The organism is Streptomyces sp. NPDC037273 (assembly GCF_055603625.1).
In genome coordinates this window covers 13855-71525 of record NZ_JBVJVO010000012.1, presented here as the reverse complement: position 1 = coordinate 71525, position 57671 = coordinate 13855, and the positions used below count along the sequence as shown (strand labels likewise).

Sequence of the window (57671 nt, the reverse complement as noted above, 5' to 3'; positions counted from 1 at the left end):
GGCGCCTGTGATCAATGCAGTCGTCATACGGGCACCGTAATGCCCGGCCGTTCGGCTACGGAGTGCCGTCCTCCGCGTACTTGTCCGCGTACTGGCGTGCCAGCGCGAGCAGTCCGGACTCCATCCACTCGGCGGCCGCGAGGGTCTCGGGCAGCAGGGCCCGCTCGGTGGTGGCGGCACGGTGCAGGAAGGAGACCGTGATCGCGTGGTCGGGGCGGTGCACGACCGTGATCGGGTCGCCGGCCCGGACCTCGCCCGGCTCGATGACCCGCAGCAGCGCGCCCGGTCCCGCCGCCGACCCCGTGAACCGCTTGACCCAGCCCTTCTCCTCGAGGAAGCCCGCGAAGGTGCGGCAGGGGATGCGGCCCCCGGTGACCTCGAGGACCACCTCGTCGCCGATCCGCCACCGCTCGCCGATCAGGGCCCCGTTGACGTCGAGTCCGAGGGTCGTGAGGTTCTCGCCGAAGGAGCCGTTGGCCAGCTCGCGGCCGAGCTCCGCCTCCCACCGGTCCAGGTCCTCACGGGCGAAGGCGTACGCGGCCCGGTCGTTCCCGCCGTGGAACCGCAGGTCGCACACGTCGTCCCCGGCCACGCCGCTCCGGCCCACACCGGGCGGCCCGGGGGCCTCGATCCTCACGGGGCCGTCGACGGGGCGCTTGTCGATGCCCGTCATCCCGGACGCGGAGTCGGTGTACTCCACCGTCATGGCACGGCCCGCATTCACACTCAGCAAGGTCATGACCGGCACTTTAGGGGCTGCGGCCCCCCTTGGCCCCAAAGGCGCAGGCGAATATTCGCCTCTCGATCCAAGATTCGCTTATGATTGAGCGCATGATCGAGGCACGCCACCTCCGCGTCCTGCGCGCCGTCGCCGCCACCGGCTCCTTCTCGGCCGCCGCGCGCGAACTCGGCTGCACCCAGCCCGCCGTCAGCCAGCAGATGAAGGCCCTCGAAGCCTCCGCCGGCACCCCGCTGCTGATCCGCACGGGACGCGAGATGCGCCTCACCCAGGCCGGCGAGGTCCTGGTGCGGCACGCCTCCGGCATCCTGGCCGGGCTCACCGCCGCCGAGGAGGAGATCGCCGCGATCGCCGGACTCCGGGCCGGCCGCGTCCGCCTGGTCTCCTTCCCGAGCGGCAGCTCCACCCTCGTGCCCACCGCGCTGGCCGCCCTGCGCGCCGCGCACCCCGGGACCCGGGTCTCCCTCGTCGAGGCGGAACCGCCGCGCTCGGTCGAGATGCTCAGGGAGGGCGACTGCGACGTGGCCCTCGCCTTCCGGTACGGGGCGGGGCAGGCCGAATGGGACGACCTCGTCGTCCGGCCGCTGCTCGCCGACCGCCTCGTGGGCCTGGTGCCGGAGGGGCACCGGCTCGCCGGAGCGGACGCGGTCGGCATCGCGGAACTCGCCGACGAGTCCTGGATCGCGGGCTGCCCGCGCTGCCGCCGCCAGCTCGTCGACGTCTGCGAGGAGGCGGGCTTCACCCCCCGCATCGACTTCGCCACCGACGACTACCCGGCCGTGGTGGGCCTGGTGGGCGCCGGGCTCGGCGTCGCCGTCCTGCCGGAGCTGGCCATCGAGTCCGTACGCCCCAAGGGCGCGCGGACCATCACCGTGGAGCCGGCCGTCGAGCGGGAGATCGTGGCCCTCACGCTGCCCGACCTCGCCCAGGTCCCGGCCGTCGCCGCCACGCTGGACGAACTCACCAGGGCCGCCACGCGCGCGTAGCCCCGGGCGTCTCGCGCGCGCCTTGCCCCGGGCCGCCACGCGCGCGCGGGACCCGCCCGGCGCGCGCGTGCGCACGGCCTCCGTGTACGGCCTCTGGGTGCGACCTACTTGAAGAAACGTTCCTTCACATACGCTCCACGATCGGCCGGCCCGCGGCCGCCGCCGATGTCGTCATGGGTGTCATGGATGTCATGGGCGTCCTGGACGCCGTGCTCGTGGCCGGCGCGACCGACGCGCTCGCCGGTGCCGCCGAGATCAGGCGGTTCCGGGCGCGTCCCATGAGCTCTTCGCGTTCGTCCTCGGTGAGGCCGCCCCATACGCCGTAGGGCTCGCGTACGGCGAGTGCGTGTGCCGCGCACTCAGCGCGTACCGGGCACCGCATGCAGACCTCTTTCGCCGAGTTCTCACGCGCACTCCGTGCCGCGCCGCGCTCTCCCTCGGGGTGGAAGAACAGGGAGCTGTCCACTCCGCGGCAGGCCGCGAGCAGTTGCCAGTCCCACAGATCGGCGTTGGGTCCGGGAAGGCGGGAGAAATCTGCCATTGCGCTTGTCCCCTTGAAACCGTGTCGAACGGATTGGTGGGCGGGTGGATGGCTGATCGGCGGGGCTCCTCCGGGCCCCGGCAAGTCCTGGCGGTACACCTACTGTCGAAGTAGATGTAAATATGACTCATTGCGAATCTAGCCACAGACACTGCGAAAAGGGAAGAAAACCCGCTAAATGGGGCATAGCTTTCGATGAAGGACGAATGACCTGCGACGCTCTCCTCCGTGTGCGGCCCCTCACGTAGAGTGCCGAAGGCCGCCGTCCGACCCGTAACTCTTTCGAGTGACCGTCGTTGAGAGTGCGGAGGCGGTTGAAGGAAGAAGCGATCGGGCAGGTGTCCGAGAGCGTCAATCGCACAGGTGACGATTACGTACAGCCCTGGAGGCTCAAGGTGACGCGCAACAGCTGCGAGAGCCGCGGAGGTCAGGCATGACATCCGTCCTCGTCTGCGACGACTCCCCGCTTGCCCGAGAGGCGCTCCGCCGCGCGGTCGCGACCGTGCCCGGCGTCGAGCGCGTGACCACCGCGGCCAACGGCGAGGAAGTCCTCCGCCGCTGGGGCGCGGACCGCTCGGACCTGATTCTGATGGACGTACGCATGCCCGGCCTGGGCGGCGTGGAGACCGTCCGCCGGCTGCTCTCCGCGGACCCCGGCGCCCGCATCATCATGCTCACGGTCGCCGAGGACCTCGACGGCGTCGCGCTCGCGGTCGCCGCGGGTGCCCGTGGCTATCTACACAAGGACGCCTCGCGCGCCGAACTGCGGGCCACCGTCACCCAGGCGCTCGCCGACCCGACCTGGCGGCTCGCGCCGCGCCGGCTCCGTTCGGCCGAGATGGGCGCCGCGCCCACCCTCACCGCGCGCGAGATCCAGGTCCTCGAAGGCATGAGCCACGGCCGGTCCAACGCGGAGATCGGGCGCGAGCTCTTCCTCTCGGAGGACACGGTCAAGACGCACGCCAGGCGCCTCTTCAAGAAGCTGGGCGCCTCGGACCGGGCACACGCGGTGGCGCTCGGATTCCGCTGGGGTCTGGTCCGCTGAATCCGCAGGTCACCTGCCGCGTCCCCGTCCGAGTCCGCGTGTGTCGCGGGGCGGACGGGGTCGGCTTGTGTCACTTCCCCGCCGGATGACGCATCCTTGAGATGTGGAGTTCCTCGGGGACGAGTCGATCGAGCGGGAGGGGAGGGCGCGGGAGATGAGTTCCGGCGCACCTGCTCATAACGCTTCGGTGCACAACTACGGACGCGGTGCCGCGAACGGAGAAGCGTCGGGGCACCATGGAGCGATGCGCGACGACGAGACCGTGAGGTCCCCCATGCCCGCCGGGCAGGGGGAGATCGGCGCGCTCGTCGGTCGCGCGGTGGACGGCGACGCGCAGGCGACCCACGACCTGCTCGCGCGGGTCCACCCGCTCGCCCTGCGGTACTGCCGCACCCGTCTCAACCGGCTGCCGGGCGACGCCCGCCACTTCGTCGAGGACCTGGCCCAAGAGGTCTGCGTCGCCGTCCTGATGGCGCTGCCGCGCTACAAGGACACCGGCAGGCCCTTCGAGGCCTTCGTCTTCGCCATCGCCGGACACAAGGTCGCCGACCTCCAGCGGGCCGCCATGCGCCACCCGGGGTCCACGGCCGTGCCCTCCGACGAGATGCCCGAGCGGCCCGACGACTCCCTCGGTCCCGAGGAGCGCGCCCTGCTCAGCGACGACGCCGAGTGGGCCAAGAAGCTGCTCGCCAACCTCCCGGAGAACCAGCGCGAGCTGCTCGTCCTCCGGGTCGCCGTCGGGCTGACCGCCGAGGAGACCGGCCAGATGCTCGGCATGTCCCCCGGGGCCGTCCGGGTCGCACAGCACCGCGCGCTCAGCAGGCTCAGGGCGCTGGCCGAGCAGTAAGTGTCGGCGGGACGCTTCGGCCCTTTCGTACACGTACGAACGTCCAAAGCTTCGCACTGATCTTGATCGTGGAATGAGACGCCTCTTCGGCCCGTTAGCATGGACATCCGCACCGATCAAGGCCATTTGGGGAAGGTGTCATGACTGCCAACGTCGACGGAGTGCCCGAGAAATTCGCGACACTCGGGCTGACCTACGACGACGTGCTGCTGCTGCCGGGAGCGTCCGAGGTGCTCCCGAACGCGGTCGACACCTCGTCCCGCATCTCGCGCAACGTCCGCGTGAACATCCCGCTGCTCTCGGCGGCGATGGACAAGGTGACCGAGTCCCGCATGGCGATCGCCATGGCCCGTCTGGGCGGCGTCGGCGTGCTGCACCGCAACCTCTCCGTCGAGGACCAGGTCAACCAGGTCGACCTGGTCAAGCGCTCCGAGTCCGGCATGGTCACCGACCCCATCACGGTGCACCCGGAGGCGACCCTCGCCGAGGCCGACGCCCTGTGCGCCAAGTTCCGCATCAGCGGTGTCCCCGTCACCAACCCCGAGGGCAAGCTCCTCGGCATCGTGACCAACCGCGACATGGCCTTCGAGAGCGACCGCAGCCGTCAGGTCCGCGAGGTCATGACGCCGATGCCGCTCGTCACCGGCAAGGTCGGCATCTCCGGCGTCGACGCCATGGACCTGCTGCGCCGCCACAAGATCGAGAAGCTGCCGCTGGTCGACGACGAGGGCGTCCTCAAGGGCCTCATCACCGTCAAGGACTTCGTCAAGGCGGAGAAGTACCCCAACGCCGCGAAGGACTCCGAGGGCCGTCTGCTCGTCGGTGCCGCCGTGGGCGCCAGCCCCGAGGCGCTGGAGCGCGCCCAGGCGCTCGCCGCCGTCGGCGTCGACTTCCTGATCGTCGACACCTCGCACGGCCACAACAGCAACGCCCTGAGCTGGATGTCGAAGATCAAGTCCAGCGTGAACGTCGACGTGATCGGCGGCAACGTCGCCACCCGCGACGGCGCGCAGGCGATGATCGACGCCGGCGTCGACGGCATCAAGGTCGGCGTGGGCCCCGGCTCCATCTGCACCACCCGCGTGGTCGCCGGCATCGGCGTCCCGCAGGTCACCGCCATCTACGAGGCCGGCCTCGCGGCCCGCGCCGCCGGTGTCCCGGTGATCGGCGACGGCGGTCTGCAGTACTCCGGCGACATCGGCAAGGCGCTCGCCGCCGGCGCCGACACCGTGATGCTCGGCAGCCTCCTCGCGGGCTGTGAGGAGTCGCCCGGCGAGCTGCTCTTCATCAACGGCAAGCAGTTCAAGTCGTACCGCGGCATGGGCTCGCTCGGCGCCATGCAGTCGCGCGGCCAGGGCAGGTCCTACTCGAAGGACCGCTACTTCCAGGCCGACGTCACCTCCGACGACAAGCTCGTGCCCGAGGGCATCGAGGGCCAGGTGCCCTACCGCGGCCCGCTCTCCTCGGTGGTGCACCAGCTCGTCGGCGGTCTGCGCCAGACCATGGGCTACGTCGGTGCCGCCACCGTCGCGGAGATGGAGTCCAAGGGCCGCTTCGTCCGGATCACGTCCGCGGGCCTCAAGGAGAGCCACCCGCACGACATCCAGATGACGGTCGAGGCGCCGAACTACAGCCGGAAGTAACAGCCGGTAGCGGTACGCGACACGTGAGGGGCGGTTCCGGCATGTGGCCGGGACCGCCCCTCACGCTGGTGTCGGGGATACTGGTAGGCGCAGACGTAGAGGGAAAGGCCACACATCGTGACTGAGATCGAGATCGGGCGCGGCAAGCGCGGCCGCAGGGCGTACGCGTTCGACGACATCGCCGTCGTCCCCAGCCGGCGCACCCGGGACCCGAAGGAGGTCTCGATCGCCTGGCAGATCGACGCCTACCGATTCGAGCTGCCGTTCCTGGCGGCCCCGATGGACTCGGTCGTGTCGCCGCAGACCGCCATCCGGATCGGCGAGCTGGGCGGCCTCGGCGTCCTGAACCTGGAGGGTCTCTGGACCCGGTACGACGACCCGCAGCCGCTGCTCGACGAGATCGCCGAGCTGGACGAGGCGACCGCGACCCGCCGTCTGCAGGAGATCTACTCCGCGCCGATCAAGGAAGAGCTGATCGGGCAGCGCATCAAGGAGGTGCGCGACTCGGGTGTCGTCACCGCCGCCGCGCTCTCCCCGCAGCGCACCGCGCAGTTCTCGAAGGCCGTCGTCGACGCCGGCGTGGACATCTTCGTCATCCGCGGCACCACGGTCTCCGCCGAGCACGTCTCCGGCGCCTCCGAGCCGCTGAACCTGAAGCAGTTCATCTACGAGCTCGACGTCCCGGTCATCGTCGGCGGCTGCGCCACGTACACCGCGGCCCTGCACCTGATGCGCACCGGCGCCGCGGGTGTCCTCGTCGGCTTCGGCGGCGGCGCCGCGCACACCACGCGCAACGTCCTCGGCATCCAGGTCCCGATGGCGACCGCCGTCGCCGACGTGGCCGCGGCCCGCCGCGACTACATGGACGAGTCCGGCGGCCGGTACGTGCACGTCATCGCCGACGGCGGTGTCGGCTGGTCCGGCGACCTGCCCAAGGCCATCGCCTGCGGCGCCGACTCCGTCATGATCGGCTCCCCGCTGGCCCGCGCCACCGACGCGCCCGGCAAGGGACACCACTGGGGCATGGAGGCCGTCCACGAGGACGTCCCCCGCGGCAAGCTGGTCGACCTCGGCATCGTCGGCACCACCGAGGAGATCCTCGCGGGCCCGTCCCACACCCCGGACGGCTCCATGAACTTCTTCGGCGCCCTCCGCCGCGCCATGGCCACCACCGGCTACAGCGAGCTCAAGGAGTTCCAGCGCGTCGAGGTCACCGTCGCCGACGCCCAGCACAAGCGCTGACCCGTCCCGTACGCCGAAGGGGCCCCGCACCGGTGTGGTGCGGGGCCCCTTCGCGTATCGGCTCCGCCGGTCAGGCGGCGGCCTTCTTGGCGCCCGAGAAGGCGGCGAAGGCGGCGAGCGCGAAGAACAGGAAGGTCAGCGGGTCCTTGCCCTCGTTCCACGCGTCCATGACGAGCCCGAACTCGTCGAAGAAGAGCTCGGTGGCGGAGACGTGCAGCTCCTTGGCGCCCATGATCGCGATGCCCACGAGCTGGCCGAGGTAGACCGCCCCGAGGGACAGCACCGCGCTGACGACGGGCAGGACGGGGTTGCGGCCGCCGACCTTGCCGGCGGCGAAGCCGACGAGGAAGCCGACGCCGACGGCGGCCCAGCCGATCTCGCGCTCGATGCCGCCGATGACGGCTCCGTACACCCCGCCCGAGACGAGCGCCGCGACCAGGGCGGCCACCAGGCCGAGCGCCACGTTGTCGCGCGCGGGCGCGGGCGGCGGCGCCATCGGGTAGGGCTGGGGTGCGGCGCCGTCGGCGAACGGGTTGCCGGGAGGCGGAACGGGCTGAGACATGTGGTGATCCCCCCAGGGACAGAGCGCACGGATGTGCGAACAAGAGCCCGGACATTAGCAGTCCGCTCCTGGGCCCGACCAGGGGGTTTCAGAGCCGGTGGGCCGCTCCCGCCGGGGTCGCGCCGCGGGTGTCGAGGAGGAGCTGGGCCTTCACGGAGAGGCCTTGGAGGTCGTAGGTGCGGTGGTGCTGGAGGAGGATGGTGAGGTCGGCGTGGGCGGCGGCCTCGTAGAGGGAGTCGGCGCGGGGGACGGGGAGTTCGCGGACGCGCCAGTCGGGGACGTGCGGGTCGTGGTAGCTGACGGCCGCGCCGAGGTCCATGAGGTGGCGGGCGATCTCGTCGGCGGGGGAGCCCTGACGGTCGGGCAGGTCGGGCTTGTACGTGATGCCGAGGAGGAGCACCCGGGCGCCGCGGGCCGACTTGCCGTGCTCGTTGAGGAGGGTGGCGGCGCGCTGGACGACGTACCGGGGCATCCGTTCGTTGACCTGGCCGGCGAGTTCGACGAGGCGGAGCGGGCGGTGGACGCCGATGGTGTCGACGGGGACGCCGTGGCCGCCGACGCCGGGGCCGGGGCGGAAGGCCTGGAAGCCGAAGGGCTTGGTCTCGGCGCAGCGGATGACGTCCCACAGGTCGACGCCGAGCTCGTTGCAGAGGACCGCCATCTCGTTGACGAGGGCGATGTTGACGTGCCGGAAGTTGGTCTCCAGGAGCTTGACCGTCTCCGCTTCGCGGGGGCCACGCGCGCGTACCACCTTGTCGGTGAGTCGGCCGTAGAAGGCGGCCGCCGATTCGGTGCAGGCCGGGGTGAGGCCGCCGATCACCTTGGGGGTGCCGGCGAAGCCGTGCGTACGGCTGCCGGGGTCGAGGCGGCCGGGGGAGTACGCGAGGTGGAAGTCGCGTCCCGCGCGCAGGCCCGAGCCGGTCTCCAGGACGTCGCGCAGGAGGCCCTCGGTGGTGCCCGGCGGCACGGGGGATTCGAGCAGGACCGTGGTGTGGGGGCGCAGTCGGGCGGCGAGCGCGCGGGCCGCCTCGGTGAGGGCGGTGAGGTCGAGGGTGCGGTCGGGGGCCGGCGGCGTCGGAGCGCAGAGGACGGCGGTGCGGACCCGGCCGAGCTCGGCGGGGTTGGTGGTCGGCCGGAAGCCCCCCGAGAGCATGCGGCGGATCTCGGGGGCGGTGAGGGAGCCGTCGACCGGGGAGCGGCCCGCGGCGAGTTCGGCGACGGGGCGGGGGTCGGTGTCGTAGCCGATGGTGTCGATGCCTGCGGCGGTGGCGGCCTGGGCGAGGGGGAGTCCGTGGTGGCCGAGGCCGATGACGGCGAGATCAGCGGGCATGGAGGTGGGCCGTCCTTCCCAGTAGCCGGAGGGGACGCGACGCGCAAGCCCGGTGGCCGGAACGGGTCGAGCGCAATGTCAGACTAGGCGTAAATATGACCGATATGCGGCATTGTGCGCTCCAAGGTCGCCGAGTGTTATCCACAGGGTCGCGGCCAGGCGGTGGCTGAAGTCACCGGACCGGGACAGAATCGAGTCTGTGAGCCGGGCCACACGGCCCGGTTCCCGCGGTGCCCACCGCTCGTGCGGGACGAGCTCGTGCGGAACAGACGGGGGACGACGGGAGGCAGCAGCCGTGAGGACAGCGACACTGGGACCCGCCGAGCGCGTCGAGGCGCTCGCGGCCATGGCCGAGCGCGAGCTCGACGTACTGGTCGTCGGCGCCGGCGTGGTCGGCGCAGGGACCGCGCTCGACGCCGTCACGAGAGGCCTCTCCACCGGCATCGTCGAAGCCCGCGACTGGGCCTCCGGCACCTCGAGCCGGTCCAGCAAACTCATCCACGGCGGCCTGCGCTACCTGGAGATGCTCGACTTCGCCCTCGTGCGGGAAGCCCTCAAGGAGCGCGGACTCCTCCTGGAGCGCCTCGCACCCCACCTCGTGAAGCCCGTCCCCTTCCTCTACCCGCTCCAGCACAAGGGCTGGGAGCGGTTCTACGCCGGCTCGGGCGTCGCCCTCTACGACGCCATGTCCCTCTCCTCGGGCCACGGCCGCGGCCTCCCCGTGCACCGCCACCTCTCCCGCCGCAACGCCCTGCGGGTCGCGCCCTGCCTCCGCAAGGACGCCCTCGTCGGCGCCCTGCAGTACTACGACGCCCAGATGGACGACGCCCGCTTCGTCACCACCCTCGTCCGCACCGCAGCCTCCTACGGCGCCAGGGCCGCGAGCCGGGCCCGCGTCATCGGCTTCCTGCGCGAGGGCGAGCGGGTCGTCGGCGCCCGCGTCCAGGACGTCGAGGCCGGAGCGGCGTACGAGATCCGGGCCAAGCAGATCGTCAACGCCACCGGGGTGTGGACGGACGACACCCAGGCCCTCATCGGCGAGCGCGGCCAGTTCCACGTCCGCGCCTCCAAGGGCATCCACCTGGTCGTCCCCAAGGACCGCATCCACTCGACCACCGGACTCATCCTGCGCACCGAGAAGTCCGTGCTCTTCGTCATCCCCTGGGGCCGCCACTGGATCGTCGGCACCACCGACACCGACTGGGACCTCGACAAGGCGCACCCCGCCGCGTCCAGCGCCGACATCGACTACCTCCTGGAGCACGTGAACAGCGTGCTCGCCACACCGCTCACCCGTGACGACGTCCAGGGCGTCTACGCGGGCCTGCGGCCCCTCCTCGCCGGCGAGTCGGACGCCACCAGCAAGCTGTCGCGCGAGCACACCGTCGCCCACCCCGTCCCCGGCCTCGTCGTGGTCGCCGGCGGCAAGTACACGACCTACCGCGTCATGGCGAAGGACGCCGTGGACGAGGCCGTGCACGCCCTCGACCAGAGAGTCGCCCCCTGCGTCACCGAGGACACCCCCCTCCTCGGCGCCGAGGGCTACAAAGCCCTGTGGAACGCGCGCGCCAGGATCGCCGCCAGGACCGGACTGCACGTCGTCCGGATCGAGCATCTCCTCAACCGCTACGGCTCCCTGACGCAGGAGATCCTCGACCTCGTCGCCGAGGACCCCGGCCTCGGCGAACCCCTCGCCGCCGCCGACGACTACCTCCGCGCCGAGATCGTCTACGCCGCCTCGCACGAAGGCGCCCGCCACCTCGACGACGTCCTCACCCGGCGGACCAGGATCTCCATCGAGACCTTCGACCGGGGCACCCTCAGCGCCCGCGAGTGCGCCGAACTCATGGCCCCCGTCCTCGGCTGGGACGCCCGCCAGATCGAGAAGGAGGTGCAGCACTACGAGAAGCGCGTCGAGGCCGAGCGCGAGTCCCAGCGACAGCCCGACGACCTCACGGCCGACGCCGCGCGGCTCGGCGCCCCGGACATCGTGCCCCTCTGACACCGTCGGCCGACGGCCGTCTGACAGGACGTCCGGGTCGTCCGCCGTCCGGTGGGAACCTGGAGGGCGTACGAACGCGTCGTCATCCCGGAGTACGGACCCGGGGGCGCCACCCGTCCCGAGGTGAGGGACAATGGGCTCTCTTCCAGGGCGGGTTACCGCATCGCGCGGGAAGCGGCAGACGCGGCGAAGATCAGGGATCGCAGAGGGGACGCATGTCGGAGGCGGAGCAGTCGCGGGACACGGCGAAGGACCCCGGGCGGGACGCCGCAGCGGGGGCCGCGACCGACGGCGACCGAGGAGCGGTCCCGGCCGCGCGTGAACCGGGCAAGACCGAGCGGGAACCGCAGGTCGGAGGGGGTACGAAGACCCCCGAGGACGCGCGCCCCGAGCAGGACGCGCGGCCCGGCGACGACGCGCGCGACGAGGCCGTCCGTGACGAGGCCGAGCGCGGAGAAGGCGGGCGCGAAGAAGCCGCGCGCGCCGACGCGCCCGGCGACGACGAGCGCGACCGAGCCGTGCGGGACGGAGCGACCACGCGGCTGCGGGGGACCGAACCGTCGACCGGACGTGCCGGGTTCGGCGCCGGCGACGGGGACGGCGAGAGCGGCCGGGCGGCCGGGACCGCGCGGACGTCCGGCGGCGACAGGCCGCGGAAGGCCCCGGAGGGCGAGGGACGGCTGCTCGCCGGGCGCTACCGGCTCGGCGTGGTCCTCGGGCGCGGCGGCATGGGCACCGTGTGGCGCGCGGTCGACGAGACCCTCGGCCGTACCGTCGCCGTCAAGGAGCTCCGCTTCCCCACCAGCATCGACGACGACGAGAAGCGACGCCTCATCACCCGGACCCTGCGCGAGGCGAAGGCCATCGCACGGATCCGCAACAACGGCGCCGTCACCGTGTACGACGTCGTCGACGAGGACGACCGCCCGTGGATCGTCATGGAGCTCATCGAGGGCAAGTCCCTCGCCGACGCCGTGCGCGAGGACGGCGTCCTCACGCCCCGGCGCGCCGCCGAGGTCGGCCTCGCCATCCTCGACGTGCTGCGTTCGGCGCACCGCGAGGGCATCCTGCACCGCGACGTGAAGCCGTCCAACGTCCTGATCGCCGAGGACGGCCGGGTCGTCCTCACCGACTTCGGCATCGCCCAGGTGGAGGGCGACCCCTCGATCACCTCCACCGGCATGCTCGTCGGCGCCCCCTCGTACATCTCCCCGGAGCGCGCCCGCGGCCACAAGCCCGGGCCGGCCGCCGACCTGTGGTCCCTCGGCGGTCTGATCTACGCGGCGGTCGAAGGCAGCCCGCCGTACGACAAGGGCTCCGCCATCGCGACCCTCACGGCGGTCATGACCGAACCGGTCGACCCGCCGAAGAACGCCGGACCCGAGCTCGAACAGGTCATCTACGGCCTGCTCGCCAAGGACCCGGCCCAGCGGCTCGACGACGCCGGCGCCCGCGTGCTGCTGCGCGCGGTGCTCGACGCGCCCGAGGCGCCCCCCGTCGTCTCGCCCGAGGTCACCACCGTCGTACCGCTGCCGCCGCGCCCCGAGCGCGCCCCGGTGGCGCCGACGGTCCCGAAGACCCCGGCCGCCGACCGGAACCAGGGCTCCGAGGCCGCCGACCGGATGCGCGGCGCCCTGAAGTCCGTACGCAACGCGGCGGCGTCCGCATCGGTCCCGGCCTCGGGGAACACGCGTCCGGTCCAGGGCGGCGGGAAGCCGACGCCCGCCCGTGCGCCGCTGACCGACGTCGTCCCGCGCCGCACCCTGGTGATCATCGCGGCGGTCGCCGTCCTCGCCCTGCTCGGCACGATCCTCGCCGTCTCCCTCGGCGGTGGCGGCGACAAGAAGGAACAGGGCAAGGGGAACGGCGGGACCACCGCGTCCGCCGGCGCCTCGGCCGGCGCCGACGGCTCGTCGGGGTCCGAGGGCTCCGGCGGCGACGGCAAGGGCCAGTCCTCGGGCGGCCCCGGCCAGCAGGGCGGCGTACAGCCCGGCGACGCGAACTCCACCGGCGCCAACGGCTCGACCGGCGCCACGACCAGCGGGACGAACGGCGGCGGCGTCACCCCGTCCGGGCAGCCCGGTGGCGGCGGCAAGCAGCTGCCCGCGGGCTACACCCTCGTCACCAACGGCAAGTTCCACTTCTCGATGGCGATGCCCTCGACCTTCAGGCTCCGCGCCATAGCGGGCTACGACTCGGGCGGGATATTCAGCGAGAACGGCGGCTTCCCGCGCGTCCAGGTCGACTTCAACGACAGCCCCAAGGACGACGCGGCCGCCGCCTGGGCCGCCGCCATGGCCGGCGTCGCGGCCAGCAGCAACGGCTACAAGCACATCGGCATCCACCCGGTCTCGTACAACGGCTACCCGACCGTGGCCGACTGGGAGTTCGAGCGCACCCAGAAGGGCGTGCGCGTCCACGTCCTCAACCGCGGTTTCAAGGTGGACGCCAAGCGCGGCTACTCCATCATGGTCACCTGCAAGGCGGAGGAGTGGAACGGCGCGGAGTGCCGGACACTGCGGGACACGGCGTTCGCCACGTTCACCCCCAAGGACTGACCGGCGCCCCGTATCGTGAGGGTTCGTGGACCGTACGCAGCCGAACAGAGCCGTTAACTGCACGCTGCCGGACCGGATTTGACGGACTCGTGCGCGCGGGGGGAGGCGTCGTGGACGACTACGCGGGAAGGGTGCTCGCGGACCGCTACCGCCTGCCGCTGCCGCCGGCGGACGCGGAACCGTACGCGGACGCGTACGCGCTCGTGGAGACGCGCGCGTTCGACACGTACAGCGGCCAGGAGGTCGTGGTCCGCCAGGTGCCGCTGCCGGAGTTCGTCGACGCCGAGGTGCTCGACGGCGAGGGCGGCCACGCCGACCCCTACGGCGGCACCGGCCGGGCCACCCGCCGGCCCGCCGAGCCCGTCGTGCGCCGCGCGATCGAGGCCGCCCAGGCCGCCGCGCAGATCCCCGACCACCCGCTGCTCGACCAGGTCTTCGACGTCTTCGCCGAGGCCGGTTCGCTGTGGATAGTGAGCGAGGTCGTGGCGGCCAGACCGCTGGCCGAGCTCCTCGCCGAGCGCCCCCTCAACCCGTACCGCGCGGCCGAGATCGGCGCCGACGTCCTCACCGCCCTGCGCGCGCTCCACGCCCACGGCTGGGTCCACCGGAACATCACCGCCCGGACCGTCCTCGTCTGCGACGACGGCCGCGTCGTCCTCACCGGCCTCGCCGTCGGCGCCGCCGAGGAAGCCCTCTGCGGCTACGCCCCCGTCCCCGCCGAACCCGCCCCCGCCGAGCCCACCCCCTCCGAGCCCGGCGCCGTCCAGCCCGACCGTTTCGACACCGAGCCCCACGTCGTCGAATGGCCCGAGCCCGAGGCGGGCTACGGCTCCGAGCAGTACGTCCCCGAGGTGTACGAGGCGGAGGTGTACGAGGAGACCGCCCCCGTCTTCGACGCCGACGCTGGGGACGACGCCGGGGACGACTACGACTCCGGCGACGGCTACGACTCCGGCGACGGCGACGACGAGACCGGCGATGAAGGCACCCCCCACGGCGCGAGCCCCTACGGCATCGACGCGTACGGATCCGACCCCTACGGCCGCGCGGGCCACGACTCCGCCGCCGGAACGCGCCCCGCGGGGCCCCCGCCGGCCGCCGACGTGCGGGCCGCGCGGGCCGGTGCCATCGCGGCGTACCGGGCGGGCGCGCGCGCCGCTGCGAAGCTGGGCGAGAGCGGGGCGCTTCCCGCACAGCGCCCGGCAGCGGAGGAGCCGGCAGCCGCACAGTCAACGGCCGCCCCCCAGCCACCGGCGGCCGCGCAGCCACCGGCCGCCCCCCAGCCACCGGCGGCCGCGCCGCCGGAGCTGCCCCCATCGGTCCGGCCGGTCGCGGCGATCGAGCCGCAGTGGTGGGCGCGGGTGGCGGACGAGGACGACGAGGACGACGACGAGGACGAGGGCGACGAGCCGTACGGCGGGCGCGGGCCGCGCGTGATGCTGGCCGGCAGCTGGAGTGACGGCCCGCACGCCTCGCGGGACGGCTCGGGGCCGATCCCGGCCGGGGGCGGTTCGGTGCTGCCGGCGCTGCCCGCCGGGTACACGCCGGCGAACCCGAACCCGGCGCGCCTCCCGGCGCCCGCCGGGCCGCGGGACGGGGAGGTCAGGGAGCCGGCCGGCGTCGGGGCCGGCGAGTACCGGGGGCCGACCACCCGGCTGGACGCCGAGCGGGCCCGGCAGACCCGGATCGCGGTCATCGGGGCCGTCACCGAGCGCTGGGCGCCCGAGCAGGCGGGGCCCGTTCACGAGAACTGGCGGCTGGCGCCGCCGATCGGGCCCGCGACCGACCTCTGGGCGCTGGGCGCGCTGCTCTACCGGGCGGTCCAGGGCCATGCCCCGTACCCGGAGGACAGTGCGGCCGAGCTGGTCCAGCTGGTCTGCGCCGAGCCGCCGGCCTTCGCCGAGGAGTGCGGGCCGCTGCGTCCGGTCGTGGAGTCCCTGCTGCGTCAGGACCCCACCGAGCGGCCGGACTTCGAGGAGCTGCGCGGCTGGCTGCGCTCCCTCGTCCGTTCGGCGCCCGAGCCGGACGCCGGTGTCGGCGCCGCCCCGCCGCCGCCCTCCGACGAGAGGCGGCTGCCGATCGTGCGCCGGCGCGGCGAGCTGGTGCGCCGCCGGCGCGGCGGAGCGGGGGCCGGGCGGCACCGCCACAAGCGCGGCAAGGACCCGCGCCCGCCGGCCCCGCGCGAGGGCTCGCACGAGCACGACCCGGCGCACGAGCGGGCGTACGAGCGCGGGCACACGTACGAGCGCGAGCGGGCGTACGAGCGCGCGCCCCACCACGTACCGGATGACCCTGCCGACGAGTTCGGGGGCGATTACCGCGAGGAGATCCCGCAGCGGGCGGCGCGGGTACCCCGCGGTCCGCGCGGCGGGTACTCCGGAGGTGCGGACTCGCCGCGGTCCCTCGGCCGTACGCTGGTGATCCTGGTCCTCCTGCTGCTCGGCGGGGCGGTGGCGTACGCGGTCCTCTTCATGCCCGGCGACGGGAAGACCCCCACCGGGCAGGCCGCCCCGACGACCACCAAGCCGAGCACGGCACCGACCACGGCACCGACCACGGCACCTGCCACGAAGCAGCCCACCAAGGCGCCCACCGCGCAACCCCCCGCCGACCCGTCCGCCCCGGCGCTCGCCGCCGGGTACTCGGTGCGGCAGGACCCGGAGGGGTTCCGGATCGGCGTGCCGGACGGCTGGCGGCGGAGTCCGATCAACGACGCGGGGCAAGTCCGCTACACCAGCGGTGACTTCACGATGATCGTGGTGCCGGGCCGGGACAGCGTCCGTGACAACGGCGCCGACCCGCTGGAGTACCAGAACTCCAAGGAGCGCGAGCTGGAGCCGTGGCGCGCGTCCAGCTGGTCGGGGGCCGAGCGGACCCGCCGGGTCGACATCGGCAGGACGGCGACGGCCACCGGAAGTTACTGGTGGCTGGACGGCACGGGCCGCGAGGTCTTCGTCCGCAACCTGGCCCTCGTCGACGGCGGCAGGTACCACGTCGTCCAGGTCATCGGCCCGTACGCCGAGCGCGACAAGGTCGGCGAGATCCACGACGAGGCCACCAGGGCGTTCCGCCCGGGGCGCTGAAGCGGAAGGATCGCCACCGGCGCCTGGTCACAGTGCTGTTCCTATGGCCGCCCCGAGGTTCCGCCGCCCGTACCCCCCTCCGTAACCTGTTCTCCGAAGGAATGGGCGGGGGCAAGTGGAACATTCTCAGAGCACAGGTGAGGGACTGCTGCTCGCCGGACGCTACCGGCTGGGCGAGTCCATCGGGCGCGGCGGCATGGGCAAGGTCTGGCGCGCGCACGACGAGGTACTGCACCGCGTGGTGGCGGTGAAGGAGTTGACGGCCGGTCGTTTCGTGGGCGAGGCCGACCGCCTCGTGCTGCACGCCCGGACGCAGAAGGAGGCGCGGGCGGCCGCCCGGATCACGCACCCGGGTGTGGTGACCGTCCACGACGTCCTCGAACACGACAACCGGCCGTGGATCGTCATGCAGTACGTCGACGGGCCCTCGCTCGCCGACGCGGCGAAGGAGGCCGGCACGATCGAGCCGCGCGAGGCGGCCAGGATCGGGCTGCACGTCGTCGGCGCGCTCCGGGCCGCGCACTCCGCCGGGGTGCTGCACCGGGACGTCAAGCCGGGCAACGTCCTGCTCGCGCGCGACGGCCGCGTCCTGATCACCGACTTCGGGATCGCGGCGATCGAGGGGGACTCGACGATCACGCGGACCGGCGAGATCGTCGGCTCGATCGACTATCTGGCGCCCGAGCGGGTGCGCGGCGGCGATCCGGGCCCGGCCTCGGACCTGTGGTCCCTGGGCGCGACGCTGTACGCGGCGGTGGAGGGCACCTCGCCGTTCCGCCGTACGTCTCCGATCAGCACCATGCAGGCCGTGGTGACCGAGGAGCCGCCGCACCCGGAGAAGGCGGGGCCGCTGGCGCCCGTCATCGTGGCCCTGCTGCGCAAGGACCCGGCCCAGCGCCCGCGCGCGGACGAGGCCGAGCGGATGCTCCTCGACGCGATGGAGGGCCGCCGCCCCGAGGCGGCGCAGGCGTACGTGCCGACCCAGCGCGTCACCCGCGAGGACCTGGAATCGGCGCCGGGCGGCAGGAGCCAGGCCGGCGGAGCGGGTACGACGGACGGCGCCGGCGCGGACACGGACCCGGGCGACGGCGGTGCTCCCGCCGAGCACGGCACGGGCGCGGGCTCGACCCGGAAGTCCACGGCCCAGTGGCCCCAGCCGCCGCAGCCGTCCGACGCCTCGCACGCGTCCCCGCAGCAGTCGCCCCCCACTCTGGTGCCGACGACGGCCCCCGCGTCGGGCCGCGGCCGCTGGCGTACCGCCGTCCTCGCCGCGCTGCTCGCCGGGCTGGTCGCGGGTGGCGCGGTGTTCGCCGCCATGAACTACGTGGGCGGCGACCGCGCCGGAGGCGAGGGCCGGACCTCGGCCCCCGCCTCGTCCCCGGCCACCAAGCAGGCCGCGGGCGGACTGCCGGCCGGCTGGCACCGGGTCGAGGACGAGGCGGGCTTCAGCCTCGCCGTGCCCGACGGCTGGAAGCGGATGAAGGAGGGCGACCAGATCGACTACACCCCGGACAACGGCCGCCACCGCATCCGGATCAGCATCGACAAGAAGCCCGACTTCGAGAACGCGTACATGCACGCCCTGGACCTGGAGAAGGTCCTGGAGAAGCGGATGGACTACGTCCGGGTCAAGCTCACCCAGAACACCTATCGCGACCAGGTCCGCTCGGCGCTCTGGGAGTTCACCTGGACCGAGAAGCAGAACTTCCCCGGTCCCCGGCACGCGATCGACCAGATGTACTTCGAGGACGACGGCACGGAGTACGCCGTGTACATGTCCTCGCCGGAGTCCAGCTGGGAGACCACCCGCGAGCAGTTCGACATCGTCCTCCAGCACTGGCGGACCCCGGGCCACTGAGCAGGCCCGAACGGCGGCCGGGTGCGGAGAATTTTTCTCCGCGCCCGGCCTCCGCTGGTCGTAAGCCGCTGATCAGGGCTTATGTGCCAGTGATCGCTGGCGCAATGTGCGCACCCGGTGAAAACGCATTACCGACGGGTACCCAAAGGGCGTGAGGCGGCTTACGCTCGGCCTCATGACGGACTCGCAGGCCCTCGCCGCCCCTTCGGACTCCGACGCCCCCGCCGCGAAGGCCGGAGCCGCCGCCCCCGCCGGCGCGACCAACCCGGTCGCCCCCGCGCCCGCCGGTGCGCGGACCGCCGCCGACGTCGTGACGCCCGAGGTGGTCGCCCGCCTCACCCGCGGCGTCGTCGGCTCCGGCCGGACCGCCAACCACACCCCCTTCACCGGGGAGAAGCTGGCGGACCTGCCCGAGTCCACCCCCGAGGACGTCGCCGAGGCGTTCCGGCGCGCGCGTCGCGCCCAGAGCGCCTGGGCCGCCACCCCGGTCAGGACCCGCGCCGCCGTCCTCCTCCGCTTCCACGACCTCGTCCTCCAGCGCCAGTCCGAGGTCCTCGACCTCATCCAGCTGGAGACCGGCAAGGCGCGGCTGCACGCCCACGAGGAGGTGCAGGCGGTCGCCGTCGCCGCCCGCCACTACGGCCGCAAGGCCGCCTCCTACCTGCGCGCCAAGCGCCACACCGGAGTCGTACCGACCCTCACCAAGGTCACCGAACTGCGCCAGCCGCGCGGCGTCATCGGCCAGATCGCGCCGTGGAACTACCCGCTCGAACTCTCCGTCGGCGACGCCCTGCCCGCCTTCGTCTCCGGCAACGCCGTCGTCATGAAGCCCGACACGGAGACCGCGCTCACCGCGCTCTGGGCCCGTGACCTGCTCGTCGAGGCCGGTCTGCCCGCCGAGGTCTTCCAGGTCGTCCTCGGCGACGGTCCGGTCGTCGGCCCCGAGGTCGTCAAGTACGCCGACTACGTCTCCTTCACCGGCTCCACCCGCACCGGCCGCGAGGTCGCCCAGGGCGCCGCGGCCCGCCTCGTCGGCGTCTCCCTCGAACTCGGCGGCAAGAACGCGATGCTCGTCCTCGCGGACGCCGACATCGAGAAGGCCGCCGCCGGCGCCGTCCGCGCCTGCTTCTCCTCCGCAGGCCAGCTCTGCATCTCCATCGAGCGGCTGTACGTGCACGAGTCCGTCGCCGACGCGTTCCTTGAGCGCTTCGCCGCCCGCACCAAGGCCATGCGGCTCGGCAGCTCCCTCGCGTACGGCGCCGACATGGGCTCCCTCGTCGGCGAGCGGCAGCTGGAGACGGTCACCAAGCACGTCGAGGAAGCCGTCGCCAAGGGCGCCACGCTCGTCGCCGGCGGCGTCGCCCGCCCCGACATCGGCCCCCTCTTCTACGAGCCGACCATCCTCGACGGCGTCGAGGCCCCCATGGCCGTCTGCGCCGAGGAGACCTTCGGCCCGGTCGTCTCCGTCTACCGCTTCACGGACGGTGACGAGGTGATCGACCTCGCCAACGGCACCCCGTACGGCCTGAACTCCTCCGTCTGGACCAAGGACTCCCGCCGCGGCCACGCCGTCGCCGCCCGGCTCCGCACCGGCACCGTCAACATCAACGAGGGATACGCCCCCGCCTACGGCAGCGTGCAGTCCCCGATGGGCGGCATGAAGGACTCCGGCCTCGGCCGCCGCCACGGCTCCGAGGGCATCCTCAAGTACACCGAGGCCCAGACCGTCGCCCAGCAGCGGCTCATCCCCCTCGCGCCCTCCTTGGGGATGGACGACGAGAAGTACGCGGCCTTCATGAGCGCGTCCCTGAAGGCGATGAAGGCCCTGCGCCTGCGCTGACCCCCTGCCGGGGCGGTCTCCTCGGCCGCCCCGGTCCCCCGACCTTCCCGCCCCTTTCCGTACGAGGAGAGCCATGACCGCGGTACCCCCTACCCAAAATCAGGAGCAGGCGGAGGACGCCGCATACGACTACGACGTGCTCGTCGTCGGCTCCGGCTTCGGCGGTTCGGTCACCGCCCTCCGCCTCACCGAGAAGGGCTACCGGGTCGGCGTCCTGGAGGCCGGCCGCCGCTTCACCCGCGCGACCCTGCCGAAGAACTCCTGGGACGTGAAGAACTTCCTGTGGGCGCCGACGCTCGGCCTGTACGGCATCCAGCGCATCCACCTGCTCGGCAACGTCATGGTGCTCGCCGGCGCGGGCGTCGGCGGCGGCTCGCTGAACTACGCCAACACCCTCTACGAGCCGCTCGCGCCGTTCTTCGACGACCCGCAGTGGAAGGACATCACGGACTGGCGCGAGGAGCTGAGCCCCTACTACGACCAGGCCAAGCGCATGCTGGGCGTCCGGATCAACCCGACCATGACCCCCTCGGACGTCCACCTCAAGGCGACCGCGCAGTCCATGGGCATCGGCGACACCTTCCACATGGCGCCCGTCGGCGTCTTCTTCGGCGACGGCAAGGACGGCGACGGGACCGCGAAGGCGAAGCCCGGCGGCGAGGTGGCCGACCCGTTCTTCGGCGGGGCGGGACCCGCCCGCAAGGCCTGCACCGAGTGCGGCGAGTGCATGACCGGCTGCCGGCACGGCGCCAAGAACACCCTCAACGAGAACTACCTCTACCTCGCCGAGAAGGCCGGCGCGGTCGTCCACCCGATGACCTCGGTCGTCGCGGTCACCGAGGACTCGCGCGGCGGCTACGCCGTCAAGACCCTCCCCTCCGACAACCGGCGGAAGGGCAAGGGCCGCACCTTCACGGCCCGCAAGGTCGTCATCGCCGCCGGCACCTACGGCACCCAGACCCTGCTGCACCGGATGAAGGACACCGGCCTGCTGCCCCGGATCTCCGCCCGGCTCGGCGAGCTGACCCGTACCAACTCCGAAGGCCTCGTCGGCTCGCAGACCACCGACCGGCGCTACCGCAAGAAGCACGGCAAGGAGAAGGCCGACTTCACCCGCGGCGTCGCCATCACCTCCTCGATCCACCCCGACGAGAACACCCACATCGAGCCCGTCCGGTACGGCAAGGGCTCCAACTCGATGGGCGCGCTCACCATCCTCCAGGTGCCCTACGGCGCCCACCGGGTCCGCAGGTGGCTGCTCGAGATCGTCAAGCACCCCGCGCTCGCCGCCCGCTCGCTCTCCAACCGGCGCTGGTCGGAGCGGACCATCATCGGCCTCGTCATGCAGTCCCTGGACAACTCGCTGACCACCTACCGCAAGCCCGGCGGCATCGGAAAGGGCCTGCTCACCGCACGCCAGGGCCACGGCGCCCCCAACCCGACGCAGATCGAGGCGGCGACCCGGGCCGCGAGCCTGCTCGCCGAGGAGATCAACGGCTTCGCCGGCTCCAACGTCGGCGAGCTGATGGGCACCCCGCTCACCGCCCACTTCCTCGGCGGCTGCCCGATCGGCGCCGACGCCGACTCCGGCGTCATCGACCCGTACCACCGCCTCTACGGCCACCCCGGGATCTCCGTCGTCGACGGTGCGGCCGTCTCCGCCAACCTCGGCGTCAACCCGTCCCTGACCATCACCGCCCAGGCCGAGCGGGCCATGTCCTTCTGGCCGAACAAGGGCGAGGAGGACCCGCGCCCGCGGCAGGGGGAGGCGTACGCGCGGATCGCGGCGGTCGAGCCGAAGTCCCCCGCGGTCCCGGCCGAGGCCTTCGGCGCCCTGCGGCTGCCGTTCCTCGGCATGCCGGCGGTCCCGCCGAAGAAGCCCTGAGACATGGAAGGGCGCTGCACCCCCCTCCGAGTGCAGCGCCCCTCCAGCTCTGGTGTTGCTGCATAGATGACCTTCGGCCCCCGCGATTGGTTGTAGCGGTTGCACAGGATCTTCATGTGACGCGCGTCACTCCGGGGGAGCGGGCGTGAAGAAGGGCCCCGTGCCCGCGATTCCGGTCGCGGCACGGGGCCCTTGAGGTCGGCACCGGTGTCAGGGCAGCGGCGGTGCCGAGCGAGGCGGCGCCGGGGGGTTGCGCCGCGGGGGAGGGGGGTTCGGGGGAGTTCTCGGGGGTTCCGGGGGACGCGGGATTCGGGAGATCGGCCGGATGCGGCCGGCCCCGGGCGTCCCCGGGACCGACCGCCCTTTCTGGGTGACCGGGCTGCTGTCCCCTGCTGTCCGGTCACGTGCGCTGGTGCGAGGTCCCACGACGTACTTGACGTACGCCACACGCCCCAGCGAAGCCACGCGTGGTTTCCTTCGGGCCCGCCCCTGGCTGGCACGGACACCCGGACCAACGAAGCCCGCCCGCGGCCGGTCACGCGCCGTACGGGTGAGACCGGGCCCGAACGCGGGTGCGGTCGGTGACGAGGTCCTTCCGGGGCGCTCTCGGGCGTTCCTGTGTGATGCGCGGCCTCAGACGCGGCCGCGGCACAGCTCAAGGAGCGTCATCGCGAGCGCCGTACCCGGCTTGCCCACCGCGTCCCTGTAGTGGGCGAGGACCTCCATCTCACGGGCGAGGTTCACCCGGCGGCCGCCGGAGGAGATGCGGGCCTCCTGGATGACGGCCGAGACGGCCATCCGTTCCTGGATGAGACCGATGATCCGGTCGTCGAGCGCGTCGATGCGCTCCCGCGCGTCACCGATCAGCGTCGCCGCCTCGTCGGTCCGGGCGCCGGTCTTCTCGGTCTGGGTCATCGCGGTCATGTCGGGCTCCTCGTGGTGTGGGACGCCCTGGAGCGACACCGCCCGGAACAAGCAGAACGCCCCGGGCCTTGTCGGCCCGGGGCGCCTGGGAAGTCGCTTGTCAGTTGCTCAAGCAGCACGACCATGGCAGCCGGTGGGCCGGTTGCCATAGGTAAAGACGAAGGTCGTGAGCTTGCGCATGGCGACAGTATGGACCCCGCCGACGGGACCGGGCCAACCCGGGTTCGGATGGTGAGACGAAAAGAGCGGGTGGCGCGCCGGTAGAATCGACAAATAGCCCCCCTTTCGAGGGACCCTTTCCTACCGCCGGAAGGCCGCCGTAGTGTCATCAGCGCCCACCGCTGCCGCGCCCGACGTCTCCAACCCGGACGTAGTCCTCGTTGTCGACTTCGGCGCCCAGTACGCCCAGCTCATCGCCCGTCGCGTCCGCGAGGCCCGGGTCTACAGCGAGATCGTCCCGTCCACCATGCCGGTGGCCGAGATGCTGGCCAAGAACCCGAAGGCGATCATCCTCTCCGGCGGCCCGTCCTCCGTGTACGCGGAGGGCGCCCCGCGCCTCGACCGCGCGATCTTCGAGGCGGGCGTCCCCGTCTTCGGCATGTGCTACGGCTTCCAGCTGATGGCGACGACCCTCGGTGGCACCGTCGACAACACCGGCGCCCGCGAGTACGGCCGCACCCCGCTGCACGTCTCCAAGGCCGGCTCCACCCTCTTCGAGGGCACCCCCGTCGAGCAGTCGGTGTGGATGTCGCACGGCGACGCCTGCTCCGCCGCCCCCGAGGGCTTCTCCGTCACCGCGTCCACGGACGTCGTGCCGGTCGCCGCCTTCGAGAACGACGAGAAGAAGCTGTACGGCGTCCAGTACCACCCCGAGGTGCTGCACTCCACGCACGGCCAGCAGATCCTGGAGCACTTCCTCTACCGCGGCGCCGGCATCCAGCCCAGCTGGACCACCGGCAACGTCATCGAGGAGCAGGTCGCGGCCATCCGCGCCCAGGTCGGCGACAAGCGCGCCATCTGCGGCCTCTCCGGCGGCGTCGACTCCGCCGTGGCCGCCGCGCTCGTGCAGAAGGCCATCGGCTCGCAGCTCACCTGCGTCTACGTCGACCACGGCCTGATGCGCAAGGGCGAGACCGAGCAGGTCGAGAAGGACTTCGTGGCCGCCACCGGCGCCAACCTGGTCGTCGTCGACGCGCAGGAGCGCTTCCTGAACGCGCTCGCCGGCGTCTCCGACCCGGAGACCAAGCGGAAGATCATCGGCCGCGAGTTCATCCGCGTCTTCGAGCAGGCGCAGCTGGAGATCCTCCAGGAGGAGGGCCCCGAGGTCGCGTTCCTCGTCCAGGGCACCCTGTACCCGGACATCGTCGAGTCCGGCGGCGGCACCGGCACCGCCAACATCAAGTCGCACCACAACGTGGGCGGCCTCCCCGACGACATCGAGTTCCAGCTCGTCGAGCCGCTGCGCCAGCTGTTCAAGGACGAGGTCCGCATGGTCGGCCAGGAGCTCGGCCTGCCGGACGAGATCGTCCAGCGCCAGCCGTTCCCCGGCCCCGGCCTCGGCATCCGCATCGTCGGCGAGGTCACCAAGGAGCGCCTGGACCTGCTGCGCGAGGCCGACGCCATCGCCCGCGAGGAGCTCACCGCGGCCGGTCTGGACCGCGAGATCTGGCAGTGCCCGGTCGTCCTCCTCGCCGACGTCCGCTCCGTCGGCGTCCAGGGCGACGGCCGCACCTACGGTCACCCGATCGTGCTGCGCCCCGTCTCCTCCGAGGACGCCATGACGGCCGACTGGTCGCGCCTGCCCTACGAGGTGCTGGCCAAGATCTCGACCCGCATCACCAACGAGGTCGCCGACGTCAACCGGGTCGTCCTCGACGTCACCAGCAAGCCCCCGGGCACCATCGAGTGGGAGTAATCGCTCCCTGAGGTGTCCGAAGCCGTCGTCCCGGTCCTCCGGGGCGGCGGCTTCGTCGTGTTCACGTCCGGACTCTGGTGACTTGCCCTGGCGGGCGTTACCTTCCGGCGCATGAGCGTGATACCGGACCCCGTACCCGTCGAACGGCTCCACTTCGCCATGCCGCCCGTCCACGCGACGGCCGAGGAGGAACGCACCCACCGCAAGCAGCGGCTCGCGGGCGCCCTCCGCCTCTTCGGACGGCTCGGGTACGAGGAAGGCGTCTCGGGCCACATCACCGCCCGCGACCCCGAGTTCGCCGACTGCTTCTGGGTGAACCCCTTCGGGATGCCGTTCGACGAACTCACCGCGAGCGACCTCATCCTGGTCAACGGCGACGGGCAGGTCGTCAGCGGAAGCCAGCACGTGAACCAGGCCGCCTTCACCGTCCACGCCGAGGTACACCGTGCCAGGCCCGACGCCGTCGCCGTCGTCCACACCCACTCCCCGCACGGCCGCACGCTCGCCGCGCTCGGCGAACTCCTCGACCCGATCACCCAGGAGGCCTGCGCCTTCTACCAGGACCACGCCCTCTACGACGCCTACACGGGCGTCACCGTCGACGCCGAGGAAGGCCGCCGGATCGCCGTCGCCCTCGGCACCTTCAAGGCGATCGTGCTCCGCAACCACGGGCTGGTCACCGTCGGCGGCTCCGTCGACGCCGCCGCCTGGTGGTTCATCGCCATGGAACGCTGCGCGCGGATCCAACTGGCCGCCCGCGCCGCCGGCAAGCCCGTCCTCATCGACCACCGCGACGCGGTCGCCACCCGCGAACAGCTCGGCAGCGACCTCGTCGCCTGGATCAACTACCAGCCCCTCTGGCGCAGGATCAGCCGAGCGGAGCCCGAACTCCTGTCGTAACACCATCGCTTCACCCTTCTGTACGTCAATGGGACGACGCGGCAATCACTCTCCGGCGGGGCGCACGCGGCAGGTGCGAGAGCCGCCGGTGCGGCACAATTCCGTGGAATCAACGGTTGGTTGGCCCTTCGGGACGCACCGGTACGTGTCATGAAGTGAGCTCGGGAAGTGAGCACCGTGGCGGTTCAAGAGGCGAGACAGTACGGCGAGCACGCGACGGCCTGCGCCGGCTGCGCCCACTGCGGACAGACCGGCCACCGGCGCGCGGTCGCCGCGTTCCTCGCCCGGCGCGACGAACTCGCCGCCGGGCACGGCGTCCCCGCGGCCGTCGCCCACTCGCCGGTCGCCGCCCGCCAGTGGGTCTCCGACGAGCTCGCCCAGTCCGCCCGCGCCGTCGCCGTCCGCGGCCGGGAGGCCGGGCTCGCCTGGCTCGACCGGGTCCGGCGCGGCGGCCTCGGCGCCGTCTGGGGCTCCGTCCTCGCCCTCCTCCTCGGCCAGGCCCTCACCGCGATCGAGGCCGGCTGGACCGGCGCCCGCACGGCCGGCCTCTGCACCGCCCTGGTCCTCGCCGTCCTGCTCAGCGCCGCCGCCCACGCCCACCGGGCCCGCGGCGGTCTCCTCGCCCCTCTGATCGGCGAGGACAACCGGCTCTCCACCACCCGCGCCGTCGCCGCCGCCTGGCTGCTCCTCCTCGGTTACACCCTCCTCTTCCTCGCGTTCCGTTCCTCCGACGCGACCGCCTTCGGTCTTGCCCGCGGCGCGGGCCTCCTCACCGGCCTGGCCCTGGTCTCGGCCGTCACCGTCACCGCCCGTCTCGTCGTCTCCCGGGGCATCGCCTCCCGTCGCCTCCAGAAGGTGCGCGCCGACCGTCCGCGCGCCGCCGACCTGCTCTGCGACGACAGCGGCCGCGCCAGCCTCGCCGACGTCCAGTACCTCCTCGTCTCCGTCGCCGTCCCGGCCCTCGCCGCCGTAGGCCTCGCCCGCGACCCCGCCCGGCTGCCCGAGGTGCCCTGGTCCCTCGTCCTGCTCCTCGCCGTCTCGGCGGCCTGGCACCTCGCCGCGAAGTGCACCGAGGGCGTCCGCCCCACGATCCACTCCGTCGTCCGGTCCCGGGAGGCCGGCGACCTCGACGCCCCCATCCGGATCGGCGACGACATCGAGATCCGCGGCTGCGGCTTCGTCCCGCCCGGCGCCGCCGCCCCCGACCCGCTCACCCGGCTCGTCGTCCGCATCGGCGCCGTCCACGCCCATGTGCCGCTGGTGCCCGTCCCCGGCGGCTTCGCCAACCCCACCGACGCCGCCCTGACCGTCCCCCTCCCGGCCGACGTGGAACCGGGCCTGGTCGAGGTCTCCGTCGTGACGGCCGCCGGCGTGGAGACCAACCGGGTCACGATCGACGTCGTCGACTGACCGTCCGGCCCCCTTCCCGTGTCCCCGGCCCCGCGTGCGAGGAGAATCGATCCGCGAACAGTCGTACGGGGCGTGGAGAGGTGACCGACGATGACGGGACCAGCGGACCGGGACCGAACGAACGAGCCGGGCGGCACGGACGGACGCGCCACGAGCGGGCAGGGCGCCACGGGCGGGCCGGATGCCGTCTCCGGAGCCGGGCGGACGGCCCGGTGGAGGGTGGCGGCCGAGAAGGGGAAGGCGGTGGCCTCCCGCTACGCACTCCTTCCTTTGCGGATCTTCCTCGGGGTGACGTTCGTCTACGCGGGGCTCGACAAGCTCACCGACTCCGGCTTCTTCGCCGACACCGGCAGCGGCTCCATCGGCGAGATGATGCGCGGGGTCCGCGACTCGTCCGCGATCCCCGCCCTCGTCGACCTCGCACTCAAGAACCCCGCCGGCTTCGGCTACGCCATCGCCTTCGGAGAGATCGCCGTCGGGATCGGGACGCTCCTCGGTCTCTACGCCCGCCTGGCGGCGCTCGGCGGCGCGCTGATCTCGCTGAGCCTCTGGCTGACCGTGAGCTGGCAGGTGAACCCGTACTACCTCGGCAACGACCTCGCCTATCTGATGGCCTGGCTCCCGCTGCTGCTCGCCGGCGCGTCGGTGCTTTCGGTGGACCGGCTTTTGGCCGAACGGCGCCGTATTCGATAGGCGACCCAGGTCACCAGGCCGGCCGTGCCCAGGCCGCCGCAGAGGAGGGGGATCACCGCGTACCACGGTGCCGTCCAGGCGCCGGCGGCGTCGCCCGCGTAGACCGCGGCAAGGGCGAGGGCGGTGAGGCCGGCGAGCAGCCGGCCGGGACGGAACTCATGAAGCAGCACGGGTGACCTCCACCTGTCCGATGCCGACCTCGAGCGAGAGGTCCAGGGTGCCCGCCGGGGTGGTCCCGGCCGGCGGCTGGATCGTGCGGGTCACGTCACGGTCCGGCGAGATGTCGATGTCGTTGGCCAGCTCGCCCGGCAGCCGGAGATCGCCGAGGCCCACCTGGGCACGCACCTTCACGACCGCGTTCTTCGGGACGATCACCTTCAGCTGCCCGGCGCCCACCTCGGCCGTCGTCGAGACCGTCGAGCCGGCCGGGACCGGAAGCGCGGACAGATCGAGCGTGCCGACCCCGGTGCCCACCTCGTAGTGGGGCTGCACGGCGGTGACGGACGCCGGCTTCCACGTCGCCCGCATCCAGTCCGTGGTGATCTCCTTGGGCAGCGCCGTGGCGAGGGCGAGAAGCCCCGCCGTGAGCACCATGAGGAAGATCGTGCCGAAGCCGGTGCGGCCGAGGAAGCTGCTGACGACAAGGCCCAGGCCGTACACCGCGAGGGCCGCCGCGAGGCCGACCTGCAGGCTGGTGCCCAGCGGATGGTCTTCCCAGGTCACGGCGGTGCCGATGACGGCCGCGATCGAGGCGAACAGCTGGACGAGGCCGGCGATGGAGCGCGGGCTGCGCCGGACGGAGGGCTGCGGGCGCCCCGGGGCCGCCGGAGGGGGCCCCCACTGTCTGCCGGGCTTCGGCACCTCGCCGTCCACCTTGCCGTCGGCGTCCAGGACGCCGTGCGGCCCCCACAGATAGCCCACGGCCACCTTGCCCGTCGAGCCGTCCTTCACAATCGGGTCCTTCCACCAGGAGGGGAACTCGACCATCGGCGGGGCCTTGGTCTCGGGAGGAGCGTCCGCACCCACCAGGGCGGCGGCCGCCGACTCCAGCCGGCTGCCCTCGGGCACCACCACACTCGCCTGCCGGCGCCGCGACCAGACGGCGGCCGCGGACACCACGAACCCGACCAGCAGGGCGGAGCCCAGCATCGTCCCGCTGTGCAGCATCGACAGGAAGATCCCGCAGCCCACCAGGGCCATCAGGACGGCGGCCAGCGAAGCGCCGGAGACCCGGCCCGTCAGCAGCCTGCGCCCCTCGTTCTCCTCCTCGCCCGCGAGCGGGATCAGCAGCCAGGCGAAGCCGTAGAAGATCAGCCCGATGCCGCCCGGCACCGCGAGCACGCCGACCACCACCCGGAAGATCACCGGGTCGAGGTCGAAGTACCGGCCGAGGCCGCCGCAGACTCCGCCCATGACCTTGCTGCCGCGCGAGCGCTGCAGGGGCGGGGCGGGAACGGCCTCCGCCGGCGGCGGGGCCTCGTGCTGCGAAGGCGTCGAACTCGTCATGCGTCCATGGTGACCGCCCGTGACGCCCAGCGGCACCGGGACCGACCCTGGCCCGACCCTGATATTCGGGACCCCCTCGTCCCCGAGGCGGTACCAGGGACGATCTCAGGGCCGACCCTGATGTCCCGGGCGGGCCGAACGTGTGACGATCGGTGCATGTCCGCAACCGCTCGTGTCACCGACACCGACGAACCGCCCGTGCGCAGGCTCTACCGAAGCGCCGACGGGCGGTGGCTCGGCGGTGTCGCGCGGGGACTCGCAGGGCATCTCGGCCTGCCGGTCGTCTGGGTGCGGACCGTCTTCCTCGTCCTCTGCTTCATGGACGGACTCGGTCTATTGATCTACGCAGCCTTCTGGATCGTCGTCCCGCTGGGCGTCGGAGGCAGGACCCTCCCGCGCCCCCTCTTCGAGACCACCCCCGACGGGCGGCGCAGACTGCGCAAGCCCGACCGGGGGCAGGTCCTCGCCCTGATAGCGCTCGCGATCGGCGGCGCGGTCCTCATCGGGAACATCAGCGTCGACAACGAGTCCGGACGGTACATCTGGCCGGGGATCCTGGTCTGCGGTGGCGTCGCCATGGTCTGGCGCCAGGCGGACAACGCCCGCCGGGCCAGCTGGACCGACGCCGGGCGCCGCCGCCGCGCCTTCCAGCTCGTCCGCGGGCTCGTCGGAGTCGCCCTGGTCGGCACGGGCCTCGCGGTGTTCGTGGTGGTCCGCGGCTCCGTCGCCCAGCTGGGCACGGCGCTCACCGCGGCGGTCGCCGTCCTCACCGGGATAGCGCTGCTCGCCGGCCCCTGGCTCGTCCGGATGTCCCAGGACCTCACGGAGGAGCGCACCATGCGCATCCGCGCCCAGGAGCGGGCCGAGGTCGCGGCCCACGTCCACGACTCCGTGCTGCACACCCTCACCCTGATCCAGCGCAACGCCGATGACGCCGGCGAGGTCCGCAGGCTTGCCCGCGCCCAGGAGCGGGAACTGCGGAACTGGCTCTACAAGCCCGAGGGCACCGGCAAGGACGAGGAGCCCGAGACCGTCGCGGAGGCGGTGAAGAGGGCCGCCGCCGAGGTCGAGGACAAGCACGGGGTGCCGCTCGAGGTCGTCGTGGTCGGCGACTGCCCGCTCGACGAGGGACTGTCCGCGCAGATGCAGGCCGCGCGCGAGGCGATGGTCAACGCCGCCAAGTACGGTGGCGAGGGCGGGGCCGTGCAGGTCTACGCCGAGGTGGAGGGCCGCACGGTCTTCGTCTCGGTACGGGACCGGGGGCCGGGCTTCGACCTGGATTCCGTACCCGAGGACCGGATGGGCGTACGAGAATCGATCATCGGCCGGATGCAGCGCTACGGCGGTTCGGCCCGGTTGCGGTCACCGCAGGGCGGGGGCACCGAAGTGGAGCTCGAGATGGAGAGGGCGGCGGACGAATGAGCGACGAGACCGGAGCAGCGACCGGGACCGAAGCGGGGGCGGCGGGCGCGGAGCGGCGGGTGCGGGTGGTCCTCGTCGACGACCACCGGATGTTCCGCACCGGCGTGCAGGCCGAGATCGGCCGGACCGACATCACCGGGGTCGAGGTGGTCGGCGAGGCCGCCGACGTCGACCAGGCGGTCACCGTCATCACCACGACCCGCCCCGAGGTCGTCCTCCTCGACGTGCACCTTCCCGGCGGCGGCGGCGTCGAGGTGCTGCGGCGGTGCGCGAGTCTGATGAGCGCGCCGGAGGACCCGGTCCGCTTCCTCGCCCTGTCCGTCTCGGACGCCGCCGAGGACGTGATCGGGGTGATCCGGGGCGGGGCGCGCGGCTATGTCACCAAGACGATCACCGGCACGGACCTGGTCGACTCGATCTTCCGAGTCCAGGAGGGCGACGCCGTCTTCTCGCCGCGGCTCGCCGGGTTCGTCCTGGACGCCTTCGCCTCGACGGACGCGCCGCCGGTGGACGAGGACATGGACCGGCTCACCCAGCGGGAGCGGGAGGTGCTCAGACTGATCGCCCGGGGATACGCGTACAAGGAGATCGCCAAGCAGCTCTACATCTCGGTGAAGACGGTCGAGTCGCACGTCTCGGCGGTCCTGCGCAAGCTCCAGCTCTCCAACCGGCACGAGCTGACCCGCTGGGCCACCGCCCGCCGCCTGGTCTGACCCCGGCCCGCCCGCGCCAGGCCGGCCGTGCCAGGCCGCCCGCGCCAGGCCGTCCCGTCCGGGCGTCCTCGGTGGGTGGGTTGTTCGTCAGCTCACTCGGGTGGCTCCGGCGAAGGGCATCTCGTCGATGGGGGCGATGCGGATGGGCGCGCCGGGACGGGGGGCGTGGATCATCTGGCCGCCGCCGATGTAGAGGCCGACGTGGCTGATGCCGGAGTAGAAGAAGACCAGGTCGCCGGGGGCGAGCTCGGAGCGGGAGACGCGTCGGCCGGCGTTGATCTGGGTGTACGTGGTGCGGGGGAGGGAGACGCCGGCCGCGCGCCAGGAGGCCTGGGTGAGGCCGGAGCAGTCGTAGGCGGAGGGGCCCGTCGCCCCCCACACGTAAGGCTTGCCGAGCTGGGCGCGGGCGAAGGAGATGGCCTCGGCGGCCCGCGAGTTCGGGGCGGTCACCGGGCCGCGCTCGCCGCCCGACGAGCGGTCGGCCCGCGCGGGGGAGGAGCCGGGGGCGGTGCCGGTTCCCGTGGTGGAGCCGTCGCGGCCGGCGGTGGCGGCCTCGTACCGTGCGCGTTCCTCGGCGGTGAGGCGGGCGAGGAGGGACCTGGCCTCCGCGAGCTTGGCGACCACGGACGCCTTCTGCCGGCGCAGCTCCTCCTCGTGCGCGCGCAGGGCGGTGAGGCGCCCGGCGGACTCGCCGCGCAGCTGCCGGAGCGCGGCGAGTTCTCGCCGTACGGCGCCGATGGCGACCGCCTGCCGGTCGCCCGCCTTCTCGGCGAGCGCGGCCCGCTCCAGGTACTCGTCGGGGTCGGAGGTGAGGGCCAGCTGGACCGCCGGGTCGAGCCCTCCGGAGCGGTACTGGGCGGCGGCCATGGCCCCGAGCCCGTCGCGGGCGGTGTTGAGCCGCTGGGTCCTGCGGGCCGCCTCGTCCCGCAGCCTGTCGAACGCGGCACGGGCCTCGTCGGCCTTCTCCTTCGCCCCGTTGTACCGCTCGGTCGCGACCTCGGCCTCCTCGTACAGCCGGTCGACCTTCGCCTTGACCTGGGCCGTGGTGGGCCGGGGGTCCGCGTGCCCGGACCCCTCGAAGAGCGTCGCCGTCGCCGCGGAGGCGAGGGCGAGCGTGGCGGCGGTGCGGACCGCCTGACCGCCGAGGGGGGACTGTTTGGACTTCCGGTGCGCTGCCACGAGGGCGGGTCACATCCTCTCCCTGAGGGGGGCGGTGCCCGCCGGGCCGACGGCGGCCGCCACAGGGGAGACGGCCGCCGCCGGGTTTTCTCGGCGGGGGTGACCGACGGCCGCCGGATCGCCGGCGGCGTTGGGGAGCCGGTCACCTGGTGGAGGACGCTAAACCTGGGGTCACGCCCCGGCGGCGAGTTGATCGCTATTGGCGCCAGATGACGGAACAGGGACCGGTACCGACCGCCCGCGGTGGGCGACCTGGGGCATTCCGGTGGCCTGCCGACCGAAGCGCCGAAGCGAGTGGACCCAGCCGGAGAGCGGTGCTAGGGCCCCGGTTAGGCTCCGCCCCATGGACGTACTCATCAATGTCTTCGTCGCCCTGCACATCATCGGCATCGCCTCGCTGCTCGGCGGGTTCCTCACCCAGATGAAGGCGATGGGCGCCGGTACGGCCCGCTTCAGCCCCGCGATGCTGCACGGCGCGCTGACCATGCTGATCACCGGCGTCGCGCTCGTCGGCCTCAACCAGGCCGACGACCAGACCGTGAACAACCTCAAGGTCGGCATCAAGCTCGCGATCCTCGTCGTGATCCTCGGACTCGTCTACGTCAAGCGGGACGAGGAGCGGGTCGACAAGGGCCTCTTCGCCGCCGTCGGCGGCCTGACCATGGCGAACATCTTCATCGCGACCCTCTGGGTGTGAGCCCTTCCACAGCCTCCGTTCCGAAGGCGGGCCCGGATGTCCGTGGGGCGTCCTAGACTCGTGAGGCGATGAGCAGCCTCTTTGACGACAGCTTCCTGGCAGGCCTCCAGAACCACTCCTCGGAGGAGCCCCCGCCCCACCCCGAGGACGAGCACGGCTCCCCGGCCGCGGAGGAGGTCCCGCACGACCTCTTCGGGGAGCACTTCGACGCGCCCCCGCCCCGGGACGCGCACTACCGCGACGGCGCCCCGCGCCCCGTCGTGGACCCCGCCGCGCTCCTGGAGGGGCTGAACGAGCAGCAGCGCGCCGCCGTCGTCCACACCGACACCCCGCTGCTCATCGTCGCCGGCGCCGGCTCCGGCAAGACCAGGGTGCTCACCCACCGCATCGCCCACCTCCTCGGCACGCGGCACGTCCACCCCGGCCAGATACTGGCGATCACCTTCACCAACAAGGCCGCCGGCGAGATGAAGGAGCGCGTCGAGCAGCTCGTCGGCCCGCGCGCCAACGCCATGTGGGTCATGACCTTCCACAGCGCGTGCGTCCGCATCCTGCGCCGCGAGTCGAAGAGGCTCGGCTTCACCTCCTCCTTCTCGATCTACGACGCCGCAGACTCGAAGCGGCTGATGGCCCTCGTCTGCCGCGACCTGGACCTCGACCCGAAGAAGTTCCCGCCGAAGTCCTTCAGCGCCAAGATCTCGAACCTCAAGAACGAACTGATCGACGAGGAGTCCTTCGCCGACCAGGCCGTCGACGGCTTCGAGAAGACGCTCGCCGAGGCCTACCGGATGTACCAGGCGCGGCTGCGCGAGGCCAACGCCCTGGACTTCGACGACATCATCATGACGACGGTCCACCTGCTCCAGGCGTTCCCCGACGTCGCCGAGCACTACCGCCGCCGCTTCCGCCACGTCCTCGTCGACGAGTACCAGGACACCAACCACGCCCAGTACACCCTCGTACGGGAGCTCGTCGGCACCGGCTACGACGACCTCGGCCCCGCCGAGCTGTGCGTCGTCGGCGACGCCGACCAGTCGATCTACGCCTTCCGCGGCGCCACCATCCGCAACATCCTCCAGTTCGAGGAGGACTACCCGGACGCGACGACGATCCTCCTGGAGCAGAACTACCGCTCCACCCAGACGATCCTCTCCGCCGCCAACGCCGTCATCGAGCGCAACGAGTCCCGCCGTCCCAAGAACCTCTGGACGAACGCGGGCGCCGGCGCGCAGATCACCGGCTACGTCGCGGACACCGAGCACGACGAGGCCCAGTTCGTCGCCGACGAGATCGACCGCCTCACCGACGCGGGCGACGCCAAGGCCGGAGACGTCGCCGTCTTCTACCGGACCAACGCCCAGTCCCGCGTCTTCGAAGAGATCTTCATCCGCGTCGGACTGCCCTACAAGGTCGTCGGCGGCGTGCGCTTCTACGAGCGCAAGGAAGTCCGGGACGTCCTCGCGTACCTCCGCGTCCTCGCCAACCCCGAGGACAACGTCCCGCTGCGCCGCATCCTCAACGTCCCCAAGCGGGGCATCGGCGAGCGCGCCGAGGCGATGATCGACGCCCTCTCGCTGCGCGAGAAGATCACCTTCCCGCAGGCCCTCAAGCGGGTCGACGAGGCGTACGGCATGGCCGCGCGCTCGGCGAACGCCGTCAAGCGGTTCAACGCGCTGATGGACGAGCTGCGGACCGTCGTCGAGTCCGGCGCCGGGCCCGCCGTGGTCCTGGAAGCCGTCCTGGAGCGGACCGGCTACCTGGCCGAACTCCAGGCCTCGACCGACCCGCAGGACGAGACCCGGATCGAGAACCTCCAGGAACTCGCCGCCGTCGCCCTCGAGTTCGAGCAGGAGCGCGGCGAGGAGCCCGCGACCCTCGCCGAGTTCCTGGAGAAGGTCGCCCTGGTCGCCGACTCGGACCAGATCCCGGACGAGGACGAGGAAGGCCGTGGCGTCATCACCCTGATGACGCTGCACACCGCCAAGGGCCTCGAATTCCCGGTGGTGTTCCTCACCGGCATGGAGGACGGCGTCTTCCCGCACATGCGCGCCCTCGGCCAGACGAAGGAGCTGGAGGAGGAGCGCCGCCTCGCGTACGTGGGCATCACGCGCGCGCGTGAGCGGCTCTACCTCACCCGCTCGTCGATGCGCAGCGCCTGGGGCCAGCCCTCGTACAACCCGGCCTCGCGCTTCCTGGAGGAGATCCCGCCCGCGTACCTGGAGTGGAAGCGGACCGGCCCGATGGTGAAGCCCGCCGGGCCCACCTCGGGGATCACCTCCTCGCTCTCCTCCTCCCGTTCCCGCTCGGGCCCTTCCGGGTTCGCCACCCGGCGCGCCGGGGAGAAGCCGGTGATCTCGCTCCAGGTCGGCGACCGGGTGACCCACGACCAGTTCGGCCTCGGCACGGTCATGACGGTGACCGGCGCGGGCGCCGACGCCCAGGCGACGATCGACTTCGGCGACGAGAAGCCGAAGCGGCTGCTGCTGCGCTACGCACCGGTCGAGAAGCTGTAGCCCCCGTGTAAACGCGTAAAACGCGTCAACGGGAGAGGGCCCCGGCGGATCTTGTCGCCGGGGCCCTCTCGCGTACGGGGAAGGTGGTGTCAGCTCGTCGGGTCGAGACCGTGGCTGCGCAGCCAGGCCAGCGGGTCGACCGCGGCGGTGCCGTTCGGCCGGACCTCGAAGTGGAGGTGCGGGCCGGTGGAGTTGCCGGAGTCGCCGGAGTACGCGATGACGTCGCCGGCCTTCACGGGACCGGAGCGGATCTTGGCGCTGCTCAGGTGGCAGTACCAGGTCTCGGTGCCGTCAGGGGCGGTCACGATGACCATGTTGCCGTAGGCGTAGTTCAGCTGGGTGCGGACGGTGCCGTCGGTGGCGGCCATCACGGGCGTGCCGGTCATCACGGGGAAGTCGATTCCCGTGTGCACGGACATCCAGTTGACGCCGGACTGGCCGAAGCGCGCGCTGAGCCGGTGCAGCTTCACCGGCAGCGAGAACTTGGGGCGCAGCGCCTCCTTGCGGGCCGCCTCCTCCTCGCGCTTCTTCTTCTCGGCCTCCTGGCGGAGCCGGAGGTCGATGCGCTCCTGGGTGCGGCTCGCGCGGTCGCCGAAGTCGCGGGCGTCCTCGCTGAGCGCGGCGAGCTGCGTGTCGAGCGCGCTGTTGGCGGCGACCTGCTTCACGGAGGCCGGGTCGGCCGCGGCGAGCGCGGTGTTGTCCTTCTGCCCGCCGTCCACGCCTCCGGTCAGCCCGCCGACGGAGGCCGCGGCGATGCCGGCGACACCCATCACGCAGGCGGAGGGGACCGCGACGGTCAGCAGGGCGGACCGTTTGGCGGGGGTACGCCGACGGCCGCGGTTTCCGCCGGAGGTACGGCGCACGGGGCGGGCGGCGAGCGGGGATTCCGTACGGAGCTCGGCGGCGGGCTCGTCGTCGACGTCCGGGAAGCGCTCGGAGTGTTCGGCGTGCCCGGCGTACTCGGAGTCCTCGGCGTGCCCGGGGTCCTCGGCGTGCTCCGTGCCGTGGAAGTCCTGCGGCTCCTCGGTCGCGCCGTCCGTCTCCGTCTCGGGGAGGTACTCGAACGCGAACTCCGAGGTGCGCTCGACGGCGTGCTCGGCGTGCGGGGTGTCCACCGGGCTGTACTGCTGGGGGACGTGCGGCTCGGCTTCCGGGGCGGCGTGGTTCCACGCGGTCGCGTCGTAGGTGCCGGTGCCGTTGTCCGTCACGAAGGCGGGGGCGGCCCACTGGCCGGTGGCGTCGTAGGACTCGTAGCCGTACGCGCCCTGGGCGGCGTAGGCGCCGGCGTGGACGGTCTCGTACTGGCCGGTCTGCTGGGCCTCGGTCCAGGCGGAGGCGTCCCACTGGCCGGTGGCGTCGTACGCGGCCGTCGTGGCCGTCGTGCCGTAGGCACCGGTGGTGTCGTACGAGCCCGTGGCGTCGTACGAGGCGGCGGCGGTCCACTGACCCGTGGTGTCCCACTGGCCGGTGGTGTCGTAGGAGCCGGTCGTGTCGTACTGGCCCGTCGTGTCGTACTGGCCGGTGTCGTACTGCGCGCCGACGGCGTACTGCCCGGTCGTGTCGTACTGCCCGGTGGTGTCGTACTGACCGGTCGTGTCGTACTGACCCGTCAGGTCGTACTGGCCGGTGGTGTCGTACGAGCCGGTGGCACCGCCGTACTGGCCGAGGTCCCACTGGCCGCTGTGGTCCGCCTGGCCGCCGGCGTAGCCGCCGTAGAGCGGGTCGGTGGAGAAGCTGCCGGTGGAGTGGGCGCCGTCTCCGGCGTACCCGGCGTGGGGGTGCTGGTCGTTCACCAACGTCTCTCTCGCCTCGGCAGCAGGACCAGTCCGGGGCGGGCCCGACGAGGGGTGTCCCGGGGGTAAGCAGTGGCGCGACTGTACCCGGCGGTACGCGCGGCGGACAATCTTCCGAGGGGTTTATGCCCGCAGGAAACGGGCAATCGGCCGTGTTTCGCCAGCACGGGGAGAGAGCTTTGGCCTTGTGTTCGACGAACGTTCGAAGAACGGTGTCGTTCCGCGGGGCGGTGGCGTGAGGTCAGGCCACCGAGCCCGCGCCCGGCTCGTCCTCCCGTACGCCCCGGGCCCACGGCCCGTCCGCGTCGAGGGCCTCCAGGATTCCCGCCGCCACCGTCGGGTGGACGGGCAGCGCGAGATGGCCGATCCCGCTGACCCGGACGTTGTGCACGAGGAGGTCGGGGTGGTCGAGGCGGGCGGTCTCCACCGGCACCATCACCTGGTCGAGGTCGCTCCAGAAGCTCACGAACCGGGTACGGCAGCCGGGCGCGGGAGCCGCCAGCTCCCGTAGCACCTCCGAACCCGGGCGCATCTGCCGGACCAGTGGATGGGCGTCGGCGAGCGGGGCCACGGTGGTGCCGGAGTGCGGGGTGCCGAGCATGACAAGGGTGCGGACCCGTTCGTCGCCGCCGAGCCGCTGTACGTAATAGCGGGCGACGAGCCCGCCCAGGCTGTGCCCGACGAGGTCGACCTCCGCCTGTCCCGTGCGCGCCGCGACCTCCTCGACCCGGCGGCCGAGCTCCTCGGCGGCGGCCCGCAGGTCGCAGGTGAGCGGCGAGTAGTTGAGCGATTCGACGCAGTCGCGGCCGTGCCGGGCCAGGGCGCGGCGCAGCAGGACGAAGACGGAACGGTTGTCGACGAAGCCGTGCAGGAGGACGACCGGGCGCCGGCCCGGGAGCGTGTCGGCGGGAGGAGCGGCGGGGGCGAGCCGCTCGGCCGCGATCCCCGAGGGGTAGAGGACGAGGTGGCCGGTGAGGACGGCGAGCTCCAGGGCGGTGGCCTTCATCAGGGTGGTGACCTTGGCGAGCTCCATGGCCGGCCTCCCGAACGGCGCGCGGGGCCGATCCGTACGCCGGTACGCCGCATCCCCGCGCCGTACGGACGGCGGCACGGAAATGCGGCGAACCTCGTCGCGGCTCCCTGTGCGACCGTGCCCCGCTTGCGGCTGGTGGGCCCAGGAGGAGGGCCCGAAAGCGGGGTACGACGCAGAGCGAACATGTCCCACGTGTGATTTCCCCCTCCCCGGGCACCGCGAAACAGCCCGGTGCGGGATGCTGGAGATAACGTTCGTTCACCTCCCCGGCAATGAAGCGCGGGGGTCGCATGTGGAGGCAGTGATGGGTGGAGCCGGTCCGATCCGCGTGGTGGTGGCCAAGCCGGGCCTCGACGGCCACGATCGTGGCGCGAAGGTGATCGCGCGGGCGCTCCGCGACGCCGGTATGGAGGTCATCTACACCGGGCTGCACCAGACGCCCGAGCAGATCGTCGACACCGCGATCCAGGAGGACGCCGACGCGATCGGCCTGTCGATCCTCTCGGGCGCGCACAACACGCTCTTCGTGAAGGTCCTGGAACTCCTCAAGGACCGTGACGCGCTGGACATCAAGGTCTTCGGCGGCGGCATCATCCCCGACGCCGACATCCCTCCGCTGAAGGAGAAGGGCGTGGCGGAGATCTTCACGCCGGGCGCCACGACGTCATCCATCGTCGACTGGGTGAACGCGAACGTGCGCGTGGCCGCGTAGTCGCCTCACCGCGACCACCTCGGCACCGAAGGGCCCTTCCGCACGGGAGGGCCCTTCGGCTTGCAGCGGGTGATGTACGTCCCGGTTGCAGCGGGTGGTGTACGCCCTGGTTGCAGCGGGCGGTGTACGTCCCGGCCTGCTTCAGGGCGCGTCCGGTGCTGTTGCCCGCGGGGGCTCGGCGGTGAGTTCGGCGCGCATCGTGGCGCGCAGGCGGAGGGTGGAGACGAGGCGTTGGAAGGCCTCGGACCAGTAGCCGCCCGCGCCGGGGGAGATGTCCTCGGGTGCGTCGGGCAGGGCGGTTTCGTCGGGCAGGGCGGTGAGGGACTCGAGGTGCCGGGCGGCCGCCGGGTCGAGGCAACGTTCCGCCAGACCCATCACGCCGCTGAAGCTCCAGGGGTAACTGCCCGCGTCCCGGGCGATGTCGAGGGCGTCGATCACCGCCGCGCCGAGCGGTTCCGCCCAGGGCACGGCGCAGACGCCGAGCAGCTGGAACGCCTCCGACAGGCCGTGCGCGGCGACGAAGGAGGCGACCCAGCGGGCCCGTTCCTCCGCGGGCAGCATCGACAGGAGACGGCCGCGCTCGGCCAGTGACGAGGTGCCCGGGCCGGTAGCGGGCGGGGTCGCCGGGGAGCCGAGCAGGGCACGCGACCAGGCCGCGTCCCGCTGCCGCACGGCCGCCCGGCACCAGGCCGCGTGCAGTTCGGTCTGCCAGTCGTCGGCGACCGGCAGGGCCACGATCTCCTCGGGGGCACGGCCCCCGAACCTGGCCGGCCAGCAGGACAGCGGCGCGGCCTCGACGAGCTGGCCCAGCCACCAGGAACGCTCGCCGCGTCCGGCCGGCGGCGCCGCCACCAGGCCGTCGCGCTGCATGGCGGCGTCGCACTCGTGGGGGGCCTCGACCACGATCGTGGGCGCGTCGGCCGTCCGGTCGAGGCCGACGCAGGTGGCGGCCCGGGCGGCCATCCGGCCCGCGAGCGCGGATGCGGGCAGCGCGGAGAGCAGTTCGGCGGCGGTGGCCCGGACGTTGCGGCTGCGGTCGGCGAGCGCCGCCTCCAGGAACTCCTCGTCCGCGTCCGAGAGTCCGGTCCGCAGCGAGTCCAGGAACATCAGCCGGTCCTCCGCCCGCTCGGCCGGCCAGGTCGACGCGAGCAGGGCGAGCCCCGCCGCCGGGTCCCGGGTCCGTACGGCGGCGAGCAGCGCGACCCGCTCGGCGAACAGGCCCTCGTCCCACAGCGCGCGGACGGCTTCCGGGTCCTCCGCCGACGGCAGCCGGCCGGCCGCGCCCGTGCCCCGCAGGGCGAACCGCCATTCGGGGTTGAGCCGGGCAAGCCACAGGCCGCGCGGCCCGGCGAGCCGCAGCGCCTGGGGCCGCAGGTCGGTACGGGCCCGTGCCGCGTCGAGCAGCGCGGGCAGCGTGCCGGGCGGCGCCTGGTAGCCCAGCTCGTTCGCCAGGGCCAGCCACTGGGGGAGCAGTTCGGCGAGGTCCGGGGCCGCACCGCGCCGCCCGGACGGCGAGGGCGCGGCCCGGCCCGCGAGGAGCTGTTCGAGTCGCACCCGCGCGGCCGCCGGCAGCGTCCCGCGCGGATCGCGCGGCGCGGGCTCCGGCGGGGCCACGGCCGCCCCGGGCCGCAGCCCCGCCCTGCGCCGTACGGTGTGCAGCACGGCCTCGTCGAGCAGGGCGCCCGGCATGCTCCCCGCCGCCGTACCCGCGAGCCCGGCGGGCGGGCGGCGGTCCGTCCCCAGCAGCGCCGAGGTGACGAGCTCCTCCCAGACACGGGCGGCCGCCTCGTCGGCGGCGCCCTCGGGGCGGGCGAACGGGGTCGTGGTGGAGGCGGTCGTGGTGGTGTCCATCGGGTTCCTCCGGGCGGGCGGTGGGCGGTGGCCGGGGGTCATATGAGGGGGACGGTCTCGCCGGGGGCCTCGGGGGACCAGGCGGCGAGGGGGGTGAAGCCGCGGTGGCCGCACTCTCCGAAGACGGTCAGGGGGGCGCCGCCGGACAGGGCGACGAGGCGCCACAGGCCGGGACGGGTCTGGGCGGCGGGGGTGAGCGGCAGCGCCTCGCGGCCGTCCGCGTCGGCGAGCTGCCAGCCGTACTCCGCACGGGCCGGTACGACGTCCCGCAGCGTCACGGGCCAGGAGTCGAGCCACGGGTCGTCGCGCAGCGCGCGCCCGTAGGCGTCGAGGCCCTCGGCGACCGGGCCGCCCGGCGGCGGGGCGGCGGGACCCGCGACGGGGGCGAAGTGCTCGCCCGGCTCGGCCCGCAGCCGGCCGGAGCCCGGATGCGGGGTCAGTTCCCCGTCGAGCACGGCGCCGACGGGGAAGGCCAGACGGGGCGCACGGCCCGCCGCCCCGAACGAGAGCAGCAGCGCGGTGCGCCGGCTCGCCGTGCCGTGCAGCCAGATCCGCCGGGTCGTCAGCCGGGCGTCCGAGGTGTCGTACTGGGCGAGGACCTGCCAGTGGTCGCGCACCGGGGCCCCTTCGACCGGGGCGGTGAGGCCGACCCGGGTCCGTACGGTCGTGGCGAACTCGGCGGGCAGCCGGTCGGCGCCCAGCCAGGCCCGGTCGAGGAGGTGGGTGAGCGCGCACTCCTCCAGGAGGCGCACGGGCCAGCCGGGCCCCGAACCCGGTATCGCCCCCAGCTCCCTGACCCGGCCCGCGAGGCCCGGCGCCTGGGCGTCGACCATCCGGGCGGCCGTCTCCTCCCACAGGCCGTACCCGCTCTGCTCGGCCGTCGCCAGACCGCCGCGCAGCAGGTCGGCGAGCCGCTGCTCCAACTCCTGGGCGCCCGCGGTGATCCGGGCGGCCCGGCGCTCGGCCCTGCGGCGCGCGGCCTCCGGATCGGCGGGGGCGGAGGCCGGAGCCCCGGGGGCGGCCCCGGTCGGCGGCGCCTTGCCCTCGGCGCGCTCGCGGCGCCCGCTGAGCCATTCGGCGGCCCAGTCGGGCGCGGTCGAGTCGTGGATCGCGCCCGGGTCCGAGGCCTGGAGCAGCAGCAGGCCGAGGGCGTGCTTGCACGGGAACTTGCGGCTGGGGCAACTGCACGCGTACGCGGGGCCCGTCGTGTCGACGGCCGTCCGGTACGGCGCGCCGCCGCTGCCCTTGCACAGGCCCCAGACGGCGCCGTCCCCGCGGCCCGTCCCGGACCACGGCCCGGCCGCGCCGAGCTTGCTTCCCGCTCTGCGCGAGGCGTCGTCAGGAGCCAGTGCCAGCACCTGTCCAGCCGTCCAGCGCACCCCCATGGCATTCATGTCATCGACCGTAGAGGCCGCCACTGACAACGCCGTTGGCCTGGGCGTTCGTCGGCGGGGCCGGGCCGGCGCGGGGGCGGCGGCCGACCTGACGACTCCGGAAGAGACGATTTGACTTTACTGTCCCTTTACGATTCCCTGCGCAAACCGACCGTTCGTTCCGCACCACGTTCCTGGGGGAACCCCGCCATGAATCGCACCGTCCGCACCGCCGTCTCGGCCCTCGCCGTCACCGGCCTCGCCTTCGGCCTCGGCGCCTGCTCGGCGGCCGCCGACAAGGCCGCCGACAAGGTCGACAAGTCCGTCGGCGAGAGCTACGAGGTCACCTACGAGGTCAGCGGCAAGGGCGTCGAGTCGATCGACTACCACGCAGGCGACGGCACCGCGATGGCACCGCACGTCGAGTCGGAGAAGAAGCCCACCACGCCCTGGACGAAGACGGTGACCCTGAAGGGGATCATGCCGCCGGCCGTCATGCCGATATCGACCACCGACACCGCCGACCTCACCTGCAAGGTCGTCTACAAGGGCAAGGTCATCAAGGAAGCCAAGGGCGAGCAGGCGATGGCGGGCGGCTGCGTCGCCGTCTCGCCGATCATGGGCTGACCCTCCCTCAAGTCGCCGACAGGGCCGCCGAATCGCCTCTGACCAGCGGAGGCGGCCCGTTGTCAGTGGCATGGTGCACCGTGGATCACACAGCAGGTCGAACGATCTGGAGGGGGATCCATGCCCGTGCCCGAAACCATCGCGAAGCCCGGTTCCGGTGTCGAGACGGACACCGGACCGGGACGGCCGCAGACCACCACCGAAGTCCTGCGGCCGCACGCCGAGCACGCCTTCGCCGGCGAACTCGCGGCGCTCGCCGCCGCCGACGACCGCCCCCGGCCCGCCCGCTGGCGCCTCTCGCCCTGGGCCGTCGCCACCTACCTCCTCGGCGGCACCCTCCCCGACGGGACGGTGATCTCCCCCAAGTACGTGGGCCCGCGCCGCATCGTCGAAGTCGCCGTCACCACCCTCGCCACCGACCGCGCACTCCTCCTGCTCGGCGTCCCCGGCACCGCCAAGACCTGGGTCTCCGAGCACCTCGCCGCCGCCGTCAGCGGCGACTCCACCCTCCTCGTCCAGGGCACCGCCGGCACCCCAGAGGAAGCCATCCGGTACGGCTGGAACTACGCCCGGCTCCTCGCCCACGGCCCCGACCGGGAAGCCCTCGTGCCCAGCCCCGTCATGCGGGCCATGTCCCAGGGCATGACCGCCCGCGTCGAGGAGCTCACCCGCATCCCCGCCGACGTCCAGGACACCCTCATCACGATCCTCTCCGAGAAGACGCTGCCCGTCCCCGAACTCGGCCAGGAAGTGCAGGCCGTCCCCGGCTTCAACCTCATCGCCACCGCCAACGACCGCGACCGGGGCGTCAGCGAACTCTCCAGCGCACTCCGCCGCCGCTTCAACACGGTCGTCCTGCCGCTGCCCGCCACCCCCGAGGCCGAGGTCGACATCGTCACCCGCCGCGTCGAGCAGCTCGGCCGCGCCCTGGAACTGCCCGCCGCGCCCGCCGGAGCCGATGAGATCCGACGGGTCGTCACCGTCTTCCGCGAACTGCGCGACGGCGTCACCACCGACGGGCGCACCAAGGTCAAATCCCCCTCCGGGACGCTCTCCACGGCCGAGGCCATCTCCGTCGTCACCGGCGGACTCGCCCTCGCCGCCCACTTCGGCGACGGCGTCCTGCGCCCCACCGACATCGCCGCCGGCATCCTCGGCGCCGTCGTCCGCGACCCCGCGGCCGACCGCGTCGTCTGGCAGGAGTACCTGGAGACGGTCGTCCGGGAAAGAGACGGCTGGAAGGACTTCTACCGCGCCTGCCGCGAGGTGAGCACGTGACCGGGGAAGAGCGCGTGGCGCCCGCCGGAGCCGACCGCGTGGCACCCGCAGGACGCGTGGCGCCCGCCGGGCGTGGGCGGCCCGCAGGCGCGAATCCGGCTGCCGGGGCCGGGGCGTTTCCGGCGGTCGAGGCCCGGCCGTTGTTGCTCGGGGTGCGGCATCACGGGCCCGGGTCGGCGCGGGGGGTGCGGGCGGCGCTGGAGGCGGCGGAGCCGGCCGCCGTGCTGGTCGAGGGGCCCGCGGAGGGCGACGCGCTGGTGGCGCTGGCGGGGGAGGAGGACATGCGGCCGCCGGTCGCACTGCTCGCGCACGCGGTGGACGACCCGGGGCGGGCGGCGTTCTGGCCGATGGCGGAGTTCTCGCCCGAGTGGGTCGCGATCCGCTGGGCGGTCGAACGGGGAGCCGCCGTCCGGTTCATCGACCTGCCCGCCGCGCACACCCTCGCGGCCGCCGACCCGACCTGGGACGACGGGGAGGACGAGGTGACCGGGGGCGGCGCGCGGATCGACCCGGTCGCCGAACTCGCCGCGGCCGCCGGGTACGAGGACGCCGAGCGGTGGTGGGAGGACGTCGTCGAGCTGCGCGGCGACGGCGACCCCACCGCCCCGTTCGAGGCCCTCGCCGAGGCGATGGGCGCCCTGCGCGAGGCGTACGGGCACGGCGGCCACCCCCGCGACCTCGTCCGCGAGGCGCACATGCGGCTCCGGCTGCGGGCCGCCCGCAAGGAGTTCGGGGACGGCATCGCCGTCGTGTGCGGCGCCTGGCACGTCCCCGCCCTCACCCGCAGGACCACCGTCGCCGCCGACCGGGCGCTCCTCAAGGGCCTCCCCAAGGTGCGGACCGAGACGACCTGGGTGCCCTGGACCCACCGCAGGCTCGCCCGCCGCTCCGGATACGGCGCCGGCATCGAGGCCCCCGGCTGGTACGGGCACCTCTTCACCGCCCCCGACCGGCCCGTCGAACGCTGGATCACCAAGGTCGCAGGGCTCCTCAGGGCGGAGGACCACCCCGTCTCCTCCGCCCACGTCATCGAGGCCGTCCGGCTCGCCGAGACCCTCGCCGCACTGCGCGGCCGGCCGCGCCCCGGCCTCGACGAGACGACCGACGCCGTCCGCGCCGTCCTCTGCGACGGCTCCGACGTGCCCCTCGGCCTCGTCAGGGACCGCCTCGTCGTCGGCGACGTCCTCGGCGAAGTCCCCGCGGGCGCCCCCGCCGTCCCCCTCCAGCGTGACCTCGGCCGCCGCCAGCGCACCCTGCGCCTCAAACCCGAGGCGCGGGAACGCGAACTCGAACTCGACCTCCGCAAGGAGACGGACGCCGAGCGCAGCCGGCTCCTGCACCGGCTGCGGCTCCTCGGAGTGGCCTGGGGCGAACCGTCCGCCGGGCGGACCGGCACCGGCACCTTCCGGGAGACCTGGCGGCTGCGCTGGGAGCCCGAACTCCACGTCCAGGTCGCCGAAGCCGGCGTCTGGGGCACCACCGTCGAGGCCGCCGCCACCGCCAAGGCCGAAGCCCGGGCCCTGTCCGCCACCGCGCTCGCCGACGTCACCGCCCTCGCCGAGCAGTGCCTCCTCGCCGGCCTCGCCGACGCCCTCCCCGTCGTCATGCGCTCCCTCGCCGACCGCGCCGCCCTCGACACCGACGTCGCCCACCTCGCCCAGGCCCTCCCCGCCCTCGCCCGCTCCCTCCGCTACGGCGACGTCCGCGCCACCGACACCGGCGCCCTCGCCGAAGTCGCCGCCGGCCTCGCCGAACGCATCTGCGTCGCCCTCCCTCCGGCCTGCGCCGCCCTCGCCCCGGACGCCGCCACCGCCATGCGCGACCACCTCGACGAGGTCCACACGGCCATCGGCCTGCTCTCCCCGGGCCCGCCCGGCCCCGACGTCCCCGCCGGCCGGGCCCGTGGGGCCGACGGCGACCAGGCGGACGAGTACGCCGCCGAAGGCGGTGGGCTCGCCGGGCGTTGGGCCGGGGTGCTGCGGCGGGTGGCCGGGAGGGAGGGGACACCCGGGGTGCTGCGGGGGAGAGCGGCGCGGATCCTGCTCGACGAGGGGCGGATCGGCGAGGAGGAGGCAGCGCGGCTGATGAGCCGGGCGCTGTCGCCGGGGACTCCGCCGGGCGAAGCGGCCGCGTGGATCGACGGGTTCGCCGGAGGGGCGTCCGGCGGGGGTCTGCTCCTCGTCCACGACGAGCGGCTGCTCGGCCTGGTCGACGGCTGGCTGACGTCCGTACCGGACGGGGCGTTCACCGACGTCTTGCCGCTGCTGCGCCGCACGTTCTCCGGATACGAGCCGGGTGTCCGCCGCACCCTCGGCGAGCTGATCGCCCGAGGCCCGGGCTCAGGGCCCGGGGGCCGCCCGGCGCCCGGTGCCACGCCCGGGTTCGCCGCCGGGCTCGACCACGAGCGGGCGGACGCGGTCCTGCCCCTCCTCCACCTCATCCTCGGCACGGAGGTCGCCGCATGACCATCGACGAGCCCATCGACGAGCCCATCGACAAGCCCATCAACAAGCCCATCGACAAGCCCACCGGCGGGCGCACCGCGACGGGCGGAGCCGCGGCGAGCGGCAGCCGGGACGACGAGCGGCTGCGGCGGTGGCGGCTCGTCCTCGGCGGCGGGGAGGCCGAGGGGACCGGGCGGGCGCTGGCCGGCACGGACGCGGCGATGGACGGGGCGCTCGGCGCGCTCTACGACCACAAGGGCCGAGCCGCCGAGCGCGGAGGCAGGGACCGGACGGCGGGGCTCGGGGGCTCGGCGCCGTCCGTCGCGCGGTGGCTGGGCGACATCCGCACGTACTTCCCCGGCCCGGTCGTCCAGGTCATGCAGCGGGACGCGATCGACCGGCTCGGGCTCGCGACCCTGCTGCTCGAGCCGGAGATGCTGGAGGCCGTGGAGGCCGATGTGCACCTCGTCGGCACCCTGCTCTCGCTGAACAAGGCGATGCCGGAGACGACCAGGGAGACCGCGCGGGCGGTCGTGCGCAGAGTCGTCGAGGACCTGGAGAAGCGCCTGGCCGCCCGCACCCGGGCGACGCTCACCGGGGCCCTCGACCGTTCGGCGCGGATCAGCCGCCCCCGGCACCGGGACATCGACTGGGACCGGACGATCCGCGCGAACCTCAAGAACTACCTGCCCGAGCAGCGCACGGTCGTGCCCGAGCGGCTGGTCGGCCACGGGCGCGCCTCGCGGGCGGTGCGGAAGGAGGTGGTGCTCTGCGTCGACCAATCCGGTTCCATGGCCGCGTCCGTCGTGTACGCCTCCGTCTTCGGCGCGGTCCTCGCCTCCATGCGGTCGATCGCGACCCGGCTCGTCGTCTTCGACACCGCCGTCGTCGACCTGACCGAACGGCTCGACGACCCGGTCGACGTCCTCTTCGGCACCCAGCTGGGCGGCGGCACCGACATCAACCGCGCCCTCGCGTACTGCCAGTCCCGGATCACCCGGCCCGCCGACACCGTCGTCGTCCTCATCAGCGACCTGTACGAGGGGGGCATCCGCGACGAGATGCTGAAGCGGGTCGCGGCGATGAAGGCCTCGGGCGTCCAGTTCGTGACGCTGCTCGCGCTCTCCGACGAAGGCGCGCCGTCCTACGACCGCGATCACGCGGCGGCGCTCGCCGAGCTCGGCGCCCCGGCCTTCGCCTGCACCCCCGACCACTTCCCGGAGATCATGGCCGCCGCCCTGGAGAAGCGCCCCCTGCCGATACCCGCCCCCTGACCGCGCGTGGCCCGGCCCGCCCCGACCCGTACCGCCCCGGCAGCCGCCGGCCCCGCCCCGGCAGGTGCGGAATCCGCAGGCGCGGGGCCCGTGGGCGGGTGCGGATTCCGTAGCCGGAGGACCACCCGGTCGGGTGTCCGGGGGGCGACTGAGTCCCATATCACAGAGGCGTCCGGGAGGCCCTCACCTGGAGGCCGGGCGCGTCGTGAGGGGGCGGGAGGCCAAGCGCCGCCTGAGGTGGGCGCCGCGGGCGGGTGCACCGCGGCCCCTACGGACCGCCCAGCGGCCCCTACGATCTGTGACCCGTATCACCGCTCGGTTGTGATCTGCGATTTAGGGACCTACGTCCCACGGGGATAACCTGCGAGACGGACATGCCGCGTCCACGGTCACCGTGTACGCCTCCCTTGTGACAGCGCAGTCACGTTGCCCTCCGCGGCACGCCCACGCAGACAACGAACCGCGATCTTCAGAAAAGGGACGGACTGGCGTGGACCTGTTCGAGTACCAGGCGAGGGACCTCTTCGCCAAGCACGGTGTGCCTGTGCTGGCCGGTGAAGTCATCGACACGCCCGAGGCGGCGCGCGAGGCCACCGAGCGTCTTGGCGGCAAGTCCGTCGTCAAGGCCCAGGTGAAGGTCGGCGGCCGCGGCAAGGCCGGCGGCGTCAAGCTGGCCGCCGACCCGGACGAGGCCGTCGCCCGCGCGACGGACATCCTCGGGATGGACATCAAGGGCCACACGGTCCACAAGGTGATGATCGCCGAGCTGTCCCCGGAGATCGAGGCCGAGTACTACGTCTCGTACCTCCTCGACCGCACCAACCGCACCTTCCTGGCCATGGCCTCGGTGCAGGGCGGCATGGACATCGAGGAGGTCGCGGAGAAGACCCCCGAGGCCCTCGCGAAGGTCCCGGTCAACGCCAACGACGGCGTCACCCTGGAGAAGGCCCGCGAGATCGTCGCGCAGGCCAAGTTCCCGGCCGAGGTCGCCGAGGGCGTCGCCGAGGTCCTGGTCACCCTGTGGGACACCTTCGTCGCCGAGGACGCGCTCCTCGTCGAGGTCAACCCGCTGGTCAAGACCAAGGACGGCCGCATCCTGGCCCTCGACGGCAAGGTGTCTCTCGACGAGAACGCCGACTTCCGTCAGCCGGAGCACGAGGCGCTCGAGGACAAGGCCGCAGCCAACCCGCTCGAGGCTGCCGCCAAGGCCAAGGGCCTCAACTACGTCAAGCTCGACGGCGAGGTCGGCATCATCGGCAACGGCGCCGGCCTGGTCATGTCGACCCTGGACGTCGTCGCGTACGCCGGTGAGAACCACGGCGGCGTGAAGCCGGCCAACTTCCTCGACATCGGCGGCGGCGCCTCCGCCGAGGTCATGGCGAACGGCCTGGAGATCATCCTGGGCGACACGGACGTCAAGTCCGTCTTCGTCAACGTCTTCGGTGGCATCACCGCCTGTGACGAGGTCGCCAACGGCATCGTCCAGGCCCTGGAGCTCCTCGCCTCCAAGGGCGAAGAGGTCACCAAGCCGCTGGTCGTGCGCCTCGACGGCAACAACGCGGAGCTGGGTCGCAAGATCCTGTCCGACGCCAACCACCCGCTCGTGCAGCGCGTGGACACCATGGACGGCGCGGCCGACAAGGCCGCCGAGCTCGCGGCTGCGAAGTAAGGGACAGGGGAAACCACAGCCATGGCTATCTTCCTCAACAAGGACAGCAAGGTCATCGTCCAGGGCATGACCGGTGCCACGGGCATGAAGCACACCAAGCTCATGCTGGGTGACGGCACCAACATCGTCGGCGGCGTGAACCCGCGCAAGGCCGGCACCTCCGTCGACTTCGACGGCACCGAGATCCCCGTCTTCGGCACGGTCGCCGAGGCCATGGAGAAGACCGGCGCCAACGTCTCGGTCCTCTTCGTGCCGCCGGCCTTCGCGAAGGCCGCCGTCGTCGAGGCGATCGACGCGGAGATCCCCCTCGCCGTCGTCATCACCGAGGGCATCGCCGTCCACGACTCGGCCGCGTTCTACGCGTACGCCGTGGCGCAGGGCGGCAAGACCCGCCTGATCGGCCCGAACTGCCCCGGTCTCATCACCCCGGGCCAGTCCAACGCCGGCATCATCCCGGGCGACATCACGAAGCCGGGCCGCATCGGCCTGGTCTCGAAGTCCGGCACGCTGACGTACCAGATGATGTACGAGCTCCGTGACCTCGGCTTCTCCTCCGCCGTCGGCATCGGTGGCGACCCGGTCATCGGCACCACGCACATCGACGCCCTCGCGGCGTTCGAGGCGGACCCCGACACCGACCTGATCGTCATGATCGGCGAGATCGGCGGCGACGCCGAGGAGCGTGCGGCCGACTTCATCAAGGCCAACGTCACCAAGCCGGTCGTCGGCTACGTCGCGGGCTTCACCGCGCCCGAGGGCAAGACCATGGGCCACGCCGGCGCCATCGTCTCCGGCTCCTCCGGCACCGCCCAGGCGAAGAAGGAGGCCCTTGAGGCCGCGGGCGTCAAGGTCGGCAAGACGCCGACCGAGACGGCCAAGCTGGCGCGCGCGATCCTCGCGGGCTGAAGCCGCTAGCTGTACGAGCTGTACGAGCTGTACGAAGAGGGCCCCGCCCCCGCCCGGTCACCCGGGCGAGGGCGGGGCCCTCTCGCGTCGGCGGCCCGCAGTACGGGCGGCCGCTACTCGGCCTTCGGGACCAGGCGTTCCGGCCCGGGGTTGGGCTCGGAGCGCAGCTTGTCGCGGAGCTCCAGGTCCTCGGGCTTGAGCTTCTGCGGGCCGCCGCGCACGGGGACCCCGTTGACGGTCTCGCCGGGGGCGTTGACCGGGATGTAGCGGGTGGGGGCGGTCGCCGCCGTGAAGCCCGTGACGCCGATGAGGACCGCCGTCACGCCCAGCACCGCCCGCGTCCACGTACGGTTCCGCCGCTCGCCGCCCGTCCGGACCGTACGGGCCGCCGGGAGGGTCGCCGTCGGCGCCTCCGCGACCAGTTCGCTCAGCCGCCGGTGCAGGGCCTCCGGGTCGGACAGCTCGGGGACCCGCTGCCCGAGGACCGTACGCGCGTGCAGCAGCCGGTTCGCGGCCGCCGGAGTGCTCGCCTCCGTCTCGGCCGCCGTCTCCGGCAGGTCGAGCCCGAGGCCGTCGTAGAGCAGGACGGTACGGCGGTACGGCGGCGGCAGTTCGAGCAGCGCGCCGAGCAGCGCCCGCCGGTTCGCCTCCGTCGGCGGGGAGTCGGGGTGCTTGTGCGCCCTGCGCAGCCGGTGCCAGGGCGACAGGGCGTACTCGTACGCCGCCGCCCGCACCCACCCCACCGGGTCGGCGTCCACGGCCACCTCGGGCCAGTGGTCCCACGCGTGGTGGAACGCGTGCTCCACGGACTCCCGGGACAGCCTGCGGCGCCCCGTCAGCAGATACGTCTGGTGGACGAGCCCGGGCGCCGCGTGCGCGTACAAGGCGTCGAACGCCTGCTCAGGCGTGAGCCCCGGCACGACCTGCCCCGCGTCGGCCGCCTGCCCCGCGTCGGCCGCCTCGCCGGCGGACAAGCCGGCCTCCGGCTCCGCCGCGACCACCGGTTTCAGCCGCTCCTGCGGCCTCTGCACGGCTTTCCGGGCCGGCCCGGACCCGATGGCCGGTGCGGGCGACGGCGCCTTCGGCGGCTTCGCCGCCCGCTTCGCGGCCGCCTTCGGCCGCACGGTGCCCGAGCCCGCACCGGCCGCCTTCGGTTGCGGCTTCGCCGCCGGCCCGCTCGCCGCGGCAGCCGCCTGCGAAGCCCCCGCCGCGGACGCGGGCGGCTTCACGGGCGCGGGTGCGGGCGCCGGAGACGGCGTCTCCGGCGGTGAGGCCGGCGGCGCTCCCGCGGACGTGTCCTCGTGCGCGCCGAGCAGCTTCGCGTACGCCTCGCGTTTGCGGCCGCGGGGGGATGAGCGGCCGGTTTCCCAGGCTTTGACCGTGGCTTTCGTGACGCCCATGGCCTCGGCGACCTGCTCCTCGGTGAGGGAGAGGGCTTCGCGCAACCTGCGCCGCTCTTTGGGGGTCGGGAGGGTGAGGGAGGGGGCGGAATCCGCGGTGCTCCGGCTCATCGGTGTCGACCTCCCGCAGCGCTTCTGTGGGCGGAAAAGTACATAAACGTATCTTGAGCGACACAACGGAAGTTTGCCTGTTACGGCGCAAAAGCGCGTGTCGTTGGGAGCATGGCCCCGTGACCCATGTGACGGAACATCCCCTGGTCCAGGGCGGCCGTTCCGCCGCGCTCGCCACCGCCTGCGTCCGAGGCGGGGTCGCCGCCGGGCTGGGCCTCGGCGGCCTAGCGGTGCTGGTGATCGCCGCCTGGATCAGTTCCCCGTACCCGGACGGAGGCCCGGGCGGGGCCCTGCATCTGGCGGCGGGCCTCTGGCTGCTGGCCCACGGCGTGGACCTGGTCCGTACGGACACCCTGTCGGGGCTTCCGGCGCCGCTCGGGGTCGTACCGATGCTGCTCGTGACGCTTCCCGTGTGGCTGGTGCACCGGGCCGCGCGGGACACCCTCGACGCGGGCGACGACGGCGGCCGGCCACGGCCCTCGGCCGGTGGCGCGGTGGTGGCGGTGGCGGGCGGATACCTGATGGTCGCGGCCGTGGTCGTGGTCTACAGCGAGAGCGGCCCGCTGCCCGCGGACCTGATCACGGCGGGTCTCTGGCTGCCCGCCGTCGTGGCGGGCGCGGCGGGCGCCGGGGTGTGGACGGCGCTGGGGCGGCCGCTGCCGGGGCAGCGGCAGGCGGCGGTGGCCCTGCGGGCGGCGGGTCTTGGGCTCGGCACGCTGCTGGGCGGCGGCGCGGTGGCCGCGGCGGTGTCCCTGGCGTGGCACGCGGGCGAGGCGCAGGCCGTCTTCGCGGGGCTCGCGGCGGAGTGGTCCGGCCGGGTGACGGTCCTGCTGCTCGTGCTCGCGCTGCTGCCCAACATGGCGGTGTGGGGAGCGGCGTACGGCCTCGGCCCCGGCTTCACCCTCGGCACGGGCGCGCTCGCGACCCCGCTCGGTCTCACCGGCGGCCCCGCCCTGCCGCCGTTCCCGCTGCTCGCGGCGCTGCCGGCGGAGGGGCGCGGCACCTGGGTCCACTGGCTGACCGCCGTGGTCCCGCTGGCCGCCGTCCTGGTCCAGGGCGGGCGCGTGGGCCGCGCGGCGCGGACCTGGGCGGCCCGGGACGCCGCTCTGACGGCCCTCGGTGCGGCCTGGGGCTGCGGGGCGGCCGTCGCCGTCCTCGCGGGCGCGGCGGGCGGCCCGCTCGGCAGCGGCCGGCTCTCCGCGTTCGGGCCCGTCTGGTGGCAGGCGGGCGCCGCGGCGGTCCTGTGGGGCGCCTGCCTCGGTGTTCCGACGGCGCTCGCGGTACGGGCCTGGGGCCGTCGTGCCCCCCGCCCGAAGCCCCTGCCGGCGCCCGCACCCCAGGGCGCTCCCGTTCCGGGCCCCGCCGCCGGGGCCCCGGCCGGCCGGTCCTGGTCGGCCCTCCTGGGCCGTACCCGTCGTGCGTCCTCCGGCGACCGGGCCGCGGCGGGCGGAGCCGTACCCGCCGCCCCGGCACCCGCCGAAGGCCTCCGCAAGGGTCTCGGCAACGGCAACGGCAACGGCATCGGCAACGGCATCGGCAACGGCATCGACAGCGGTCTCGACAGCGGCCTCGGCAACGGTCTCGACGACGGCCTCGACGACTCCGGCTACGAGCCGTACGACTACCTTCCGGCGGCCTGGGAGCCCTCGCCGCCGGTCCCGATCCAGGCCACGGCCAGGCCGGTGCCTGTGCCCGGGGAACCGGCGCGGGCCACGGACCAGCCGAAGGCACCGGACGACGGAGCCGCGCCGGAGGCCTCCGCCGACGGGCCCGTCCCGCCCCCGCCCGCCTCGCCGCCGGCCGCCGACTAGACGGGGACCGCCGCTACTCCCGTACCCCGAATCCCGCCCGGAGCGGCTTCGGGAGCAGGTCGTTGCAGGCCAGCTGGCCGGCGTGGGTGAGGGCGTCGTCGCGGCACTCGTAGAAGTCGCGGTAGACGAGCTGCATGGTGAAGCCGACGGCGACGATCATCAGGGCGACGCTCGCGGCGACCAGGCCGCTGATCGCGGCCGTCCGCATCGAGCGGAGCGGGGCGGAGGAGGCGGACGCACCCTGCATGGGGACCTGACCGGGCACCTGCCCCGGCACCTGACCGGGGACGGGACCCGGCACCTGTCCCGAGGGCTGGGACGCGGGCGGGGCGTCGGAGTGTGATGTCCGCGACAGATCGGCGGGGGGCTTCGGCTTGGACCGGAGGGAGCTGACGGCCCAGTAGAGGCCGAGGGCGCCGAGGAGGAGGGCCAGTTCGGGGATCTCGAAGATGGCGAAGAAGAAGGCCCACATGCCGGCGAGGATCGCGTACCGCGCACGCCGCTGGGCCGGGTCGGTCGGGTCCCAGCGGAGCTGGCTCCGGCCGGGTCCGTTCTGCCCGGGGCCGCCGTCCGGGCCGCCCTGGCCACCGCCCTGCCGCTCCGGTCCGCGACCGAAGCCGTCGGCGGAGGGGCCGGGCTGGCGCGGGCTCCAGCGGCCGTCGGACGGGCCCGACGCGTCGGGGGCCCCGGACGCCTCGTCGTCCGAACCCTCCGGCCGCCGCGGTCGCCACGGCTGGTCCGGGCGGCCCTCGGGCGGCGCTGCGAACGGGTTGTCGTCGTTCGTCGACTGGCGTTCCGGCATCTGCTGAACGTCTTCCCTCTGTCGTCGCGACCACGGCCGCACCCGTGGTCTCCACTGCTGTCTCGTCCGCCGCGGTGCGCTGTTCGTCAGGCGTCGGACCCTGACGCTACCGCCCTGCTCCGCCCCCGTCCCGTGGGGGCCGTCCGGTGTGCCGGTATCGTTGCTGACGGTCGCGCCATTCGTAGGGTTCCCCGTATCGAGGGGCACGATTCGTTCGTACGACCGTACAAACACCACGGAAAGAGTGACCCAGTGGCTGCCGCCCGCCTCGTCGTCCTGGTCTCCGGGTCCGGTACCAATCTGCAGGCCCTCCTCGACGCCATCGCCGCCGACCCCGAGGGATACGGGGCCGAGATCGTCGCCGTCGGCGCCGACCGCGACGGAATCGTCGGTCTGGAGCGTGCCGAACGTGCCGGGCTGCCCACCTACGTCTGCCGGGTCAAGGACCACGCCACCCGCGAGGAGTGGGACCGCGCCCTGACCGAGGCCACCGCCGCCCACGAGCCGGACCTCGTCGTCTCGGCCGGTTTCATGAAGATCGTCGGCAAGGAGTTCCTCGCCCGCTTCGGCGGCCGCGTGGTCAACACCCACCCGGCGCTCCTCCCCAGTTTTCCCGGTGCCCACGGGGTGCGTGACGCCCTCGCCTACGGCGCGAAGGTCACCGGATGCACCGTCCACTTCGTCGACGACGGTGTCGACACCGGCCCGATCATCGCCCAGGGCGTGGTCGAGGTGCGGGACGAGGACGATGAAGACGCTCTCCACGAGCGCATCAAGGAAGTCGAGCGCTCGCTGCTCGTCGACGTCGTGGGGCGTCTCGCCCGGCACGGCTACCGCATTGAGGGACGAAAGGTTCATGTCGGTGAACACGGACACCGTTAAGCCCATCCGCCGCGCGCTGGTCAGCGTCTACGACAAGACGGGGCTCGAAGAGCTGGCCCGCGGTCTGCACGAGGCCGGTGTCGAGCTCGTCTCCACCGGTTCCACCGCCGGGAAGATCGCCGCGGCCGGCGTGCCGGTCACCAAGGTCGAGGAGCTGACCGGCTTCCCCGAGTGCCTGGACGGCCGCGTCAAGACGCTCCACCCGCGCGTGCACGCCGGCATCCTCGCCGACCTGCGCCTTGAGTCGCACCGCGAGCAGCTCGCCGAGCTCGGCGTGGAGCCCTTCGACCTGGTCGTCGTGAACCTCTACCCGTTCCGCGAGACCGTCGCCTCCGGCGCGACCCCGGACGAGTGCGTCGAGCAGATCGACATCGGCGGCCCGTCCATGGTCCGCGCCGCGGCGAAGAACCACCCGTCCGTGGCGATCGTCACCAGCCCGGAGCGGTACGCCGACGTGCTCGCGGCCGTGCAGGCCGGCGGTTTCGACCTGACCGCGCGCAAGCGTCTCGCCGGCGAGGCCTTCCAGCACACCGCCGCGTACGACGTGGCCGTCGCCTCCTGGTTCGCCGACGACTACGCCGCCGCCGACGACTCCGGCTTCCCGGACTTCCTGGGCGCCACGTACGAGCGCAAGAACGTGCTCCGGTACGGCGAGAACCCGCACCAGGGCGCCGCGCTCTACGTCGACGGCACGGGCGGCCTCGCCGAGGCCGAGCAGCTGCACGGCAAGGAGATGTCCTACAACAACTTCACGGACACCGACGCCGCCCGCCGGGCCGCGTACGACCACGCCGAGCCCTGCGTCGCGATCATCAAGCACGCCAACCCGTGCGGCATCGGCATCGGCGCCGACGTCGCCGAGGCCCACCGCAAGGCGCACGCCTGCGACCCGCTGTCCGCGTTCGGCGGCGTCATCGCCGTCAACCGCCCGGTGACGGTCGAGCTGGCCGAGCAGGTCGCCGAGATCTTCACCGAGGTCATCGTCGCCCCCGGCTACGAGGACGGCGCGGTCGAGATCCTCGCCAAGAAGAAGAACATCCGCGTCCTCAAGGCCGACGGCGCCCCCGCCAACCCGGTCGAGGTCAAGCCGATCGACGGCGGCGCGCTCCTCCAGGTCACCGACCGCCTCCAGGCCGACGGCGACGACCCGGCGAACTGGACCCTGGCGACCGGCGAGGCCCTCTCCGCCGAGGAGCTGGCCGAGCTGTCCTTCGCCTGGAAGGCCTGCCGCGCGGTCAAGTCCAACGCGATCCTGCTCTCCAAGGACGGCGCCTCGGTCGGCGTCGGCATGGGCCAGGTCAACCGCGTCGACTCCGCGAAGCTGGCCGTCGAGCGGGCGGGCGAGGAGCGGGCGCGCGGTTCGTACGCCGCCTCCGACGCCTTCTTCCCCTTCCCCGACGGCCTGGAGATCCTCACCGCGGCCGGCGTGAAGGCGGTCGTGCAGCCGGGCGGTTCGATGCGCGACGAGCTCGTCGTCGAGGCCGCGAAGAAGGCCGGCGTGACCATGTACTTCACCGGTACGCGCCACTTCTTCCACTGATCCGCCCCCGCACACGGCTGATCCACAACCGCACAGCACGACGCAGGGCCCGGGGGGGGGGGGGGGGGGGGGGGGGGGGGGGGGGGGGGGGGGGGGGGGGGGGGGGGGCCCCAAGGAAAAATAGTTCCCCCA

Annotated in this window: 42 protein-coding genes and 1 pseudogene (1 of these 43 running past the window's edge); 29 read left to right on the top strand and 14 right to left on the bottom strand. The window is 73.2% G+C overall.

Translation table 11 applies throughout. From position 1 onward, the window contains the following. Together ACZ7G1_RS27855 and ACZ7G1_RS27850 are read right to left on the bottom strand one after the other, a co-directional pair. A protein-coding gene (locus ACZ7G1_RS27855; RefSeq protein WP_470879827.1) for an SDR family NAD(P)-dependent oxidoreductase crosses the window boundary here: on the bottom strand, window positions 1–27 show its 5' portion. Its footprint begins 747 nt before the window's first position; only the first 27 of its 774 coding nucleotides appear in the window; its start codon is at window positions 25–27; the stop codon falls past the left edge of the window. A 28-nt stretch (window positions 28–55) separates the two neighbouring features. Then, entirely contained in the window at window positions 56–739 is a 684-nt protein-coding gene (locus ACZ7G1_RS27850) for an MOSC domain-containing protein (protein ID WP_470879828.1), read from the bottom strand. A 92-nt stretch (window positions 740–831) separates the two neighbouring features. Here ACZ7G1_RS27850 and ACZ7G1_RS27845 point away from each other — a divergent pair, with 92 nt between their 5' ends. Then, window positions 832–1725 (top strand): LysR family transcriptional regulator, encoded by an 894-nt coding sequence (locus ACZ7G1_RS27845; RefSeq protein ID WP_470879829.1) that lies wholly within the window; start codon window positions 832–834, stop codon window positions 1723–1725. Between the two features lie 214 nt (window positions 1726–1939). On the opposite strand, the pseudogene ACZ7G1_RS27840 reads toward ACZ7G1_RS27845, so the two are convergent. Continuing rightward, a pseudogene (locus ACZ7G1_RS27840) lies at window positions 1940–2266 on the bottom strand (WhiB family transcriptional regulator); the annotation flags it as partial. A 433-nt stretch (window positions 2267–2699) separates the two neighbouring features. Between ACZ7G1_RS27840 and ACZ7G1_RS27835 the strand changes: the two are divergent. The 4 genes from ACZ7G1_RS27835 (at window position 2700) to ACZ7G1_RS27820 (ending at window position 7043) form a co-directional block, all read left to right on the top strand. Further along, window positions 2700–3311 carry a response regulator transcription factor gene (locus tag ACZ7G1_RS27835; RefSeq protein WP_003948568.1) on the top strand — a complete coding sequence of 204 codons (612 nt, stop codon included), beginning with the start codon at window positions 2700–2702 and terminating at the stop codon, window positions 3309–3311. 244 nt (window positions 3312–3555) lie between these two features. After that, window positions 3556–4158: a sigma-70 family RNA polymerase sigma factor gene (locus ACZ7G1_RS27830; RefSeq protein ID WP_026058283.1), complete on the top strand. Its 603-nt coding sequence runs from the start codon at window positions 3556–3558 to the stop codon at window positions 4156–4158. 140 nt (window positions 4159–4298) lie between these two features. Further along, window positions 4299–5801 (top strand): IMP dehydrogenase, encoded by a 1503-nt coding sequence (guaB, locus tag ACZ7G1_RS27825; RefSeq protein WP_470879830.1) that lies wholly within the window; start codon window positions 4299–4301, stop codon window positions 5799–5801. 117 nt (window positions 5802–5918) lie between these two features. Continuing rightward, window positions 5919–7043 (top strand): GuaB3 family IMP dehydrogenase-related protein, encoded by a 1125-nt coding sequence (locus ACZ7G1_RS27820; protein WP_470879831.1) that lies wholly within the window; start codon window positions 5919–5921, stop codon window positions 7041–7043. Window positions 7044–7113: 70 nt separating this feature from the next. Here ACZ7G1_RS27820 and ACZ7G1_RS27815 read toward each other — a convergent pair whose 3' ends face one another. Together ACZ7G1_RS27815 and ACZ7G1_RS27810 are read right to left on the bottom strand one after the other, a co-directional pair. After that, window positions 7114–7605 carry a hypothetical protein gene (locus tag ACZ7G1_RS27815; protein ID WP_470879832.1) on the bottom strand — a complete coding sequence of 164 codons (492 nt, stop codon included), beginning with the start codon at window positions 7603–7605 and terminating at the stop codon, window positions 7114–7116. An 88-nt stretch (window positions 7606–7693) separates the two neighbouring features. After that, on the bottom strand, window positions 7694–8935 hold the full coding sequence (locus ACZ7G1_RS27810) for a nucleotide sugar dehydrogenase (protein WP_470879834.1): 1242 nt from the start codon (window positions 8933–8935) through the stop codon (window positions 7694–7696). A 295-nt stretch (window positions 8936–9230) separates the two neighbouring features. On the opposite strand from ACZ7G1_RS27810, the gene ACZ7G1_RS27805 reads away from it, so the two are divergent. From ACZ7G1_RS27805 to ACZ7G1_RS27780, 6 genes are all read left to right on the top strand, one after another. Beyond that, window positions 9231–10937 (top strand): glycerol-3-phosphate dehydrogenase/oxidase, encoded by a 1707-nt coding sequence (locus ACZ7G1_RS27805; RefSeq protein ID WP_470879835.1) that lies wholly within the window; start codon window positions 9231–9233, stop codon window positions 10935–10937. A gap of 215 nt (window positions 10938–11152) precedes the next feature. Then, window positions 11153–13495 carry a serine/threonine-protein kinase gene (locus tag ACZ7G1_RS27800; RefSeq protein ID WP_470879836.1) on the top strand — a complete coding sequence of 781 codons (2343 nt, stop codon included), beginning with the start codon at window positions 11153–11155 and terminating at the stop codon, window positions 13493–13495. A 110-nt stretch (window positions 13496–13605) separates the two neighbouring features. After that, entirely contained in the window at window positions 13606–16578 is a 2973-nt protein-coding gene (locus ACZ7G1_RS27795) for a protein kinase (RefSeq protein WP_470879837.1), read from the top strand. Between the two features lie 115 nt (window positions 16579–16693). Continuing rightward, the gene (locus tag ACZ7G1_RS27790; protein ID WP_470879838.1) at window positions 16694–18436 is read left to right on the top strand and encodes a serine/threonine-protein kinase; all 1743 of its coding nucleotides are present in this window, start codon (window positions 16694–16696) and stop codon (window positions 18434–18436) included. A 175-nt stretch (window positions 18437–18611) separates the two neighbouring features. After that, window positions 18612–20276 (top strand): succinic semialdehyde dehydrogenase, encoded by a 1665-nt coding sequence (locus ACZ7G1_RS27785; RefSeq protein WP_470879840.1) that lies wholly within the window; start codon window positions 18612–18614, stop codon window positions 20274–20276. Window positions 20277–20349: 73 nt separating this feature from the next. Further along, the gene (locus ACZ7G1_RS27780; protein ID WP_470879842.1) at window positions 20350–22161 is read left to right on the top strand and encodes a GMC oxidoreductase; all 1812 of its coding nucleotides are present in this window, start codon (window positions 20350–20352) and stop codon (window positions 22159–22161) included. Window positions 22162–22794: 633 nt separating this feature from the next. On the opposite strand, the gene ACZ7G1_RS27775 is transcribed toward ACZ7G1_RS27780, so the two are convergent. Further along, window positions 22795–23085 carry a chorismate mutase gene (locus tag ACZ7G1_RS27775; protein ID WP_470879843.1) on the bottom strand — a complete coding sequence of 97 codons (291 nt, stop codon included), beginning with the start codon at window positions 23083–23085 and terminating at the stop codon, window positions 22795–22797. A gap of 322 nt (window positions 23086–23407) precedes the next feature. Here ACZ7G1_RS27775 and guaA point away from each other — a divergent pair, with 322 nt between their 5' ends. The 4 genes from guaA to ACZ7G1_RS27755 all read left to right on the top strand — a co-directional run bounded on the left by guaA (window position 23408) and on the right by ACZ7G1_RS27755 (window position 28003). Next, a complete protein-coding gene (guaA, locus tag ACZ7G1_RS27770) occupies window positions 23408–25000 on the top strand; it encodes a glutamine-hydrolyzing GMP synthase (RefSeq protein WP_470879845.1) in 1593 nt (530 codons plus the stop codon). Between the two features lie 111 nt (window positions 25001–25111). Continuing rightward, the gene (locus ACZ7G1_RS27765; RefSeq protein ID WP_470879847.1) at window positions 25112–25900 is read left to right on the top strand and encodes a class II aldolase/adducin family protein; all 789 of its coding nucleotides are present in this window, start codon (window positions 25112–25114) and stop codon (window positions 25898–25900) included. Window positions 25901–26077: 177 nt separating this feature from the next. Beyond that, window positions 26078–27310 carry a hypothetical protein gene (locus ACZ7G1_RS27760; protein WP_470879849.1) on the top strand — a complete coding sequence of 411 codons (1233 nt, stop codon included), beginning with the start codon at window positions 26078–26080 and terminating at the stop codon, window positions 27308–27310. 90 nt (window positions 27311–27400) lie between these two features. Then, window positions 27401–28003, top strand: coding sequence for a DoxX family protein (locus ACZ7G1_RS27755; RefSeq protein ID WP_470879851.1), 603 nt, complete (start codon window positions 27401–27403; stop codon window positions 28001–28003). A gap of 156 nt (window positions 28004–28159) precedes the next feature. On the opposite strand, the gene ACZ7G1_RS27750 is transcribed toward ACZ7G1_RS27755, so the two are convergent. After that, a complete protein-coding gene (locus tag ACZ7G1_RS27750) occupies window positions 28160–29509 on the bottom strand; it encodes a PspC domain-containing protein (RefSeq protein WP_470879853.1) in 1350 nt (449 codons plus the stop codon). A 156-nt stretch (window positions 29510–29665) separates the two neighbouring features. Here ACZ7G1_RS27750 and ACZ7G1_RS27745 point away from each other — a divergent pair, with 156 nt between their 5' ends. Next, complete coding sequence (locus ACZ7G1_RS27745) at window positions 29666–30931, top strand: ATP-binding protein (protein WP_470879855.1); 1266 nt, start codon at window positions 29666–29668, stop codon at window positions 30929–30931. Continuing rightward, the gene (locus ACZ7G1_RS27740; protein WP_470879857.1) at window positions 30928–31644 is read left to right on the top strand and encodes a LuxR C-terminal-related transcriptional regulator; all 717 of its coding nucleotides are present in this window, start codon (window positions 30928–30930) and stop codon (window positions 31642–31644) included. The genes ACZ7G1_RS27745 and ACZ7G1_RS27740 overlap by 4 nt, the downstream gene beginning before the upstream one ends. Before the next feature lie 87 nt (window positions 31645–31731). Here the strand turns inward: ACZ7G1_RS27740 and ACZ7G1_RS27735 are convergent, their stop codons facing one another. Continuing rightward, the gene (locus ACZ7G1_RS27735) at window positions 31732–32823 is read right to left on the bottom strand and encodes a C40 family peptidase (protein WP_470879859.1); all 1092 of its coding nucleotides are present in this window, start codon (window positions 32821–32823) and stop codon (window positions 31732–31734) included. Window positions 32824–33166: 343 nt separating this feature from the next. On the opposite strand from ACZ7G1_RS27735, the gene ACZ7G1_RS27730 reads away from it, so the two are divergent. Continuing rightward, complete coding sequence (locus ACZ7G1_RS27730; RefSeq protein ID WP_470879861.1) at window positions 33167–33520, top strand: hypothetical protein; 354 nt, start codon at window positions 33167–33169, stop codon at window positions 33518–33520. Between the two features lie 68 nt (window positions 33521–33588). Further along, entirely contained in the window at window positions 33589–36033 is a 2445-nt protein-coding gene (gene pcrA / locus ACZ7G1_RS27725) for a DNA helicase PcrA (RefSeq protein ID WP_470879863.1), read from the top strand. A gap of 89 nt (window positions 36034–36122) precedes the next feature. On the opposite strand, the gene ACZ7G1_RS27720 is transcribed toward pcrA, so the two are convergent. Together ACZ7G1_RS27720 and ACZ7G1_RS27715 are read right to left on the bottom strand one after the other, a co-directional pair. Then, window positions 36123–37829, bottom strand: a complete 1707-nt coding sequence (locus ACZ7G1_RS27720; protein WP_470879865.1) for a M23 family metallopeptidase — start codon at window positions 37827–37829, stop codon at window positions 36123–36125. 238 nt (window positions 37830–38067) lie between these two features. Then, a complete protein-coding gene (locus ACZ7G1_RS27715; protein WP_470879867.1) occupies window positions 38068–38859 on the bottom strand; it encodes an esterase/lipase family protein in 792 nt (263 codons plus the stop codon). A 304-nt stretch (window positions 38860–39163) separates the two neighbouring features. Here ACZ7G1_RS27715 and ACZ7G1_RS27710 point away from each other — a divergent pair, with 304 nt between their 5' ends. After that, complete coding sequence (locus ACZ7G1_RS27710; RefSeq protein WP_470879868.1) at window positions 39164–39571, top strand: cobalamin B12-binding domain-containing protein; 408 nt, start codon at window positions 39164–39166, stop codon at window positions 39569–39571. Between the two features lie 141 nt (window positions 39572–39712). On the opposite strand, the gene ACZ7G1_RS27705 is transcribed toward ACZ7G1_RS27710, so the two are convergent. Then, window positions 39713–41422: a DUF5691 domain-containing protein gene (locus ACZ7G1_RS27705; RefSeq protein WP_470879870.1), complete on the bottom strand. Its 1710-nt coding sequence runs from the start codon at window positions 41420–41422 to the stop codon at window positions 39713–39715. A gap of 38 nt (window positions 41423–41460) precedes the next feature. Next, window positions 41461–42816 (bottom strand): SWIM zinc finger family protein, encoded by a 1356-nt coding sequence (locus ACZ7G1_RS27700; RefSeq protein ID WP_470879871.1) that lies wholly within the window; start codon window positions 42814–42816, stop codon window positions 41461–41463. A gap of 189 nt (window positions 42817–43005) precedes the next feature. Here ACZ7G1_RS27700 and ACZ7G1_RS27695 point away from each other — a divergent pair, with 189 nt between their 5' ends. The 6 genes from ACZ7G1_RS27695 to sucD all read left to right on the top strand — a co-directional run bounded on the left by ACZ7G1_RS27695 (window position 43006) and on the right by sucD (window position 50993). Beyond that, on the top strand, window positions 43006–43422 hold the full coding sequence (locus ACZ7G1_RS27695) for an MmpS family transport accessory protein (protein WP_470879873.1): 417 nt from the start codon (window positions 43006–43008) through the stop codon (window positions 43420–43422). A gap of 120 nt (window positions 43423–43542) precedes the next feature. Continuing rightward, complete coding sequence (locus ACZ7G1_RS27690) at window positions 43543–44700, top strand: ATP-binding protein (RefSeq protein ID WP_470879875.1); 1158 nt, start codon at window positions 43543–43545, stop codon at window positions 44698–44700. Beyond that, the gene (locus ACZ7G1_RS27685; protein ID WP_470879877.1) at window positions 44697–47165 is read left to right on the top strand and encodes a DUF5682 family protein; all 2469 of its coding nucleotides are present in this window, start codon (window positions 44697–44699) and stop codon (window positions 47163–47165) included. Before ACZ7G1_RS27690 ends, ACZ7G1_RS27685 begins: the two co-directional genes overlap by 4 nt. Continuing rightward, entirely contained in the window at window positions 47162–48418 is a 1257-nt protein-coding gene (locus ACZ7G1_RS27680) for a vWA domain-containing protein (protein WP_470879879.1), read from the top strand. The genes ACZ7G1_RS27685 and ACZ7G1_RS27680 overlap by 4 nt, the downstream gene beginning before the upstream one ends. A 490-nt stretch (window positions 48419–48908) precedes the next feature. Then, window positions 48909–50087, top strand: a complete 1179-nt coding sequence (gene sucC / locus ACZ7G1_RS27675; protein ID WP_470879881.1) for an ADP-forming succinate--CoA ligase subunit beta — start codon at window positions 48909–48911, stop codon at window positions 50085–50087. A gap of 21 nt (window positions 50088–50108) precedes the next feature. After that, window positions 50109–50993 carry a succinate--CoA ligase subunit alpha gene (gene sucD, locus ACZ7G1_RS27670; protein WP_470879883.1) on the top strand — a complete coding sequence of 295 codons (885 nt, stop codon included), beginning with the start codon at window positions 50109–50111 and terminating at the stop codon, window positions 50991–50993. 113 nt (window positions 50994–51106) lie between these two features. On the opposite strand, the gene ACZ7G1_RS27665 is transcribed toward sucD, so the two are convergent. Beyond that, window positions 51107–52504, bottom strand: a complete 1398-nt coding sequence (locus tag ACZ7G1_RS27665) for a sigma factor-like helix-turn-helix DNA-binding protein (protein WP_470879885.1) — start codon at window positions 52502–52504, stop codon at window positions 51107–51109. Window positions 52505–52623: 119 nt separating this feature from the next. Between ACZ7G1_RS27665 and ACZ7G1_RS27660 the strand changes: the two genes are divergently transcribed. Continuing rightward, the gene (locus ACZ7G1_RS27660; protein WP_470879887.1) at window positions 52624–54315 is read left to right on the top strand and encodes a cell division protein PerM; all 1692 of its coding nucleotides are present in this window, start codon (window positions 52624–52626) and stop codon (window positions 54313–54315) included. Between the two features lie 13 nt (window positions 54316–54328). Here the strand turns inward: ACZ7G1_RS27660 and ACZ7G1_RS27655 are convergent, their stop codons facing one another. After that, window positions 54329–55117, bottom strand: a complete 789-nt coding sequence (locus tag ACZ7G1_RS27655) for a hypothetical protein (protein ID WP_470879889.1) — start codon at window positions 55115–55117, stop codon at window positions 54329–54331. Between the two features lie 252 nt (window positions 55118–55369). Here ACZ7G1_RS27655 and purN point away from each other — a divergent pair, with 252 nt between their 5' ends. Both purN and purH read left to right on the top strand, forming a co-directional pair. After that, a complete protein-coding gene (purN, locus tag ACZ7G1_RS27650) occupies window positions 55370–55999 on the top strand; it encodes a phosphoribosylglycinamide formyltransferase (RefSeq protein ID WP_470879891.1) in 630 nt (209 codons plus the stop codon). After that, window positions 55974–57539 (top strand): bifunctional phosphoribosylaminoimidazolecarboxamide formyltransferase/IMP cyclohydrolase, encoded by a 1566-nt coding sequence (gene purH, locus ACZ7G1_RS27645; protein ID WP_470879893.1) that lies wholly within the window; start codon window positions 55974–55976, stop codon window positions 57537–57539. The genes purN and purH overlap by 26 nt, the downstream gene beginning before the upstream one ends. The last annotated feature ends 132 nt before the right edge of the window (window positions 57540–57671 follow it).

Coding starts and splice junctions, on each gene's coding strand:
- ACZ7G1_RS27850 (WP_470879828.1), bottom strand. CDS start 739: ATGACCTTGCTGAGTGTGAATGCGGGCCGTGCCATGACGGTGGAGTAC.
- ACZ7G1_RS27845 (WP_470879829.1), top strand. CDS start 832: ATGATCGAGGCACGCCACCTCCGCGTCCTGCGCGCCGTCGCCGCCACC.
- ACZ7G1_RS27835 (WP_003948568.1), top strand. CDS start 2,700: ATGACATCCGTCCTCGTCTGCGACGACTCCCCGCTTGCCCGAGAGGCG.
- ACZ7G1_RS27830 (WP_026058283.1), top strand. CDS start 3,556: ATGCGCGACGACGAGACCGTGAGGTCCCCCATGCCCGCCGGGCAGGGG.
- guaB (WP_470879830.1), top strand. CDS start 4,299: ATGACTGCCAACGTCGACGGAGTGCCCGAGAAATTCGCGACACTCGGG.
- ACZ7G1_RS27815 (WP_470879832.1), bottom strand. CDS start 7,605: ATGTCTCAGCCCGTTCCGCCTCCCGGCAACCCGTTCGCCGACGGCGCC.
- ACZ7G1_RS27810 (WP_470879834.1), bottom strand. CDS start 8,935: ATGCCCGCTGATCTCGCCGTCATCGGCCTCGGCCACCACGGACTCCCC.
- ACZ7G1_RS27800 (WP_470879836.1), top strand. CDS start 11,153: ATGTCGGAGGCGGAGCAGTCGCGGGACACGGCGAAGGACCCCGGGCGG.
- ACZ7G1_RS27785 (WP_470879840.1), top strand. CDS start 18,612: ATGACGGACTCGCAGGCCCTCGCCGCCCCTTCGGACTCCGACGCCCCC.
- ACZ7G1_RS27780 (WP_470879842.1), top strand. CDS start 20,350: ATGACCGCGGTACCCCCTACCCAAAATCAGGAGCAGGCGGAGGACGCC.
- ACZ7G1_RS27775 (WP_470879843.1), bottom strand. CDS start 23,085: ATGACCGCGATGACCCAGACCGAGAAGACCGGCGCCCGGACCGACGAG.
- ACZ7G1_RS27765 (WP_470879847.1), top strand. CDS start 25,112: ATGAGCGTGATACCGGACCCCGTACCCGTCGAACGGCTCCACTTCGCC.
- ACZ7G1_RS27755 (WP_470879851.1), top strand. CDS start 27,401: ATGACGGGACCAGCGGACCGGGACCGAACGAACGAGCCGGGCGGCACG.
- ACZ7G1_RS27750 (WP_470879853.1), bottom strand. CDS start 29,509: ATGACGAGTTCGACGCCTTCGCAGCACGAGGCCCCGCCGCCGGCGGAG.
- ACZ7G1_RS27745 (WP_470879855.1), top strand. CDS start 29,666: ATGTCCGCAACCGCTCGTGTCACCGACACCGACGAACCGCCCGTGCGC.
- ACZ7G1_RS27740 (WP_470879857.1), top strand. CDS start 30,928: ATGAGCGACGAGACCGGAGCAGCGACCGGGACCGAAGCGGGGGCGGCG.
- ACZ7G1_RS27730 (WP_470879861.1), top strand. CDS start 33,167: ATGGACGTACTCATCAATGTCTTCGTCGCCCTGCACATCATCGGCATC.
- pcrA (WP_470879863.1), top strand. CDS start 33,589: ATGAGCAGCCTCTTTGACGACAGCTTCCTGGCAGGCCTCCAGAACCAC.
- ACZ7G1_RS27715 (WP_470879867.1), bottom strand. CDS start 38,859: ATGGAGCTCGCCAAGGTCACCACCCTGATGAAGGCCACCGCCCTGGAG.
- ACZ7G1_RS27710 (WP_470879868.1), top strand. CDS start 39,164: ATGGGTGGAGCCGGTCCGATCCGCGTGGTGGTGGCCAAGCCGGGCCTC.
- ACZ7G1_RS27705 (WP_470879870.1), bottom strand. CDS start 41,422: ATGGACACCACCACGACCGCCTCCACCACGACCCCGTTCGCCCGCCCC.
- ACZ7G1_RS27700 (WP_470879871.1), bottom strand. CDS start 42,816: ATGAATGCCATGGGGGTGCGCTGGACGGCTGGACAGGTGCTGGCACTG.
- ACZ7G1_RS27695 (WP_470879873.1), top strand. CDS start 43,006: ATGAATCGCACCGTCCGCACCGCCGTCTCGGCCCTCGCCGTCACCGGC.
- ACZ7G1_RS27690 (WP_470879875.1), top strand. CDS start 43,543: ATGCCCGTGCCCGAAACCATCGCGAAGCCCGGTTCCGGTGTCGAGACG.
- ACZ7G1_RS27680 (WP_470879879.1), top strand. CDS start 47,162: ATGACCATCGACGAGCCCATCGACGAGCCCATCGACAAGCCCATCAAC.
- sucD (WP_470879883.1), top strand. CDS start 50,109: ATGGCTATCTTCCTCAACAAGGACAGCAAGGTCATCGTCCAGGGCATG.
- ACZ7G1_RS27665 (WP_470879885.1), bottom strand. CDS start 52,504: ATGAGCCGGAGCACCGCGGATTCCGCCCCCTCCCTCACCCTCCCGACC.
- ACZ7G1_RS27655 (WP_470879889.1), bottom strand. CDS start 55,117: ATGCCGGAACGCCAGTCGACGAACGACGACAACCCGTTCGCAGCGCCG.
- purH (WP_470879893.1), top strand. CDS start 55,974: ATGTCGGTGAACACGGACACCGTTAAGCCCATCCGCCGCGCGCTGGTC.